The 57,671-nt window shown below is 55.1% G+C and carries 53 protein-coding genes, 1 tRNA gene and 1 pseudogene (1 of these 55 running past the window's edge); 26 read left to right on the top strand and 29 right to left on the bottom strand.

The annotated features are described in order from the left end of the window. Together H6G52_RS10425 and H6G52_RS10420 are read right to left on the bottom strand one after the other, a co-directional pair. Positions 1-635, bottom strand: the 5' portion of a protein-coding gene (locus H6G52_RS10425; RefSeq protein ID WP_190528128.1) for a hypothetical protein. Its footprint begins 463 nt before the window's first position; only the first 635 of its 1,098 coding nucleotides appear in the window; the start codon lies at positions 633-635; its stop codon lies off the left edge, out of view. Between the two features lie 569 nt (positions 636-1,204). Then, on the bottom strand, positions 1,205-1,645 hold the full coding sequence (locus tag H6G52_RS10420) for an Hsp20/alpha crystallin family protein (protein ID WP_190353693.1): 441 nt from the start codon (positions 1,643-1,645) through the stop codon (positions 1,205-1,207). Between the two features lie 520 nt (positions 1,646-2,165). On the opposite strand from H6G52_RS10420, the gene H6G52_RS10415 reads away from it, so the two are divergent. The 3 genes from H6G52_RS10415 (at position 2,166) to H6G52_RS10405 (ending at position 3,889) form a co-directional block, all read left to right on the top strand. Further along, entirely contained in the window at positions 2,166-2,402 is a 237-nt protein-coding gene (locus tag H6G52_RS10415; protein WP_190528127.1) for a hypothetical protein, read from the top strand. 154 nt (positions 2,403-2,556) lie between these two features. Continuing rightward, positions 2,557-3,207: a peptide-methionine (S)-S-oxide reductase MsrA gene (gene msrA / locus H6G52_RS10410; RefSeq protein WP_099534929.1), complete on the top strand. Its 651-nt coding sequence runs from the start codon at positions 2,557-2,559 to the stop codon at positions 3,205-3,207. A 31-nt stretch (positions 3,208-3,238) separates the two neighbouring features. Next, positions 3,239-3,889 (top strand): Uma2 family endonuclease, encoded by a 651-nt coding sequence (locus tag H6G52_RS10405; RefSeq protein WP_370567692.1) that lies wholly within the window; start codon positions 3,239-3,241, stop codon positions 3,887-3,889. Between the two features lie 18 nt (positions 3,890-3,907). Here H6G52_RS10405 and H6G52_RS10400 read toward each other — a convergent pair whose 3' ends face one another. From H6G52_RS10400 to H6G52_RS10385, 4 genes are all read right to left on the bottom strand, one after another. Beyond that, on the bottom strand, positions 3,908-6,958 hold the full coding sequence (locus tag H6G52_RS10400; protein WP_190528125.1) for a UPF0182 family protein: 3,051 nt from the start codon (positions 6,956-6,958) through the stop codon (positions 3,908-3,910). A gap of 91 nt (positions 6,959-7,049) precedes the next feature. Further along, positions 7,050-7,562 carry a hypothetical protein gene (locus tag H6G52_RS10395; RefSeq protein WP_190528123.1) on the bottom strand — a complete coding sequence of 171 codons (513 nt, stop codon included), beginning with the start codon at positions 7,560-7,562 and terminating at the stop codon, positions 7,050-7,052. 180 nt (positions 7,563-7,742) lie between these two features. Continuing rightward, positions 7,743-8,561 (bottom strand): hypothetical protein, encoded by an 819-nt coding sequence (locus tag H6G52_RS10390; RefSeq protein WP_190528121.1) that lies wholly within the window; start codon positions 8,559-8,561, stop codon positions 7,743-7,745. Positions 8,562-8,640: 79 nt separating this feature from the next. Continuing rightward, the gene (locus H6G52_RS10385; protein WP_190528119.1) at positions 8,641-9,045 is read right to left on the bottom strand and encodes a carboxypeptidase regulatory-like domain-containing protein; all 405 of its coding nucleotides are present in this window, start codon (positions 9,043-9,045) and stop codon (positions 8,641-8,643) included. Between the two features lie 248 nt (positions 9,046-9,293). On the opposite strand from H6G52_RS10385, the gene H6G52_RS10380 reads away from it, so the two are divergent. Further along, complete coding sequence (locus tag H6G52_RS10380) at positions 9,294-10,634, top strand: nucleoside recognition domain-containing protein (RefSeq protein WP_190528117.1); 1,341 nt, start codon at positions 9,294-9,296, stop codon at positions 10,632-10,634. A gap of 36 nt (positions 10,635-10,670) precedes the next feature. On the opposite strand, the gene H6G52_RS10375 is transcribed toward H6G52_RS10380, so the two are convergent. After that, positions 10,671-12,404 (bottom strand): sensor histidine kinase, encoded by a 1,734-nt coding sequence (locus H6G52_RS10375; protein ID WP_190528116.1) that lies wholly within the window; start codon positions 12,402-12,404, stop codon positions 10,671-10,673. Positions 12,405-12,977: 573 nt separating this feature from the next. Here H6G52_RS10375 and H6G52_RS10370 point away from each other — a divergent pair. The 5 genes from H6G52_RS10370 to H6G52_RS10350 all read left to right on the top strand — a co-directional run bounded on the left by H6G52_RS10370 (position 12,978) and on the right by H6G52_RS10350 (position 21,323). Next, positions 12,978-13,262, top strand: a complete 285-nt coding sequence (locus tag H6G52_RS10370) for a DUF427 domain-containing protein (RefSeq protein ID WP_190528114.1) — start codon at positions 12,978-12,980, stop codon at positions 13,260-13,262. 87 nt (positions 13,263-13,349) lie between these two features. Beyond that, a complete protein-coding gene (gene pyrR / locus H6G52_RS10365) occupies positions 13,350-13,904 on the top strand; it encodes a bifunctional pyr operon transcriptional regulator/uracil phosphoribosyltransferase PyrR (protein WP_190528112.1) in 555 nt (184 codons plus the stop codon). A gap of 60 nt (positions 13,905-13,964) precedes the next feature. After that, positions 13,965-14,381, top strand: coding sequence for a DNA cytosine methyltransferase (locus tag H6G52_RS10360; protein WP_190528110.1), 417 nt, complete (start codon positions 13,965-13,967; stop codon positions 14,379-14,381). 16 nt (positions 14,382-14,397) lie between these two features. Next, a complete protein-coding gene (locus H6G52_RS10355; protein ID WP_190528108.1) occupies positions 14,398-14,604 on the top strand; it encodes a hypothetical protein in 207 nt (68 codons plus the stop codon). A 572-nt stretch (positions 14,605-15,176) separates the two neighbouring features. Further along, positions 15,177-21,323, top strand: coding sequence for a PAS domain S-box protein (locus tag H6G52_RS10350; RefSeq protein ID WP_190528106.1), 6,147 nt, complete (start codon positions 15,177-15,179; stop codon positions 21,321-21,323). Positions 21,324-21,352: 29 nt separating this feature from the next. Here the strand turns inward: H6G52_RS10350 and H6G52_RS10345 are convergent, their stop codons facing one another. After that, complete coding sequence (locus H6G52_RS10345; protein ID WP_242026319.1) at positions 21,353-22,492, bottom strand: M23 family metallopeptidase; 1,140 nt, start codon at positions 22,490-22,492, stop codon at positions 21,353-21,355. A 403-nt stretch (positions 22,493-22,895) separates the two neighbouring features. After that, on the bottom strand, positions 22,896-23,705 hold the full coding sequence (locus H6G52_RS10340; RefSeq protein WP_099534924.1) for a hypothetical protein: 810 nt from the start codon (positions 23,703-23,705) through the stop codon (positions 22,896-22,898). A 386-nt stretch (positions 23,706-24,091) separates the two neighbouring features. On the opposite strand from H6G52_RS10340, the gene H6G52_RS10335 reads away from it, so the two are divergent. Continuing rightward, positions 24,092-24,436 (top strand): hypothetical protein, encoded by a 345-nt coding sequence (locus H6G52_RS10335; RefSeq protein ID WP_099534925.1) that lies wholly within the window; start codon positions 24,092-24,094, stop codon positions 24,434-24,436. On the opposite strand, the gene H6G52_RS10330 is transcribed toward H6G52_RS10335, so the two are convergent. Both H6G52_RS10330 and larC read right to left on the bottom strand, forming a co-directional pair. Next, positions 24,433-25,527: a M42 family metallopeptidase gene (locus H6G52_RS10330; RefSeq protein WP_190528102.1), complete on the bottom strand. Its 1,095-nt coding sequence runs from the start codon at positions 25,525-25,527 to the stop codon at positions 24,433-24,435. The genes H6G52_RS10335 and H6G52_RS10330 overlap by 4 nt on opposite strands. Before the next feature lie 181 nt (positions 25,528-25,708). Beyond that, positions 25,709-27,388: a nickel pincer cofactor biosynthesis protein LarC gene (gene larC / locus H6G52_RS10325; protein ID WP_190528100.1), complete on the bottom strand. Its 1,680-nt coding sequence runs from the start codon at positions 27,386-27,388 to the stop codon at positions 25,709-25,711. An 841-nt stretch (positions 27,389-28,229) separates the two neighbouring features. Between larC and H6G52_RS10320 the strand changes: the two genes are divergently transcribed. Continuing rightward, positions 28,230-29,624, top strand: a complete 1,395-nt coding sequence (locus H6G52_RS10320; protein ID WP_190356114.1) for a type IV pilus twitching motility protein PilT — start codon at positions 28,230-28,232, stop codon at positions 29,622-29,624. A 61-nt stretch (positions 29,625-29,685) separates the two neighbouring features. Here H6G52_RS10320 and H6G52_RS10315 read toward each other — a convergent pair whose 3' ends face one another. Together H6G52_RS10315 and H6G52_RS10310 are read right to left on the bottom strand one after the other, a co-directional pair. Beyond that, a complete protein-coding gene (locus tag H6G52_RS10315) occupies positions 29,686-30,600 on the bottom strand; it encodes an alpha/beta fold hydrolase (protein WP_099534261.1) in 915 nt (304 codons plus the stop codon). 739 nt (positions 30,601-31,339) lie between these two features. Then, complete coding sequence (locus H6G52_RS10310) at positions 31,340-31,567, bottom strand: hypothetical protein (protein ID WP_143473102.1); 228 nt, start codon at positions 31,565-31,567, stop codon at positions 31,340-31,342. Between the two features lie 313 nt (positions 31,568-31,880). Between H6G52_RS10310 and scpB the strand changes: the two genes are divergently transcribed. Continuing rightward, complete coding sequence (gene scpB / locus H6G52_RS10305) at positions 31,881-32,507, top strand: SMC-Scp complex subunit ScpB (RefSeq protein ID WP_199291656.1); 627 nt, start codon at positions 31,881-31,883, stop codon at positions 32,505-32,507. A 74-nt stretch (positions 32,508-32,581) separates the two neighbouring features. Continuing rightward, complete coding sequence (gene crcB / locus H6G52_RS10300) at positions 32,582-33,019, top strand: fluoride efflux transporter CrcB (RefSeq protein WP_347278358.1); 438 nt, start codon at positions 32,582-32,584, stop codon at positions 33,017-33,019. A 1,017-nt stretch (positions 33,020-34,036) separates the two neighbouring features. Here crcB and H6G52_RS10295 read toward each other — a convergent pair. Next, positions 34,037-34,312: a hypothetical protein gene (locus tag H6G52_RS10295; RefSeq protein ID WP_242026316.1), complete on the bottom strand. Its 276-nt coding sequence runs from the start codon at positions 34,310-34,312 to the stop codon at positions 34,037-34,039. Positions 34,313-34,481: 169 nt separating this feature from the next. Between H6G52_RS10295 and H6G52_RS10290 the strand changes: the two genes are divergently transcribed. Both H6G52_RS10290 and H6G52_RS10285 read left to right on the top strand, forming a co-directional pair. Beyond that, positions 34,482-35,669 carry a PLP-dependent transferase gene (locus H6G52_RS10290; protein ID WP_190528244.1) on the top strand — a complete coding sequence of 396 codons (1,188 nt, stop codon included), beginning with the start codon at positions 34,482-34,484 and terminating at the stop codon, positions 35,667-35,669. 36 nt (positions 35,670-35,705) lie between these two features. Further along, the gene (locus H6G52_RS10285; protein WP_199312321.1) at positions 35,706-36,548 is read left to right on the top strand and encodes a hypothetical protein; all 843 of its coding nucleotides are present in this window, start codon (positions 35,706-35,708) and stop codon (positions 36,546-36,548) included. A gap of 89 nt (positions 36,549-36,637) precedes the next feature. Here the strand turns inward: H6G52_RS10285 and H6G52_RS10280 are convergent, their stop codons facing one another. Next, a complete protein-coding gene (locus tag H6G52_RS10280; RefSeq protein ID WP_190528097.1) occupies positions 36,638-37,327 on the bottom strand; it encodes a hypothetical protein in 690 nt (229 codons plus the stop codon). Positions 37,328-37,565: 238 nt separating this feature from the next. Between H6G52_RS10280 and H6G52_RS10275 the strand changes: the two genes are divergently transcribed. Then, positions 37,566-38,144 (top strand): hypothetical protein, encoded by a 579-nt coding sequence (locus H6G52_RS10275; RefSeq protein ID WP_099534256.1) that lies wholly within the window; start codon positions 37,566-37,568, stop codon positions 38,142-38,144. A 175-nt stretch (positions 38,145-38,319) separates the two neighbouring features. Here H6G52_RS10275 and H6G52_RS10270 read toward each other — a convergent pair whose 3' ends face one another. Next, positions 38,320-38,568, bottom strand: a complete 249-nt coding sequence (locus tag H6G52_RS10270) for a Ycf34 family protein (RefSeq protein WP_099534255.1) — start codon at positions 38,566-38,568, stop codon at positions 38,320-38,322. A gap of 538 nt (positions 38,569-39,106) precedes the next feature. On the opposite strand from H6G52_RS10270, the gene H6G52_RS10265 reads away from it, so the two are divergent. From H6G52_RS10265 to H6G52_RS10255, 3 genes are all read left to right on the top strand, one after another. Further along, positions 39,107-40,987 (top strand): PAS domain-containing sensor histidine kinase, encoded by a 1,881-nt coding sequence (locus tag H6G52_RS10265; RefSeq protein WP_099534253.1) that lies wholly within the window; start codon positions 39,107-39,109, stop codon positions 40,985-40,987. A gap of 190 nt (positions 40,988-41,177) precedes the next feature. After that, entirely contained in the window at positions 41,178-42,323 is a 1,146-nt protein-coding gene (locus tag H6G52_RS10260; RefSeq protein WP_199312319.1) for a response regulator, read from the top strand. A gap of 207 nt (positions 42,324-42,530) precedes the next feature. Continuing rightward, positions 42,531-43,448 (top strand): hypothetical protein, encoded by a 918-nt coding sequence (locus H6G52_RS10255; RefSeq protein WP_190528095.1) that lies wholly within the window; start codon positions 42,531-42,533, stop codon positions 43,446-43,448. Here H6G52_RS10255 and H6G52_RS10250 read toward each other — a convergent pair. From H6G52_RS10250 to rplS, 10 genes are all read right to left on the bottom strand, one after another. After that, positions 43,445-43,873 carry a hypothetical protein gene (locus H6G52_RS10250; protein ID WP_190528093.1) on the bottom strand — a complete coding sequence of 143 codons (429 nt, stop codon included), beginning with the start codon at positions 43,871-43,873 and terminating at the stop codon, positions 43,445-43,447. The two genes, H6G52_RS10255 and H6G52_RS10250, sit on opposite strands and share 4 nt — an antisense overlap. A gap of 250 nt (positions 43,874-44,123) precedes the next feature. Then, a complete protein-coding gene (rplL, locus tag H6G52_RS10245; RefSeq protein ID WP_190528091.1) occupies positions 44,124-44,507 on the bottom strand; it encodes a 50S ribosomal protein L7/L12 in 384 nt (127 codons plus the stop codon). A gap of 135 nt (positions 44,508-44,642) precedes the next feature. Beyond that, complete coding sequence (rplJ, locus tag H6G52_RS10240; RefSeq protein ID WP_099534249.1) at positions 44,643-45,170, bottom strand: 50S ribosomal protein L10; 528 nt, start codon at positions 45,168-45,170, stop codon at positions 44,643-44,645. A gap of 360 nt (positions 45,171-45,530) precedes the next feature. After that, a complete protein-coding gene (gene rplA, locus H6G52_RS10235; protein WP_099534247.1) occupies positions 45,531-46,250 on the bottom strand; it encodes a 50S ribosomal protein L1 in 720 nt (239 codons plus the stop codon). 155 nt (positions 46,251-46,405) lie between these two features. Continuing rightward, positions 46,406-46,831: a 50S ribosomal protein L11 gene (rplK, locus tag H6G52_RS10230; protein WP_099534246.1), complete on the bottom strand. Its 426-nt coding sequence runs from the start codon at positions 46,829-46,831 to the stop codon at positions 46,406-46,408. Between the two features lie 24 nt (positions 46,832-46,855). Further along, positions 46,856-47,491 carry a transcription termination/antitermination protein NusG gene (gene nusG, locus H6G52_RS10225; RefSeq protein ID WP_099534245.1) on the bottom strand — a complete coding sequence of 212 codons (636 nt, stop codon included), beginning with the start codon at positions 47,489-47,491 and terminating at the stop codon, positions 46,856-46,858. After that, positions 47,488-47,709: a preprotein translocase subunit SecE gene (gene secE / locus H6G52_RS18545; RefSeq protein ID WP_099534244.1), complete on the bottom strand. Its 222-nt coding sequence runs from the start codon at positions 47,707-47,709 to the stop codon at positions 47,488-47,490. The genes nusG and secE overlap by 4 nt, the downstream gene beginning before the upstream one ends. Further along, a complete protein-coding gene (locus H6G52_RS18540) occupies positions 47,675-47,875 on the bottom strand; it encodes a hypothetical protein (protein WP_143473101.1) in 201 nt (66 codons plus the stop codon). Before H6G52_RS18540 ends, secE begins: the two co-directional genes overlap by 35 nt. A gap of 74 nt (positions 47,876-47,949) precedes the next feature. Further along, positions 47,950-48,022: transfer RNA gene (locus H6G52_RS10210), tRNA-Trp, on the bottom strand. Positions 48,023-48,120: 98 nt separating this feature from the next. Next, a complete protein-coding gene (gene rplS / locus H6G52_RS10205) occupies positions 48,121-48,483 on the bottom strand; it encodes a 50S ribosomal protein L19 (protein WP_099534243.1) in 363 nt (120 codons plus the stop codon). A 188-nt stretch (positions 48,484-48,671) separates the two neighbouring features. On the opposite strand from rplS, the gene H6G52_RS10200 reads away from it, so the two are divergent. The 5 genes from H6G52_RS10200 (at position 48,672) to H6G52_RS10180 (ending at position 53,955) form a co-directional block, all read left to right on the top strand. After that, positions 48,672-50,030 (top strand): hypothetical protein, encoded by a 1,359-nt coding sequence (locus H6G52_RS10200; RefSeq protein ID WP_190528089.1) that lies wholly within the window; start codon positions 48,672-48,674, stop codon positions 50,028-50,030. Positions 50,031-50,222: 192 nt separating this feature from the next. Further along, complete coding sequence (locus H6G52_RS10195; protein WP_190528087.1) at positions 50,223-51,167, top strand: bestrophin family protein; 945 nt, start codon at positions 50,223-50,225, stop codon at positions 51,165-51,167. A 116-nt stretch (positions 51,168-51,283) separates the two neighbouring features. Then, positions 51,284-51,874 carry a chromophore lyase CpcT/CpeT gene (locus H6G52_RS10190; RefSeq protein ID WP_190528086.1) on the top strand — a complete coding sequence of 197 codons (591 nt, stop codon included), beginning with the start codon at positions 51,284-51,286 and terminating at the stop codon, positions 51,872-51,874. Positions 51,875-52,029: 155 nt separating this feature from the next. Continuing rightward, positions 52,030-52,644, top strand: a complete 615-nt coding sequence (locus tag H6G52_RS10185; protein ID WP_199312317.1) for a chromophore lyase CpcT/CpeT — start codon at positions 52,030-52,032, stop codon at positions 52,642-52,644. Positions 52,645-52,830: 186 nt separating this feature from the next. Beyond that, positions 52,831-53,955, top strand: coding sequence for an AI-2E family transporter (locus H6G52_RS10180; RefSeq protein WP_190528084.1), 1,125 nt, complete (start codon positions 52,831-52,833; stop codon positions 53,953-53,955). 116 nt (positions 53,956-54,071) lie between these two features. Here H6G52_RS10180 and H6G52_RS10175 read toward each other — a convergent pair whose 3' ends face one another. The 3 genes from H6G52_RS10175 to H6G52_RS10165 are packed head-to-tail and all read right to left on the bottom strand — an operon-like array spanning position 54,072 to position 56,653. Continuing rightward, positions 54,072-55,286 (bottom strand): beta-ketoacyl-ACP synthase, encoded by a 1,215-nt coding sequence (locus H6G52_RS10175; protein WP_190528082.1) that lies wholly within the window; start codon positions 55,284-55,286, stop codon positions 54,072-54,074. Between the two features lie 18 nt (positions 55,287-55,304). Further along, entirely contained in the window at positions 55,305-56,084 is a 780-nt protein-coding gene (locus tag H6G52_RS10170; protein WP_242026314.1) for a peptidylprolyl isomerase, read from the bottom strand. Positions 56,085-56,086: 2 nt separating this feature from the next. Beyond that, positions 56,087-56,653: a photosystem I assembly protein Ycf4 gene (locus tag H6G52_RS10165; protein ID WP_099534768.1), complete on the bottom strand. Its 567-nt coding sequence runs from the start codon at positions 56,651-56,653 to the stop codon at positions 56,087-56,089. 716 nt (positions 56,654-57,369) lie between these two features. Between H6G52_RS10165 and H6G52_RS10160 the strand changes: the two genes are divergently transcribed. After that, positions 57,370-57,543: a hypothetical protein gene (locus H6G52_RS10160; protein ID WP_190528080.1), complete on the top strand. Its 174-nt coding sequence runs from the start codon at positions 57,370-57,372 to the stop codon at positions 57,541-57,543. 18 nt (positions 57,544-57,561) lie between these two features. After that, positions 57,562-57,671 (top strand): annotated as a pseudogene (locus H6G52_RS10155) (photosystem II D2 protein (photosystem q(a) protein)); the annotation flags it as partial.

Raw genomic sequence — 57,671 nt, 5'->3', positions numbered from 1 at the left:
ACTAACTCGTCCGTTTCCGAGTCGTTTTCTCCCGCCTCGGCCGGTTTGGGTTGATATTGCAACAGGCTGGCCAAGTTGCTTTGGCTTGTGTTTAGCTCCGCTTCCAATTCCGCCACGTAATCCCGTAAATGGGATAGTTCCCCTTGGAGAGCGGCTTGCTCATCCCAGGTTTGTTCCACATCGGTGCGAATGGCTTCCAGGTCGGCCCGCTCCTTTTGCAGCAGCCGATCGCGCTCTTGGAGTTGGGTTTTCAGCGCCTCAATCGTCCGTTGGTGTTTGGTGGCCTGCTCCTCCAGGGTTTCCAGTTGCAGTTGTAGCGATCGCTGGCTGGTTTCCAGGGTTTGGCGTTCGTGGCTTTCGTGATCCAAATCTCGCTGCAACCGCTCCAACCGTTGTTGATAGCGCCAGCGATCGAGCACCCGCATGGACACCACTCCGATCGTCAGTCCCCCCAAGGCTTGGGCCGCATTTTGCCACAGGGCCCCTTGGCCCCAGGCGGAGTCTGTCACCTCCACGCTGGCCAGCCCCAGGGTGGATCCGTGGCTAACCACACTGCCCACGCCCACCACTGTGCAAAAAGCCACCACGCTCAACCCCAAGAGCGCCAATAACCGCATTCGATCGCCTGTTTCCATACCCGAATTAAGACCGCCGACCTGTGTGAGAAGCTTCCTCGATTGTAGACGCGCCACTCTGGATTGTGTGGCCCCTACCCGTCATGATTTCCAAAGCGAGGGATTATCAATCCCTATTGTTTTGGGAGTTTAAACTAATGTTAAAAGTTGATTGTGAAAGCAACGGTTTAAAACGAAGATTTTAAGCCAAGGTTTAAAGCCAATTCTAAGGTTGCCCTCTGTTTGTGATTGAGGGACAGTTGAGCGGCCTTCATGCTTGATCAATCTTGATTTGGTCTTGACTGTGCTTCAATTCGCTTGAATTTGACCTTGGTTTGACCGTGCTTTAGCTTGGGCTTAGTTTGGATTGAGCTTTGATTGGAGTTGGACTAAGTTTGGAAGAAACCTGAGTTGAACTGGAATTAAAAAACCGGGAGAATCCGTTCAAGATTCCCCCGAATCTGTATTCATTCATCCTTCTAGGTCAGCAATTGCACTGAAACGGAAGTGCAACATCATCGCTCAAGATCAAAGTTCAAAGCCAAAGTGAAAAACCGCAGGGCAACGCTTTCAACCATGGGCCAGTTACCCTAGCCGATCGACAGCTTCACAACCTTGTTCTTTTCTTCTTCCACCTTGGGCAACCGCAGTTCCAAAATGCCATTTTGATAGTTAGCAGTAGCTTGGGCATTTTGCACGCGGGTAGGCAACGAAATCACTCGTTGAAACTTGCCGTAACGAAATTCGGTGCGAAAAGCGCTGTCTTCTTGGACGGTTTTCTCGGAGCGTCGCTCACCAGCGATCGAAACCGACTCCGCCGTCACTTCCACATCAACGGTTTTCGGATCAACGCCCGGTAGCTCCAGGCGCAACAATAGCGCATCAGCGGTTTCTTCCAATTCCGCAGCCGGTGCGTGGTGCAATTCCGGATCGATCGCCAAAGGAGTCATCAGTGCGCCATCCAAGAGTCGATCAAAACGACGACGGAGCGACTCAATTTCTCGATAGGGTTCCCAACGGATCAAGGTCATTTTAGCCACCTCACGAACTCCTGAAATCAACAATTTGAGAGAAGGGTTTGCTTGAGGATCAACCTCAAGAATCGAGTTCAATCTTGCTCGAATTGATTCAATTTTGCGTGGAGCGTTTTGCTCTGCACAATCTCAAGATAACTCGCTCAAACAGAAGCTAGATTCGGTTTGCACGACCCATTCAAGGGCAGTTCCCACACCTGAGTTTTCAGAAGCCATTGGCTGAGACATTGTGTTGAAAGCCAAACTGTTGACCCAACTGCTGACCAAACTGCCTAATCGCTTTTGTTGCTGGCTGCTGAGGCTTAATCGAAGAAATAAAAATGCTAAAAAGGCGCAGTGATCTTGCAATCAAATTAAGATAGTTGCAAGGATGAAAACCGTACTTAAGCGGGCTTGAAAACCGATAATTTGTCCGATGACAGCCGGAAATTCAGCGGGGCCTGAACCGGGTGCTTAACTGGGTATGGGAACTGTTGTGGGGATGGATGACAGGATGGACTTTGGGATGAATTGGGGGATGAATTACGGGTCTGGCTGTTCGATCGAGCCTGCTCTGTTGGCGCTCCCAACCACGGACAGCGATTGGCGGTGGCTGGCGGGTGGCATGGGGCTGTTGGTGTTGTATTTACTGGCTTCGGCGGCAACGGAAATGGGAACCCGTCGCCCGATCGGGTGGCGATCGCCCAAGCACCCATCAAGGGACGCGGCCCCATCAGCGGGCGATCAAGAATCGTCTGTGCCTCCCCAGCCCTAGGAAAACCTTTTAAGATCGAGCAGTTGCGGCCCAGGGATCCGACCCCAAATCGAAACCAATCGCATTGAAATTGCATTGAAATTGGATTGCGCCTTGCTTTGAGATTGATCGAACCCCGATCAAATTGCCCATGAATGTTCAGGAACTCCTCGCCATGTTTTTTGGTTTAAAGCAAAAGTCCACGATGCCCACCGCCAAGGAAGCGTTACCGGGGCGATCGACCAAAATGCCCATCAAGAATCAGCATTTTGTGAATGGCAACCCGATCGAGGGGCCCTTCCCGGCCGGTCTGGAAACGGCCCTGTTTGGGTTGGGTTGTTTTTGGGGAGCCGAGCGCAAGTTTTGGCAAACCCCCGGCGTATTTTCCACGGCCGTGGGCTATGCGGCCGGGCACACACCCAACCCCACTTACCACGAAGTTTGCACGGGCCTGACGGGCCACAACGAAGTGGTGCTGGTGGTCTATGACCCGCAACAGGTGAGCTACGAGCAACTGTTGAAGGTCTTTTGGGAAAGCCACAACCCCACCCAAGGGATGCGCCAGGGCAACGATGTGGGAACCCAATATCGATCGGGCATCTATACCTACAACGAAGCCCAAAAGGCGGCGGCGATCGGCTCCAAGGAACAGTACCAAGGGGCCCTGACCCAAGCGGGCCATGGGGACATCACCACGGAAATTCTGGATGCGCCGGAGTTTTACTACGCGGAAGACTATCACCAGCAATATTTGGCTAAAAATCCCGGCGGCTATTGTGGCCTGGGCGGCACGGGGGTGAGCTGTCCCGTGGGCTTGGCGGTTTAGGGTTCGTTGCTGTGTCTGTTTCGGCCGTTGGTTGTCTGGGGGTTGTCCTGGGGGCCCGGCGGCCGATCGTTCCTTTGTTGGCCCCGGTGGGCCCCTTGCCATGAGCGCGATCGCGATCGATCTTCAGCCGGACTTGGCCTTGGACGATGCCACCTTTGCCCGCATCTGTCGCCACAATCCCCACTGCAAATTTGAACGAACCGCCGCAGGAGAATTAGTGATCGTGGCCCTCACGGGAGGCAGAACGGGACAGCGCAACTCACGCCTCACGGCGCGGTTGGTGTTGTGGAATGAAGAGACGGGCTTGGGCGAGGTGTTTGACTCTTCCACGGGGTTTAAACTGCCGAACGGAGCCATTCGATCGCCCGATGTTGCTTGGGTCAGTCGCGATCGCTGGTTAGCCCTCAGCGCCAAGGAACAGGATAGCTATCCGCCCCTTTGTCCTGATTTTGTGGTGGAGCTAAAGTCGCCCAGTGATGACTTGGGCCAAGTGCAAGCGAAGATGCAGGAATATCTCAACAATGGGCTGCGTTTGGGGTGGTTGCTGGATCCGGCGGAGGCGATCGCCCAGATCTACCGACCCGATCGCCCGGTGGAAACCCTGAAATCCCCCACCACCTTGAGCGGTGATAGTTGCCTACCAGGTTTTTCACTCTCGTTGTCCGGCATTTTGGATTCCTGATTCCTAGATTTTGAATTCCTAGGAGGTTGATTGGGGAGCGGCCTGAGGGGCTGGTGATCGTTGGCCAAACATGGCCGTGATTGCCGCGTCGAGGGTGGGTTGCATCACAATTCGATCGCCATGGGCCACCACCAGCCGAATCAGGGTCGGCAGGCCGCCCGCATCGGCCGCGAGATACAGCGGCTCCACATAGAGAATGGAACGCCCGATCGGGATGGCGACCAAGTTCCCTTGAATCACCTTGGAACCCTGGCGATTCCAAAGGCTAATTTGGCGTGCAATGTCCGGATCCTGATTAATGCGGGCTTCCACCTGCTCAATCCCAAACACCAGCCGATCCTTGGGGAATTGATAGAGCAAGAGTCGGCCGTAGCGATCGCCATCGGAGCGGGCCGCCAACCAGCCAATCAGGTTGCTGCGCCTGGCGGGGCTGAAGGGCAACAACTGCACAAACTCCGGTTGGCTGGTGCCGGGCAGTTGCATCAGGGCAAAGTAGGGCTGAATCGGTTGGGGCTGGTTGCCGTAAATTTCGTTGGGAATTTGCCACAAATCCTCCCGGTTATAGAACTCCTGGGGATTGCTCATGTGATAGGTCAGCAGCTTTTCCGATTGCACGGCAAACAGATCGATCGGGTAGCGGAAGTGCGATCGAATGGCCGGCGGGCATTGGTCGATCGGGCGCAAGAGTTCCGGGAACACCGCTTGCCAACTGCGAATCAGCGGATCATCCCCATCGGCCACATAAAACCGCACCGTGCCGTTATAGGCATCAATCACCGCTTTTACGGAATTGCGAATGTAATTAAAACCGGCGCGGCTGGGTTCGGAATAGGGATAACGGCGGCTGGTGGTGTAGCCATCCACAATCCAAAACAGGTGGCTGCGGCGATCGAACCCATCGGCATCCGTCGCCGATTGCAGGTTCACGGCCACGGCGTAGGGATCGCGATCGAACTGCAAGAAGGGGGCGATCGTCCGCACCCGTTCCCGCACATTCCGCCGCCAGAGCAAGCGCGTGTCCGGCGTGAGGTTATTGGTCAGCAGTAACTGCCAATCGCGTAGATAGGCCGCCAACAGCCACCGCTTCCACCAGTGATCGCCCAGTAGCACCCCGCCTTGACCGTCGTAGTGGTTATAGGCGTTGTCATTGCCTCGGGGATAGTCCAACTCTTGGGCTGCGGTCGGAGCCAGGATGTAGGTATTGGTCAGCTCACCAAAGTAGACCCGGGGCCGATCGAGGGGAATGCCCTGGCTCACCTGTTCATTGGCGGCCCGCAGGATGCCGCCGCCCGTGTCATCAGTGCCGGAACCAATATCCCGAACCCAATAGAGCGGTAGGCCACCGGCTCCCACTTGGTTGGCGGGACTGAGGGTGAAGCCATAGCCGTGGGTGTAGACCAAATGGCGGTTCAGCCAAGTTTGGGCCGGGGTTGACAGGGCGGTGGTGTCCAACTCCCGCATGGAGAGGATGGTGGGATGGAGGGTCGATCGGTCTGTGGCGGCCGGGGCCGAGTTGGGCCGATCGGGCAATCGGTACCGATCGAGGTCTGCGTTGGCAAAGCGGTAATAGGAGCGAATTTGTTGTAACTGCCGATTGGTATCTAGCAGCGGGTTCGTGTCCCAAAGTCGCACACTGTCGAGGGTGGGTTCATAGGTTTGCAGATCCGCCGCGCTGAGGGTGGCTTGGGGGTCAAAGGATTCCGCTTGCACCCGATCGAGGCCAAACGCCGATCGGGTAAAGGCAATGTTGCGCTCAATGTAGGGCCGTTCCCGTTCCAGCTCGTTGGGTTCCACAATTGCCCCCTGCACCGCCTCGGGCAACAGAAAACCCAGACTGATGCCCCCGATCGCGTAGCACAACAGCCCGATCGCCACCAACCGGGGCGGCAAATCCGGCCGGCGATCGCCCGTGGGTTGTGCCACCCGGCCATCCAGCCAACGCCGAGGTTGCAACCCCGTCAAGGCATAGCCCAGCAGCCAAACCCCACTGCCCAAGGACACCAACCCCAAGCCAATGTTGGCTGGCAACTGCACGCGAATATCCGCAAAACCGGCTCCATAGGCAGCACCTCGGGTGGAATTGAGCAAATCAAAACAGGCAACCCCGGCACTGATGCCCGCTGCCAACAACACCAACCCCAACAGGCCGCAGCCATGCCGCCATTCCCCCACCGTGAAGCCGGGAAATCGCCCCCGGGCCAAGGATTTCTGACTGAGCAGGTAATATAGCCCCACCAACAGGGCCGACCAAAGCAACAGCCCGATCGCCCAAAACTCCAACAGTTCCACCAGGGGCAAGCCAAACACAAACCAGCCCACATCCAACCCAAACACCGGATCCACCTGCTGAAATCGGCTGGGGTGGGCGGCCAGCAAAATCGTTGCCCAATGTTGGGAGCCAATCCAGGCAAAGTTCAACGCGGCGATCGCCCCCAAGGCCCGCAAGCCCCACCTCGGCGCGATCGCCCCCAGGGCCCAAAGGCATCCCGGCAGCGCCAACCACCACCATTGGCCCGATCGCAACGGCTCCAGCAGTTCCCATAACAACAGCGGTTGCAAACGAGGAACCGCCGTGGGTAAGGCTTCCCGCCCCGCCGTCCAGCCAATTTGCCCGTAATGCACCACCAGCAGGGCCAACCCCAGGGCCAACAATCCCGACACCAGCAGCAACGGCAGCAAATCTAGCCGGCCGCCCACCAGCCGTTCCCCGCGCGGTTCGATCGCCCGAGGCATCACCCACCAGGGGCGATCGGGATCAGGGCCCAGGGCCACCGACTCCCGGCGATTGAGCTGTTCCGCCAGCCACAGATTGCCCCACAGCACCGCCAACGACCCGATCGCCCCCACCCCAAACAGAGCCGCCTGCACCGCCAGCCGCATCCACCAAAGGGAGCCATAGCCCAACTGGCCAAACCAAAGGCCATCCCCCAGCCAGCGCACCGCCAGCCCGATCGCCAGCACAAAACCCAACCCGCCCAGGGCCCACCGCCAGGGTTGCCGCCTGGCTCGATCGGGGGCCGCCATGGGGGGCGTTGAATTGACAGCCAAGGGCGATCGCGTCCGGGTCATCGAAAGTCTCCAGCCTCAATGAACGTTGTCTAGCGGAATGTTGGAAAAAAAACAACTGCTCCGCGCCGCCGCCCCTGGGCAACAGCCACCATCAGGCCGACGATTGAGGCGATTTAAAGGCCTGACGCACTTTGGGCCGAAACAGGTAGAACAAAATCAAAAGGGCGATCGTCAATTGAAACCCCAACTGCGACAGGGTTGAGGCCGGAACTGAAGCCGATCCTAGGGCGATCGAACTCACAAGCGACTGTCCCAAACTCAAAACCTGCAAAATCTGCCAAATTAATGTCAAAATCCAAGCCCATTGCTTCAACTTCCAGAGGCCATATCCCAGCAATCCCCCCACCAGCGAGAGCAACACCCCAATTCCCCCAAACACCAAAATCAACGTCGGAACCATCCCCAGCATCATCGCTTGGGCTTGCGGATCTGAATTGGAACCGGCGGTTTGGAGTTGCAGTTTGAGGCTCTCGATCGTGCTATCCACTAAAAATTGCCGCCATTGGGGAATCACCAACACCGACAAACTGAGCAAGAACCCAAAACCACTATAGAAAAACTGCAAGCCCGCCAGAATAGTCACACCTAAGGGGCGCTTGGTCATAATTTTTGGATTGATTGCCAGATTACGCCTCGGTTATAGCAACGAAATTCCGAAACGTTCTGGGGCAAATCGTGCTATTTCTGCAAGGGTTAAGCAACAGTGCTTGATTTAACGCAAGTATTAATCAGCTCTCAAATCAATTTGAGTCACAACAAATCATCTTCCTATTTATTTTATGAGTTACCTCTTGGGTTCTCTAAATCTGTACCCTCTTTCTTGTAAAGCTTCTTCAACTGATTTGTAGCACCACCTAGGTTTTATTGTTAGGTATTTGCCATGGGATGCGCTCCAAATAATGCCGTCATAGCCATCTTCTGTACCATGTAAGGTTACTTTTACAGGATAACCAAGTGGGCAAGTTGGTTCAGTATCTCGATTATCTGGAGGACAGCCACCTGTGAAACCTTCCTCTTTACGTATTGCTTCTAGTTTATTTTGCTGTTCTTCAACTTTTTGCTGTTTTCGAATACGGTCTTCTCTTATTCGTCTTTGTCTTTCTCTCTCTATTAATTTAGACTGAATTCTTAGAGCTTCACTTTTTTCTCTAAGATATTCACTTTTCGCTAATGCAAAATCTCGAGATATCTCTAATACTTCCAGCGTGGATAAAAAACCTGATGCTTCCTTGAGAATTTCAGGATGGCTTTCTAATATTCTTATTGCTTTTTGTATGGTTTTGATTCTCGCCGCAAGCTCTAGTTCAGAAAGGCTTTCAAGCTGTATTGCATTGAATCTTGAAATTATACTTAAAGTTTTAGAAACTTGACTATCGATCTGTACTGATTGATTTTCAGAAAGATATTGAGGACATAAAACAGAGAACATTCCTGCAGCAAGAGTTCCTAAGAAAATTGAGAGGAGCAGTAAGGGAATTTGCCACCAAATTAAATAACCTGAAGCACATAGTGCTCCTGTAACTAAAATCAGCTCGAACCAGGCTTTAGAACCTTTTTCTGTAGAGAAAATTCCTAAAGCAAAGAGCTTTACCAGCAATGACAATAATTCGTAAGGATATCTGAAGTCGGTGTGATTATTATGCAGTTGTCTCAATAGCATCGTCAAACTTAGCACGTCGCTGTTATTTCTGAGACCTTAGGCGATAAACCCGTGTTCGATTTGGATCATTCTCAAGGTTAATAGTGTATTGTGCTGTTTTGAATCCTTCTTTACTCAAAGTAATGTCAACAGTCGTTCTCTCTGGAATTTCTATTTGCACAAAACCATCAGTATTAGTTCTTCTAACTTCTGGTGCTCCTTTGAACAAAAATCGAATTTCTACGTTTTCGAGCGGAGTTGATGACTCAGACTCAATCACGATGTCAATATTCACTAGTTTTTTAGGTATGTTCTGCGACGAGTCATTCGTTGCCTCAGGTTGACTACTGAGCTTTGGAATCTCCACTAGTCCAGCAATAACAAAAGCTGTCAATAAAACTCCGAAACTTATTTTGACAAAGACTGGCCAATCTTTAAAGTTTTGCATCTTGTTACAGATACTGTAAATTTAGTTTGTCTTCTGATGATGAAACATTGCCACTGACAATATAACATGCAAATTCACAATAATTGGTAACAAAAAATAAAAATAATAATGCTTTGCTGACACTCTACTCTAAGTCCTTGTCGCACTCTGTGAAAAGGGATTGCAGCAATACTGATCTGTTTCCTGTTGACTAAATTTCAGCCAATTCATGTTATTTGTGCTGGGAATCCTTGCGATCGCCCCGGCCCATGAAAACGAAAGTTTCGCCCCTGAACCCGATTTGGCTGTTTCTGATTGCCTTTGCCACGGTGGTGGCGGCCTATGGCGGCAAGATGAAACCCCTGACGGAGGCTTCCTTCAAAGGGGCGGGCAGCGCGGTGGAACTGGCGATCGGGCTGGTAGGTTCCATGGCCCTGTGGTTGGGGATTATGCGGGTGGCGGAGGAAGCTGGGTTGATGCAGGCGATCGCCCGGGCGATTCGGCCCGTGATGGTGCGGCTGTTCCCGACCGTGCCGCCGGAGCATCCCGCCATGTCCGCCATGATCATGAACCTGGCGGCCAACGCGCTGGGCTTGGGCAACGCAGCCACGCCCTTGGGTCTGAAGGCCATGAAAGAACTCGATCGCCTGAATCCCAACCCCGGCACGGCCACCAACGCCATGTGCTTGTTTTTGGCAATTAACACGGCCTCGGTGACGCTGATTCCGTTGGAAGTGATCGCCGTGCGGGCCAGCGCGGGCACGACCCAACCGGCCTCGATTGTCCTCACCACCTTGATTGCCACGGCGATCGGGACAACGGCGGCGGTGCTGGCCGCTAAGTTTGCGGCCCGTCGATCGCCTGATCCAGCCCCGGTGATTGAGCCAACCGAGCCGATCGCATCCGCAACCGATGATGCAGAGGCGATCGAACCGGCCGTGGACACCGCCCCGCCGCCTGTGTTGCATCCCCCCAGCCGTGTCGGTCAACTGGTCTTTGGTGGGTTGGTGCTGGCTTTTCTCGGGGCGATCGTTCAAAAGGTGATCCGCCACGGTTTCGGCTTTGTCTTCAGCTTGGAAGGCTTCACCACCATTTCCAACTGGGTGCTGCCGATGTTTATCAGCGGCTTCCTCATCTATGGCTACTTTCGCGGCGTGCGCGTCTATGAAGCCCTGACCGAGGGGGCAAAGGAAGGCTTTGAAATTGCCGTGCGGGTGATTCCGTTTATGGTGGCGATTTTCGTGGCGATCGGGATGTTTCGAGCCAGCGGCGCTTTGGAACTGTTGACCAACCTGCTCACCCCCGTCACTGCCTTAATTGGAATGCCTGCCGAAGCGCTGCCCATGGCCCTGATTCGGCCGCTGTCCGGGAGCGGCGCGTTTGGGTTCATGTCGGAAATTGTGAAAGCCAATCCCAACAGCTTCCTGGCGGATTTGGTTTGCACCATGCAGGGCGCATCGGACACCACGTTCTATACGCTGGCAGTCTATTTCGGCAGTGTGGCGATTATTCGGACGCGCTATGCCTTACCGGTGGGGCTGTTTGCGGATGCGGTCAGCGCGATCGCCTCGGTGTTGGTTTGTCGGTTGCTGCTGCCGGGCGCGGCCTAGGCGATCGCGCTGATGCCTAGCCCAATGAGAGACCCCTCACCGAGTCTGGTGTGTTGGAAGTTCAATCGTAAAAGTTGTTCCTACACCAATTTCTGACTCACAAAATAGCCTGCCACGATGATTTTCAGTAATGATCTGATAGCTAATCGAAAGCCCGAGTCCTGTGCCCTTTCCAATTGGCTTGGTTGTAAAAAATGGATCAAAGATATTGGACATAATTTCCTGAGTCATTCCCGATCCATTGTCACTAACTGCGATTTTGATTTTTTGCTCAGAGATTTCTTCTGTCTGAATCTTAATCTGAGGATGAATTTCTGGTGTCTTGGATCGTTGATTCAAGCTATCAAGTGCATCAATAGCATTCATCAACACACTCATCAATACTTGGTTAATTTGTCCTGCATAACACTCAATCAATGGTAATTCACCGTAATATTTGCAAATTTGAATTTCGGAACGATGGTCAGTTGCTTGCAGTCGGTGTTGCAGAATCAGCAGAGTACTTTCAATTCCATCATGAATATTGACTACTTTAAGTTTTGCTTCATCTAATCGTGCAAAATTACGCAATGACAAGACAATTTCGCGGATCCGCTCAGTGCCAATCTGCATTGACTGAAGAGTCTTGATGATATCCTCTTGCACAAAAATAAGATCAATTTCGTCAATTTTATCTTGCAACGTAATCGGAAATTGTGGAATTTGTTCTTGACAAGCTTGAATCACCCCAATCAAGTCCTGAACGTAGCTAGTGATATGGACTAAGTTGCTATGAATGAACCCCAGTGGGTTATTAATTTCATGAGCAATACCAGCTACCATCTGCCCCAAAGATGACATCTTCTCAGACTGAATCATCTGAATTTGGGTGTGATGTAATTCAGATAATGCGCTATCCAGTTGAGTATTTTTGGCGCTGAGATCTTGAACGGCAACTTCTAAAGCTTGAGCTTGTTTGTGAAGAAATTCCTGATATTGTTTGATTTGATTGGTTGAACTCTTTAGGGACTGGGCTAGCAGTCGAATTTCATTATTTGGTAATCCTTCAGGCATCACAAATTGGTCAATGCTATTCAGGCTGACAATTGCATTTCTGAGTTGCTTGAGGGGGCGCAAGAGAATGCGATGGATCCACATAGCCATGAGGATCAGTGTCAGAGCAATACCAAAAATATAAATGAGAACTGTTATTGAGAGAGCTTGTACTGCCTGTTTACGAAGGGCATCGGCATCGAGAATAACGATTGCCAGCCCCCGACGGTTAGCCTGACCAAATAAGGTGTTGCTAAACGGTAGTACTGAAACCAAGACGCTATGACGATCAATTCTCGTACTGAAACTAGTTGGTAAACCGGTTTGAGCTGCTTGGTCTAGAACTTCTGTGAATGGAGAGGGTAAGGCTGAAAAGGACAAACGAGTCGGAAACGTATCACTCTGGGCTAAGACCTTGTTCTGGGGATTAATCACCGCGACTTCCATCACTAGCGGTAAGGTGGCATAGTTCTGGACGACCCGCTGAATAATACTGGTGTTACGCAGTTCGATTAATCCTTCGCCGGTGTTACCTAGTTCAATTAATCCTTCGATGGAAAAAACGACACCTTCAGTAATGGATCGGGCCTGTTGTTTTAACTGCTGATCTATTTGTTTATCAGTCAATAGAGCACCAAGAGCCATAATAATAAAACCAGCAATCAACAGTGAAAATAAAACACCCCATATCAGTTGTTGAAACAGATAAAATCGATGCTGTTGCTTTATGGGTTTCATTCTATTGCTTTATAGATTAAGGTTGGATCAATCAGTATCTTCTTTTGAATAATGTGATTGTTATGAGGATTGGCCTTCAGTAATTAGATAGTTTCTATCTTTGCTGATTGCAGCCGACCCTGAGCTGCAAAGATTTATTGGTTTAGATCTCGGTCACCCTCTTTTAGTCCAGCATAATTACTGGCAGGTAGTGCCTATGAAGTAATAATAGGCTAGTGAAAGTCTTTCAGCGTCAGCAATAAATTGCTAGAAACCATGACTGAATTACGGCACTACCTGATTCTTTAAATTTTTTGTGGCTCCTCATAATAAGTTTGCTTGAATAGAAGAGAAACAGGTAACTAGTAAGATAGTCTTTGTCATCACTTCCTGACTTTCTCTCATCATTCTACCTAAATACTACTAGCGGCCGTTTCCACCGAGACTGAACCATCGAGATGTCCTGCCCATCAAAAACCTCAGATGAGTCTGCGACGTTGCTGTGGCTAATCGCTGTGATCTGATTGTTCGTCTGTGCCGCTATCGTTAAAAACAGACCACACAATCACCCCGAAAGGACAAGTTAAGAAGCCCATGGCCAAAGCAATTTGGAACGGAACCGTGATTGCCGAGAGCGATCGCACCGAAGTTGTGGAAGGAAACCACTATTTCCCGCCCGACGCGATTAAGTCGGACTATTTTCAACCCAGCAGCACCCACACCACCTGCGGCTGGAAAGGTGTTGCCAGCTACTACACGATCGCCGTGGATGGCCAAACCAACCCTGATGCCGCCTGGTACTATCCTGAACCCAAGGATGCTGCCAAGAAAATCGCCGGTTATGTGGCCTTCTGGCGCGGCGTGAAGGTGGAAGCGTAATGATTGGGGGCGATCGCGCGATCGCCCCCACCGCGAAACGGTCGATCGCGTGCATAATCCACAAATAAATCAACGCCTGCGCCGGATATGTCCCCCGAAATTGCCGCCACGATCGAAATTTTGTCCGCCGACGAGTTGCGCCGCACCGTCAACCGGCTTGCGTCCGAAGTGGTTGAGCGATCGGGCGACCTCTCCAAAGTTGTCCTCGTGGGCATCTATACCCGGGGCGTACCCCTGGCCAAACTGCTGGCCCGCCAAATTGAAATGCTCGAAGGCGTAACCGTTCCTGTCGGCGCACTGGACATCACCTTCTATCGCGACGACCTCGACAAAATTGGCCCCCGCACCCCCGAACGCAGCGATATTCCCGTCGATCTCACGGGCAAAATCACTGTTTTGGTGGATGACGTAATCTTCACGGGCCGCACGATTCGCGGAGCCTTAAACGCCACCTTGGATTACGGTCGGCCCGAGTCGATTCGGTTGTTATCTTTGGTCGATCGGGGCCATCGCCAACTGCCCATTCACCCGGACTACACCGGCAAAGTGCTGCCCACCGCCAAGGACGAAAAGGTGAAGGTCTATCTCCAAGAACCTGACGGCCGCGATGCGGTCGAACTCAGCCGCGCTCCTGTTAGTTAGTTTCTAAATCAATTGCCAAATTTCTGGGAGCGATTGGCTCAAGCTTAAATCACGGCTTTGGTGCAAAAAGAGATTTTGCGAGAAGTCACGGTCGATCACTTTGACTTTGAAAACTCCAAAATTTCAACCGGCATTCAGGGGGTATCGCGAATTTTCTTGCCTACTGCTGAAGCGATCGGGACGCTAACGGCCAACGGAACCCGTGATTTTGTGGCGACAACGGCTCTCAATGGCTGTGAACCGAATACCTATAAGCAACAATTTTTGGCAGAAATTTATTATCCCGGCCAGTTTCGATCGCTCACGGCCCAGGACTATGCCAAACTCCAGGGATTCCCAGAAAACTTTATTCTGCATCCCAATAGCAGCATCGCTAAGAAACAATTCGGAAATGTGGTTTCTGTGCCGGTAATCGCTGCGATCGCGCAATCCATCTCGCAATGTCTTTGGTCTTATTTTGAGCTGACCGAATACTAAAAAGACGGGAATGGTTATGGAAAGTTCGCTACTCAAAGCTGCGATTCAACAGGAAATTCAACAAATGATGGATCGTGGTTTGGATAATGCGATCGCCAAAAACCCATTCATTGCGGCGATTAATGCTTATAGATTTGCGCGTGAGTCGATTTTGTTGAATTTTGTTGATCAGATTTCACCATTTTGCTTTTTAGGGTTAGTTTTTAACTGGGATGGATTCTAGGGACTGTTTGACAATGCAAGGTATCATTTTTGACTTTTTGAAAGAATTAAAAATAAAATAAAGATATGACTCTTGGTAAAGAAAGTCACGTGCTATGCTCGTTTTACGTCAATTTTAGAGGAAAAGCGATATCTACCATGGCTTAGTCATAGATCGCCGTCAGAGTATCTAAAAGCATTTCTAGCTTGATTAAGACGGTAAACTGTGGCGGCTGGTGTGGATCTTGCATAACTTTTCGGTGAGGTCAATTGATCAAAGGCCTATCGTGGTGGTCTGGGATCGCTTGGGTTTTTGGTCGGGGTACTTTAGCTGTTAGGAGATGCTGTTTTCGGCTGTGATCCCGATCGCTCCCCTGAGCTGAGAACAAGTTGATAGAACCCGTGGGGAGATGGTCTGATGCAGGATCGGCCAGACCTAAGCTAGTATTCGCGCCAAGCAATGGGCTTTTGCTGTGTTTTGGGGGAGTTTTAAAGCTAATTGGGGGCAAATTTAGCTGCTTTGACCTCCGTTAGCCGGATGCGCTCGATTTTTCTCGCTCAAAAACAAGTCCTGTCATGTCCATTCCGTTTCCTATGCTGACGGTTTCTGAACTGAGGGCGGCTATTATCCGCCAACCATTGGTGGTTGATGCGGCGGCAACGGTCTGGGATGTGGTTTCCCTGATGAGTGGGCTGCCGGCGGCCCAGGCGGATCCACAGAAGGCGGCGATCGGGTCTCGCCCCAGTTGTGTGCTGGTGAGGGTGGACGATCGGGTGGTGGGCATTTTGACGGAGCGAGATTTGGTGCGCTTGAGTGCGCAGCAGTGCCCGCTTGATCGCCCGGTGACCGCCGTGATGACGCGGGAACTGGTGATGCTGCGGGAGAGTGAGTTTACGGATTTGTTTTCCACCATTCATCTGTTGACGAAACATCGAATTCGACATTTGCCGGTGGTGGATGAGGCTGATCGCCTGTTGGGGCTAATTACCCAGGAAAGTTTGCGCCAGTTGGCCCGCCCGATCGACCTGTTGCGGTTGCGCCAAGTCCAGGAAGTGATGAGCCGATCGATTGTGGTGACCAGCTCTCACGCCTCTTTGTTGGAATTGGCGCAATTAATGAGTGAGAACCAAGTGAGTTGCGTGGTGTTGGTGGATCCGGCCCACGCAGAGATCGGGGCGATCGATGATCCAGCGGCGAAATCAGAGAGCGATCTTGAGGGTGATCTTGAGGGCGATCTTGCTGCTGCCTCATCTCTACAACCGATGGGTGGGCCGCCCGTGGGCCTGGTGACCGAGCGGGATATGGTGCAATTTCAGGCCCTGGGGTTGCCCTTGGATCAAACCAGTGCCCATCTCGTGATGAGCAGCCCGGTGTTTAGCGTCAGTCCCCACACCAGCCTGTGGGAGGCGCAACAGTTAATGGCCGATCGCTGGATTCGGCGATTGGTGATCACTAATGACCAGGGGCAATTGCTGGGCATCCTCAGCCAAACGCGCCTGCTACAGGCCTTGAATCCGCTGGAAATCTACAACTTGGCGACGGTGCTGGAAACCCAGGTGTCGCAGTTGGAGCAAGAACGATTGGCGCTGCTGGAAAGCCGAGCGCAGGAACTGGAGCGGCAGGTGGCCGAGCGCACCGCCCAACTGCGGCAACAGGCGGAACGGGAAGCGCTGTTGCGGGAAGTGGCCACGCAAATTCACAACGCTCTGGATTTGCACACCATTTTGGAAACGACGGTGCAGCAAGTGCAGCGGCTGCTGAACTGTGCGCGGGTGATTGTCTATCAATTTGAGGGCGATTGCAGCGGCGTAACGATCGCGGAGGCTTTGGCGGATCCGAGTGATCGCGGTCAGTCCCTGTTGGGGCGACGGGTTCAGGATGCCTGTTTGGGGTCGGCTTTTCTGGATCCCTTTCGGCGGGGCCAAGTGCGGGTGCTGGAGGATGTCACCACTGCGCCGTTGTCAGACTGCCACCGAGATTTGCTGCTCGGCCTCCAGATGCGGGCCCAACTGATTTTGCCCTTGCTGGTGGGCGATCGCCTGTGGGGGTTGATGGTGGCCAGTGAGCACGATCGCCCGCGACTTTGGCAGGCGGTGGAAATTGACTTGCTGCAAGCCTTGGGGGTGCAGGTGGGCATTGCCCTCAAGCAGGCCACATCCCATGCTGCCTTGGCCTCGGAGTTGGAAGAGCGTCGCCGGGCCGAGGCGGCCTTGCGGGAAGCGGAAGCACACCAACGGGCCCTAGTCAGTGCGCTGCCGGATTTGTTAGTGCGGCTGAATGCTGAAGGGATTTTTCTGGAATTTGTCGCCAACCCTGAGTTCGATCGGGTTGGCGATTTAAGTAGTTGGGTCGGTAAGCATGTGTCGGAATTGCTGCCGCCGGTGGCCGCCCAAAAGCGGATGAAAGCCATTCAGCGAGCCTTGGCCACCAAAACCGTGCAGTTCTATGAGCAAAATCTGTCCACCCATGAGGTGTTGCGAATTGAGGAAGTGCGGGTGGTTCCTTACCGCGATGACGAGGTGTTGGTTTTGGTGCGCAACATCAGCGATCGCAAACAAGTGGAATGGCAACTGCGGGACTTGAATCAGTCCTTGGAGCGGAAGGTGGCCAAGCGCACCACCACGCTGCAAATTCGGGAAGCCCAGATTCGGGCAATGGTGGCGGCCATTCCCGATCGCCTGCTGCGGGTGACCCCTCGGGGCCAATGTTTGGACTACAGCACCCTCACCCAGGCGAAACATCCCTGGGGCCGCTTCCGCGCTGAGGCGACTGGCGATTCGTTGGAGGCAGCGGACACCCCAACCCTCTCCCAGTTGACCGATTGGGTGGCGGCGGATCAGTTGGAGGCGGTGTTGGAGGCGGTGAACCAGACGATCGAAACCGGCCAACTGCAAGTCATTGAACAGCGGCGGATCCTGGGCGATCGGGTTCTGGATGAGGAATTGCGGATTGTGGGCAGTGATGCGGATGCGGCCCTGGTGATGGTGCGGGATGTGACCGAGCGCAAGGCCGCCGAAGCCCAACTACAGGAACGGGAGGCTCGCTATCGTGGCTTGATGGCGGGGGCAAGTGACGCGATCGTGGTGGCCAACCTCCAAGGGGAAATCCTGGAAGTGAATCGCAAGGCGGAGGAACTGTTTGGCTATGACCGCGCCCAACTGATCCAGATGCACCAATCCCAGATGCACCCGATCGATTGCCAGGAGGAGATGGTGCAGGCCTTCCAATCGGTGATTACGGATGGTTCCTGCCAGCTCACCAATGGTCAAATTCAGCGGGCCGATGGGCAAGCAATTCCGGTGGAAATTACCGGCTCGATCGTGCAGGTGGGCCAAACCCAACTGGTGCAAGGCATCTTTCGGGATATTCGCGATCGCAAAAATGCCGAACGCCAATTGGCCGACCTGTCCCAACGACTCACCCTTGCCCTGGAGTCTGGCGCGATCGGTTGTTGGCAATGGAATATTCAAACCAACACCCTGGTTTGGGATGAGCGGATGTATAGCCTGTATGGGGTTGCGCCCGTGGAACCCGGCCAGGAACAGCGCCTGCCCTACGACATTTGGGCCAGTTCCGTCCATCCGGATGATCGACCGGCCACCGAACAGTTACTCTATGCCGCCACACGCGGCGAAGCCCGTTACGACACCGAATTTCGAGTCATGCTTGCCGATGGCACAGTCCGCCACATCAAGGCCTATGGCGAGCTGCTTTGTGATGCCCAGGGTCAGCCCCAAAGCATGATTGGCGTGAACTATGACATCAGCGATCGCAAACAGGCCGAGGCGGCCCTGCGGCAAAGCGAAGAGAAATTCCGCCGTGTGTTTGACTCCAACGTGGTGGGCACTATTTTCACCAACTTTGAGGGGCTGATTGTTGATGCCAACGACTGCTTCTTGGAAATGCTGGGCTACGATCGCCTGGACTTGCAAGCCGGGCGCTTAAACTGGGCCGAACTCACACCGCCCGAATATCGAGCGCAAGACATCGCGGCCATTGAACACCTGCGGCAACACGAAGCGATCGCCCCTTGGGAAAAGGCCTACGTGCATCGAAATGGCCATTGGGTGTGGGTGCTGATTGGCGTGGCTATGATTGCCCCCGAAACCGGTAGCTGTGTTTGCGTGGTGGTGGACATCAGCGATCGCAAACGCTCCGAAGAAGCTCTGCGCGAGAGCGAAGAAAAATTCCGCCAATTGGCCGAAGCTGTGGATTCGGTATTTTGGATTTTGGATCTCAATCGCACCAATCGGATCTACGTCAGCCCCGCCTACGAGCGGATTTGGGGCAGACCCAGCGAAGAACTCTATATCACCCCCGACAGTTGGGCCACCAGCATTCACCCCCTGGATCACGATCGGGTCTTGACCGCCCTTCCCAAACAGTTATTGGGCGAATTTGACGAGGAATATCGGATCCTGCGGCCCGATGGCGAACAGCGTTGGATTCGCGATCGGGCATTCCCCATTTGCAACGCCCAAGGAGAGGTTTATCGCCTCGCGGGCATTGCCGAAGACATCACCCCCCTCAAGCAAGCAGAACTGGAGCGAGAACGGCTGCTTCAGGAATTGGCCGCCTTTAAGCTGGCGCTTGATGCCTCCGCGATCGTGGTGATTACCGATGCCCAAGGGGTCATGACCTATGTCAACGATCGATTTCTCGCGGTTTCCGGCTACAGCCGCGAGGAATTGATTGGCAAAACCCATCGACTCGTGAAGTCTGGCCACCATCCCGCCTCCTTCTTTAAGGACTTGTGGGACACCATTTTGGCGGGGCAAATTTGGCGCGGGGAAATTTGCAACCGCGCGAAAGATGGTCGGCTCTATTGGGTAGACAGCACGATCGTGCCGTTTCTTGATCGCGCAGGACAACCGATTCGATTTTTGGCCGTTCGTTTTGACATCACCCCGCGCAAACGAGCAGAAATTGACCTCAAAAATAGCAACTTCCTGCTTTCCACCATCAGCCAAGCCCAAACGGAATTTATTACGGCTGCCAATCGATTAACAATCTTTGAAGGCCTTCTGAATGGCTTATTAGAACTGACCGAAAGTGAATATGGCTTTATCGGAGAAGCGCTATTTCGAGGCGATGGCAGTGCCGCGATCGAAGAAGGCTTTCTCAAAATTAAAGGCGTTCCCTACCTGCAATCCCACAGCGTCACCAACATTGCTTGGGATGCAAATACGCAAAAGTTCTATGAAGATAACTATGAAACGGGAATGCAATTTACCAACATGAACACGCTCTTTGGCGCTGTGATCATGACCGGTAAACCCGTGATTGCCAACAGTCCCAGCACCGACCCGCGCAGTGGCGGCACACCACCCGGCCACCCTCCCTTACAGGCATTTTTGGGCATTCCATTCTATCAAGGCAATCAATTGGTGGGGATGATTGGAATTGCCAACCGGCCCGGCGGTTATGAGTCGAGCATGGTGGGCTACCTAGAGCCATTTTTGGTCACCTGTAGCACCCTAATTGAGGGCTATCGGGTCGATCGCCAGCGCCGCCAAGCCGAAGAACAACTACAGCGCACCAATGATGAATTAATTCGGGCGACTCGCCTGAAAGATGAGTTTTTGGCCAACATGAGCCATGAATTACGCACGCCCTTGAATGCCATTTTGGGCATGACCGAAGGGTTGCAGGAACAGGTTTTTGGCTCGATTAATGATAGTCAGCTCAAAGCCTTGGGGACGATCGAGCGTACCGGCTCCCATTTGCTCTCTCTGATTAATGACATTTTGGATGTGGCCAAAATTGAATCGGGGCAATTGGAATTGGATCAAGCGCCCACGGCGATCGTGCCTCTGTGCCAATCTAGTTTGACTTTCATTAAACAACAGGCCCTGAAGAAACATATTCAGGTAGATACTCAAATTCCCAGTCAGTTGCCCCACGCATTGTTAGATGAACGGCGAATGCGGCAAGTGCTGATTAATTTGCTGAATAATGCCGTGAAGTTCACGCCGGAAAATGGGCGTGTGACGCTGTTGGTTTCCCTGGAAAATTACGCCGTTCAAGAATCGCAGCCGTCTCAATCTTGGCTGCGGTTTTCTATTATCGATACGGGAATTGGGATTGCCCCGAATCAGTTAGATCGGCTGTTCCGTCCCTTTGTGCAAATTGATAGTGCGCTGAATCGCCAATACGAAGGAACGGGGCTGGGTTTGGCCCTGGTGAAGCGGATTGTGGAACTCCACGGCGGCCGGGTGGGGGTCACGAGCAAGGTGGGGAGTGGCAGTTGCTTCACGGTCGATTTGCCCTACCATCCTGGTCGCACGATCGCGGACGCTAGTGATGATCAATCATCGGCCAATTTGGATTCATCGCTGGTGATTGAATCAACGGATGGGGGCCGATCGCCCTGCATTTTGTTGGCGGAAGATCAAGAGGCCAACATCAACACGATCGTGAGTTATTTAACGGCCAAAGGATATCGGGTGATTCTGGCCAAAAATGGTGCAGAGGCGATTGCTCAAGTGCAACAATCGCAGCCCGATTTGGTGTTAATGGATGTGCAAATGCCGGGGATGGATGGCCTGGAGGCGATGCAATTACTGCGGCAAGATGTGCAATACGCTAACTTGCCGATCGTGGCCCTCACGGCGCTCGCTATGGAGGGCGATCGCGATCGCTGCTTGGCGGCCGGAGCCAATGAGTATTTAACGAAACCGGTGCGCCTGCGCCAGTTGGTGACCACGATTCAAAACCTGCTGCCCCAGTTTCCGAGCTAGGTGGCTTCGTCCCGGCCAAGGCTGGCTGCCTAGCGCACCACCGCCTGCTGGCGATCGAGCTGAATCAAGGTTTGGTTACCCCGCATCAACCGATAGGAAGCGGTCCAAGTGCCTGGCATTAGGGGCGATCGCCGAGTGCCCTTGCCCACGTAGGTAATCCACTGTTTTTGATCTTGGTCGATCGGCCGCTGATAGTCCGTGACGATCGAACCATCGGGGGCCAACAGCTTGAAATATTCCACATCCCCCTTTTGCACCCCAAAGGCATGAACCCAAAAGGTGAGCGCCTCCGCTTGGCCGGGAATTTGGTTGCTTTGGAACTCGCCGCGCCACAGCTCATCCTCCACCGGTTGCTTGGGGGCAAAGCCGCTGCGAATTAGCCCCGTGGCCACATAGTTGCGCGCCCCGTCATTCCAAACCGTGTTGGTGTTGTTGCCCGTCGCGCAGCCCGCAATCCGATCGCCCCCCAACAGCGGATCCACTTCCTTGCCATCCTTGCGCACCGTTACATGCACATGGGGAAAGGTGGTCATGCCCGATAGACCCACCAGACCCAGGGGATTGCCCGCCTGAACCCGATCGCCAATTTTGACCCGAACGCTGCCCTGTTTCATGTGGCAATACTGGGTTTGCCAGCCGTTGCCATGGTCTAGCATTACGCCGTTGCCGCACTCAATGCCCGCCACGGTCGATCGCGCTTCCGGGGAAGTGAGCCGTCGATCGGGCACACCATCCCGCATGGCCGACACCGTGCCCGCCGCCGTGGCCACCACCGGTACGGCCGTTTGCGGAGTCCAGAAGGGAATTGCAAAATCCGTGCCGTTGTGACCGTCATAGGTCAAGTGCCGACACATGGAATCCCGCTCGCCCGTGCTGGGGTCGTGGTCGGGATAGAGCATCACAAAACAATCTTTGCCCAGTTGGCAATCGATCGGGCGGCGCAACAGGGCGGTGGCCGTTCTCTGGGCCAAGTGACCATCGAGCGATCGCTCCGGAGCCGGAATGCTGATGACACCGCCGGCCGGCGCGATCGTGGACGAGTCGGCCGCTTGGGCCAACGCGGGGGAATCTGAAGGGGCCGATTGCCCGATCGGGCCCTTCAGACCCACCCAAGTCAACCCCGCGCCGATCAAGATCAAGGAGCCGATCCTTAGGGGCCATGCAAACATGTCACTCACCGTTATTGTTCAGAAAAACCAGAGTCGATCGCCAAAGAGCTGCCCTGCCCTAACCTTCCGAGGATGCTGTGGTCATCAGGAGACTGCTCCATAGACCCGACAGACCCGACAAAAATAGACCCGACCAAGACTGAGATGGCGATTCCTCAGGCTTAGACCCCCCATGGCCCATTTTGGTTGCAACTTTTCGGCCGGTTGCTTGTTCAGTTTGTCTTGCTTCCGCGTTGTGAATCCTAAGCCTTGTGCCAAACGGGCGATCGAGCAAGGTAACCGCCTAACCCCCCGTCCCAAACCGGTTCGTTCTCGGGTTTGAGACCTCAGGCGGTTCCGTGATCATCCCATCCTATTCAGGATTAGTCATAATTTGTGAGCTTCTAGCAAGTCCCGGAATGCGTCATTCGGGCTTGCAATAATCCCCCGTGGGCACGGCCCGCTCGATCGTGTAGGCCGCACCGGGCACAAGGATAAATTCGCTGGCTCCCACTTCGCTGTTGGGGTTGCCCCAATCGTAGGTGTAGCCCAAGCCGGTGAAAGGTTGCAGATTAGTGCGAATGCTGCGGTAATACAGCCCCTTGAAGAAGGTTTGATAGTTGGCAATGCCCGATCGGGGGGTGATGCCCGCCACCTTTGGCAAGTCCGCCGCTAGGGATTGGGGAAAATCCGCTTGGCACTGGCGATCGCTCACTTCCGGATCCGCACAGGGGCGAAACAAATCCCGCACATCCACCCACATTTCCACAAACACGTCATAGTTCCAGGCCGGATCCAAGCCCAAATATTGCTGGAGCCGCAGTTTCAAATCCGCTTCAGTGGCGTTGGGATTCTGTTGGCGATATTGCCGACAAAGCTGTTGCACCTGGGGAGCCGCCGTGACCCAAATCAGTTGGTTTTCGTTGCTGGAACTGTTGGTGGCGGGTTTGATGAAGCGATCGAACGAGCTTTGACTCTTCCAGGTCACCATCAACAATCGCTGGCGATCGGGATGCCAAACCAAATTCGGATTATCCGGCGTGAGGGGAATCAGCTCCGAAACCTGCTCGGTGGGTTCCGCCACCGCCGCATCCCGAATTGCCTCGTTGTAGCGTTCCTTGGGGGATGGGGTCGCCTGCACCGCATCGGGGCCGATCGACAACGTGCAAACCAAACCCAGCGCTGCCCCAAGGAGGCGTTGGGAAATTTGAGAGATTGAAACAGTCGAAAACATGGCTGTAAGGGGGTCTTCAACCTTGGTCAATCGCCATCCTAACCAGACTCCTTGGGGTTGAGGGCTAGGGGTAAAAGCATTGGATCAAGCGTTGAATGCAGAGCAATCGCCCGATCGCCCCAATTTCTGAGGATTTTGCGAATTCTATAGATTTGTTGGTTTGATTAGATTTGTTGCAATTTACCTTGACCCTCGTTCACCAGAATTGACAAAAACCTTAGAACATTCGTGGTAACAAAAGGTTTAAACCCCTTGTTCAGGATTGGGCAGTGAGTGGCTTAATCATTTGCTGAATCATTCGCGGCCATTAATTTTGGACACTGGGCATGGTTTGGCCCCGCTGTTCTGCGCTTGGAGCGACGTGGCTATTTTTAGGAAATTTGTGGATGACTACGCCTACCTGCCGCCTCAATTTAGAAACTGGCTCCGTTGCTTTTGGTTATGCACCCGCTGCGGCCCGGCAATTACAAACGGAATTGAAGGGGTTGATCGATCGAATCAAGGCCGCCACTCAGGTGACTCCCGGCGATCGCCCCACGCCCCAAGCCAATTTGGACTATCAACATGCGGGAGAGGTGTTTTTGGAGGTGTTTTGTAACCCCAATATTTGGCCATCGCCCTTTGCGGCGAAGGTGCTGTTGACCGTGCGGGACGATCGGATTCGGCTCAGCTTGGAAACGGCGCTCGATCGCCTGATGTCTGACCTGAATGATTACCTAGAGCAGGTTTAAGGCGCGTCCATCTGTTCAACTGGCTTTTCAATGGGCGGTGGAAAAGGCTGCTGCACAAATTCCATCAGAATGTCCGTGCAGCGGGCGATCGCCTTGAGGTGGGCAATCTCGTAACCGTGGGTGTTTTGGGTGGGGAAGCCCAAGCAGGCGGCCCGGGGCACATGGCCAAATTTCATGGCGATCGAACCATCGCTGCCAAATCCGCTGATCACGGCGTATTGAATGGGTAAGTGCAATCGCTCGGCCGCCGCCTGTAGTGCTTGGTTTAGGTCTTCGTCATACAGTCCATAGGCATCCTGGGACAGCAACACCGGCACGGGCCCCGGGGCGATCGGGTATTCCGGGGCGATCGGGGCAATTTCCAACGCAATCAGGGCCGCCAGCTTCTGTTGTTGCGCAAAGTACATGGCCCCTAAGGCTCCCACCTCTTCCTTGGCGGAAGCAACCAGATATAGATCCATGGCCGGCGGCTCCTCCTGGGCCAATAGCCGTTCTGCCAAATCCAGCAAAATTGCCACGGAAGCTTTGTTATCTAAGGTGTAGCTGGCGATTTGGTTCGGGCCCAGGCGCAACGGTTGTTTGCGGTGTTTGCTCACCACGGCGCGGCTGCCGGGCCGAATGCCCGCTGCGGCCAACTCAGCAGGGATCCGACCCGTTTCCACCCAAGCCCGCTCCCAGGTCAGGGGCTGGTTGTCCTGCAAATTCCGCTGGGGGGACTCGTGGGACACATGGCGCGATCCAAAACTGAGTACGCCGGTGATGGTTTGGCGATCGCCCAACAGATCGATCGCCCCTTCGCCATAGACCCAAGGGAAAGCCCCGCCCAGCTTGCGCAACTGCACCCGCCCATCGGACTCAACACCTTTGACAATCGCGCCGATCTCATCCTTGTGGGCCGTGATGGCGATCGGCTTGGCGGTGCGATCGCGCCCGGGAATCACAAAAATCAAATTACCGGCCTCGTCTTGATTCCAGGTCAACCCCAGAGCCTGGGCACGAGCGATTAACCAGCGATCGACCTCCTGTTCGGCCCCGCTGGGCGAATGACACATCACTAGGGCGCTGATGGTTGCAAAAAGTTCGTCATACATGGCGAGATCACGGGTCTGGGATGGTGGTGGAACTGGGTGGCAGGGCCTCGATCGCGATCAACAATCCAAGAATCCAAATCATTTCTTACAAGGTTTGATTGAATACAAGGTTTGATTGAACAAAACTTGACTTACATCACTTTCTTGACTTGCAGAACCTTAATGATTGACTTGCAGAATTTTAACGATCGCCCTCCGTAGCCCGGCGCGCCTGTTCCCAAGCAATCCAAGCCGCTCGGTGAATATCCAGCCAAGAAATGGCCCGATCGCGTGCCAAAGCGGCCACATCCTCAAATTCTGGATGAACATTTTGAACCGTTTTGCGGGTTTCGTCTTGCCAAGCCACCTTCACCCGCACGGGGCCATAGTCCGTGTCCACCACTTCCAAATGGCGCGGCAAAACACGGCGCTGTTGAAACGATCGCCGAATCCCGATCGTGGTGGTTTCTTGAAACAACACATCCTCACAGGCGGTGAACCGATCCAGGGGCGTAATTACCGTGATGGCCACGCCGGATCGCGATTTCTTCATGGTCACGGGCTGCACAAAGGCATCCAGGGCCCCCACCTGCAACAACCGCTCGATCGCGTAGGCGATCGCCTGGGGGCTGCAATCATCAATTTGGGTTTCCAACACCGCCACCGTTTCCAGGTCAGGATCATGAGGACTGGCTAGGCTCTCCGGCCCCGGCAAAGCTGGGCCGGATTGACCCGATCGAGACTGCCCTGATGGCAATGGTTGGGCCGCCTGGGCAGACCACTCGGGCCGATCGCCCGGAGCCGGAGACTGCGGGCCCCGATCGCTCCGAGGCGGGGGCACAATCGGCGGGGGCAAAGGGGCCGATCGCACCAACGGAGCCGACAAACCGGCGGGCGCTGCCAACTCTCCCAACCACAGCCGCATAATGTTGGGCAATGGGAGCGATCGCTGGCCCGCGCCCAACCCCACCCGCTGAAGGGTCATGGCCGGCGGCGACCCGAACCCCTGGGCCAATCCCACGGCGATCGCGGCTCCCGTGGGGGTCACCAATTCCCGATCGATTCCGTTGGCATAAACCGGCACTTGTCCCATTTCAAACAGCTTCAACACCGCCGGAGCCGGCACGGGCAATCGCCCATGGGCTGCCCAAACCGTGCCGCCGCCCGTGGGCAAAGCGGAACAGAAAATCCGCTCAACCCCCAGCCAATCCAGCCCCAAACAGGTTCCCACCACGTCCACGATCGCATCGATCGCCCCCACCTCGTGGAACTGCACCTGTTCTGGCGCAATGCCATGAACAGCCCCTTCCGCTTGGGCCAACTGCCAAAAGATCGATCGACTCCATTGCACCACCCGATCGGGTAGCGACGAACTCAGAAGCATGGCCTCAATGTCTGGCCAACGGCGGCTGTGGTGATGGGTGTGATGGTTGTGGGGATCGTGGTGATGATGGTGATCGGGGCTATGGTCGTGATCATCGTGCTTGTGATGTTCATGCCCATGATCATGATGCTCGTGCTCGTGATGCCCATGATCATGATGCTCATGCCCGTGCTCATGATGCTTGCGCCCGTAATGCTCGTGCCCGTGATCTCCCAGAGCTTCAGGTGAGCGGGCAGATGGTTCAGCCCCTTCCCCCGGCTCATCCATGGGATCTTCCACCTGAAAGGAACCGCCGCGCGATCGCCACTCCACGATCGCTTTCAAGGCTCGCTGGCCGTTGTGGTGCATGGTTTGGCTGCTGAGGCGATATTCCTCGGCAATTCCCAGGCGATCGAGCTGCGATCGCACATAATCCAAGGGCACACCCACATCCAGCAGCGCCCCCAAACACATATCCCCCGCCAGCCCCGTTGGGCAATCAAAATAGGCCACCTTCATTTGTTTTGCCCTCCGCCCAAGTCTGAAAAATCTATCCCGCCATCTTGTCGGCCAGCGCTTTGGCAATTCGTTCGGGAACCGGTCGATCGTTGGTCTTGATGATTGGTCTTGATGATCTGTTGATTGAGGTCTTGAGATCTTGGATGAAATCTTGAGAGATGAAATCTTGAGATCTGTTGGTTGGTTAATCGTTCAAGAACTGAGCATGCTCGTGAATTTTGTGTGCCCGCGAATGCACTGATTATGAATCAGCGTTGATCTGACCGTGTGGCCGCATCAGTGCCGCATCAGTTCGATCGATGGGCCCCTTGGTTGTGTTGGGGTCAGTCCATGGGGGTTCATCATAGGTTTCTTCCGGCTCCTGGTGATTGAGGGTTAATCAACAGTGAACTCAATGCATCTAGAAAATTGCCACATTACACCCCGTATAAACACTGAGTTAAAAATGCACCAGTGTTTTCAAAAAATGTCGAAATTGTCTGAATTTTGGTCGATTTTGAGAGTGAGATTGCTGATCCCGATTCAGTGATGATTGATGCACCGTCAGGGCCAACAATGAGCCACAATAAACAACAGGTCATGCTATGGCGTGACTAGACCCGATCGCCCCCCAATCCCGACTGATCAGCGGGCGATCGACCCGAAGACTTCTCGCAATCTCAATCCTGAAGTCTTCTCATGCCCTTTCCCAGCGTGACTTTCCCAGCGTGAAGGCCACCAGGGCGATTTCCCCAGGGCGGATCAATCACACCATCGCATTCTCTCAACGCCACCTCGGCCCAGTTGACCTCAACCACCCAACTGGCTCAACGCACTCAAGGACATCGACGAGGAAACGACCATGACGAACGCCTCCCGTCCCCCGGTTCCCCCGCCGCCGCCGCCACCACCGCCTCGGGTGGCCCCGCCGCCGCCGCCGCCGGTTGCTGGTCGTCCTCCGTCGCCTCCCCCGATCGGGAACAACGAGCAAACCCTCCCGATCAACATGGCCCCGCCGCGTGTGGCCCCACCGCCGGCCCCCACGGCTCCGCCGCCGCGTGTGGCCCCGCCGCCACCGGCCGCCAACACGGTCACCACCCCCGCGCCACCGTCCACCGTGGTGCAGTCAGGGCCCCCCAGCGCTCCGGTGGCGGCCCAAGTGGTCGCTCCTCCTGCGAAGCGCAAGCCCTCTCCCGGTCAGCCGACGATGATTGACATCGTGAAGCGGGCAGACGAAGAAGGCTGCTCCGATATTCACTTGGGAGTGAACGAAGTGCCCCGTTTCCGGAAGCGCGGTGACATCGTGCCTCTGGACTATCCCACCACCGACCTCGACACCTTCATGAGTTGGTTGGGGGAAATCATGAGCGAAGAAGATATCGCCTTCTTCCAAGAAAATTTGGACTATGACGGAGCTGCCGATCTGGGCTTTGTGCGGATTCGGATTAGCTGCTTTGATTCATTGGCGGGCCCGGCCATGGTGTTGCGGCTGATTGGGGCCACCATTCTGAGCATGGAGCAGCTTAATTTGCCGCCCGTGTTCCGGGATGTTTGCCACTACCACAAGGGCTTGATTTTGGTGACGGGGCCCACAGGTTCCGGGAAGTCCACCACCATGGCCGCCATGTTCGACTACATCAACAAGAGCATGGCGAAGCACATCATCACGATCGAGGATCCGGTGGAGTTTGTGCATGTCAGCCAAAAATCCCTGATCAAGCACCGGGAAGTGGGGCGGCACACGCGGCAATTTTTCAACGCCCTGAAGGGGGCCCTGCGCCAAGACCCGGACATCATGTTGGTGGGGGAAATTCGGGATGCGGAAACGATGAAAATCGCTCTGAAGGCAGCCTCAACGGGTCACTTGGTTTGTGGAACCCTGCACACCAACAGCGCCATCAAGACGATCGAGCGGGTGTTGGGGATGTTTCCCCCCAATGAGCACGCGGCCCTGCGGGTGAGCTTGGCCGAATCGTTGGTGGCGATCATTGCCCAAGGCTTGTGCAAAACCACCGACGGGAAACGAGCGGCCTACCATGACATCTTGATCGCCACGGATGCGATTAAGGAATACATCATCAAGGGCGAGATGGAGGAGATTAACCAGGTGATGCTGAAGTCAGAGTTTGACGGCATGATCACCATGAATAAGGCGCTGTTTAATCTCTACCAAGAGGGCCGCATCACGGAGGAAGTGGCGCTGGAAAACTCGCCCACACCGAACGAAATGGCCCAATTCCTGCGCGGTCGGGTGTAGGTTGTGCGTTTGAGGGGCAAGGGGCTTCAGCCCCTTGTCTCCGATGGCCTCCGATTCGGGCCTAGACGTTTTTCAGGGCTTCGGGTTGGGTTTGCAACCCGTGATCGACCCCGTGGCGTTGCAAGATGGTTTTAATTTCTTGGGCGATCGGGATGGGCTGTTCCACCATGCCCATATGTCCACAATCGGGAATTTCCCGCAGGTTTTCGCCCGACATGTCAAACAGTGGATGGAAGCTGGCCAAGTGGCGCACATAGCGCGGCTCCATCACAGAATCTTGGTTTCCGGCAATGAAGTAGGCCGGCTGGGTGAGCTGGGCCACCACCTGGGGCAAGCGATGAACTTCCGCTTCGGTGGTGGACTCCAACAGAGTCCAGAGGGCCGCCTCGGGATGGGCGGTCACAAAGTCGATCAGTCGCTGCCGACCCCATTGGCGGTCTACGGGGCGGGCCACGCTGTCGCGGCTGAAGACCCAATCGAGACCCGGAAAGGCCCGCAACCATTGGGGCCGAAATTGCACCAAGCGCTGGCCAACGGCCCGAAAGCGCTCAAATTCTTCTTTGAGATAAATGCCGCCACCGGAGTTGAGGCAAATGACCCCTTGAATCCGATCGGGAAATTTGTGGGCGCTCCACAGGGCGATCGCTCCGCCGAGGGAGTGACCCACAATCCAGGCGGTCTCAATTCCCAAATGCTCAAGCAGCCGATTTAAATCTTCGGCGTAGGCTGCCGGGGCGTAGTTTTGGTAACGCTCGCGCGGCGTTGAAAATTGCTGGGGTTGGGTGGGTTGGGATGCCCCAAAACCGCGCAGGTCATAGGACAAACAGGGGATATGGGGCTGGAATTGGTCAATGAGGGGCTGCCAATAGTGGCGGCTGAGCAGCCAACCATGGACAAAGACCAAAGCCCAGCGGGTGGGGCGATCGGGATCGAGCCGGTAACTGTGGGGAACGCCGCGAATGGTGATGGTTGCCATACTCCGATCCTATCAGGAACAGCCCGATCCCTGGATCGGTTTGGAAGCGCAAGGGAAGTGGTTTCCCAACAAAAGACTTGAGAAGCTGAAATGGTTTGGTAGTGGTGTTTTTCAGGGTTTTAGCCTTTGACGGTTCCGGATTTTGGCTGCCCTGCCCGAAAGAGAAAAAGTCTCGATCGATCCCCACGGCCCCCGGCCCAGCAAGACAGCGAATCGAGGCTAATCGCTCGATGCGCCCCTCGAAATTGGCTCCGAGCAGGGCGATCGATCACGATCCACCTCGATTCGCCTCGATCCACCGCGACCACGGCAATCAACGCAATAACAATCAACAAACCAGAATCAACAAACCAGAATCAGCAAACCAGAATCAACAAAACAGCGACGGGTCATCAGCAATGGCCACTGGCCACTGGCAACCGGCAATTAACAACTGCAAAAGCCAATCATCGCCATAACGCATTGGGGGAGTCATTCTCAGCAGTTCTGATCTGGTTTTGTTCTCTCAGAACTGTCGCCCCAAAACCACACTCCACCACACCCAATTCAGAATTACTGGATACCAGACTGAACTGGCTCAACGAACCGCAAACATGCTTTAGCTAATTCTGACCAATGCTGATTGGTGGAGGGTTGAAAATTCCGTTTTTGATGGAATCAAATTCTCGGAATTTGCATAACAAAATCCTAGAAAGAAAACGGAATCAACCCCCCAATTACAGGCTGCATCAAACGATCCTTAGCTCATAGGAGCGGCGAACACATACCGCACAAAATCACGGCGGCCGCTGCCCCGGTGCGAGTTCCGAGTGCGGCGCACCACAGTGGGTGCAGCCTCTACGGACAGTTCTTGATGATTGATCATTTGGGTTTCGGAAACCAAGGGAGTCATTGCGCCCGCCGGCAGCGATGGCGCAACCGCTAGGCACAAACCGAGCAGCATCGAAGCAGAAGGGAACAGGCGCATAGGAAGAAATCCATCTCGAACGTTGCTGCTCCTTCCTTCTGAAAAAAATCAACGGAATCAGGAAAACGAATCAACATTTTTAGTAAGAATTTTGATGTCTTTCTCCGGAACTAATTCCCTTTACGGTTTAGTGCCAATTCCTTAACTGTCCCTGAATTTTTGATGATAATTAGCTAATTAGAATCTCTTCGTTCGGGGGGCCGGAAAACCGGATTTTGGGGAGAAATTGGGGTCAAAATTGCGATCGCCACGGCATCAGTGCTGGTTGAATGGAGAATTGACGAACGCCAAGGAAGATTCACCGTTGTCTGGATTGGCCAATTCACAAACCGACCTACGGGCAAACTCGCTGGTCAGCACGATCGAGGCAATTTTGTACCTCAAGGGACAGCCCCTCAGTTTGGCGGAGATTGCCGACTGTGCCGGTTGTGCGCGAGATCTGGCCCACGAGGCCTTGCTGGACTTGATGAACGACTATGCCCAGCGGGACACGGCGTTGGAGGTGGTGGAACTGCGCAAGGGCTGCTACACGTTGCAATTGCGCGATCGATTCCAGTCCCTGGTGGAGCGGCTGATTCCGGCGGACTTGGGAGTGGCGGCGTTGCGAACGTTGGCGGTCATTGCCCTCAAGGGGCCGCTGCCGATGGCGGATTTGGTCGATTTACGCGGCTCCGGAGCCTATCAACATGTCCAGGAGCTGGTGGAGCGAGATTTTGTGAAAAAACGGCGCTATGGGCGATCGTCCATGGTGCAGGTGAGCGAAAAGTTCCACCGCTACTTTCAGTTGGATGTGGAAAATCAGAATTCTGCCCAGTTGGAGTTGGCGCTCAATCAGTTGCGATCGAGCCTGCCGCCGGATGAGGATGCGGCCGAAGACCCGGAAGATCTAGAGGATCCAGAAGACCTCGATCGGGATTCGGTTGATCCAGATCTGGACTGAGAATCTGGGCTAGGAATCTGGGCTGGGAATTTTAGGGTAATGATTTTGAGGAAATTCTTGAGCCGATCGGGAGTGTGCGTCTCTTGAAATATTTGTGGCATCAGTGGTTAGCTGCCGCCTCAGAGCGGCCAGACCTGCGGGCCCCGATCGCGGTGGTCTTGGGGGCCATTCCCGGCGCATTGGGGCGTTATTATCTGTCGCTGCTTTGTGCGCGGCTGTGGGGCACGGGTTGGCCGATCGGCACGTTTTTGGTGAATTTGTCTGGGGCGGTGTTGATGGGGCTGTTTGTGGGGTGGATGACGGATCGATCGCCCCTGTATCCCGAATTGCGGCTGTTGTTTGCCGTGGGATTCTTAGGCTCCTACACCACCTTTTCTAGCTACATCCTGGATGCGTCAAATCTGGCGCGATCGGGCGCTTGGGCCATGAGCTTGGCCTATGGTTTTGGCAGCTTTGCCCTCGGTTGGTTGGGTTTGGAATTGGGGCGTTGGCTGATTGACCGTTGGCGCTAGGTGACTTGCCCAATGACTTGCCCAATGTTGCCAACCGGTTTGATGTGGCTCGTTAGATGCATCGTAAAGAAAATTTTACAAACAATGAGCAAAAACTCTTCTGGTCTCCACCTTCTGAAATCGGTGATTGCGTGGGGAGCAATGGCAAGTGCAGCCGTGAATTGCCCATGACATTCCAGCCATAATTCAGGCTGCGAAACCCAAATTTCCCCTAGGCGAATCTGCTTTGCAATCCCCATCGTGCTGAATGGCCGCCCTCGTAGTGACCGTTGGGAAAAGCCTTGGGGATCGATCGAGATCAATCGGGATCGATCGGAATTGATTGGGATCGCCATCGTTTGGCGGGTGGTTACAAATGGCTGCTTTGTAATTGTTTCGTTGCAACTCCCGGTATTCCGCAAGAGCAAGACTCTCATGGATTGCTATGTTCGATCCCTGGATTTATGAACCTAGTTGAAATAACGTCAACTTCTGTTGACTTCCCTAGACGCTGACTCAGAACCGGTTTATCTTCAAATCAAGGTACGAAAGAAGCAAGAAACGCTTCTCTCCAAGGACAGTTCCCGGTGCGTACCTCCTGCCGGAGACTGGCACGACTTCCTCTTCTGTGTTGCATCCGAAGCTTGTTGTTCAAGTAGCGTTTGCGCCATGCGGCGATCGAACCGGTAGCTGTTGATAAAACTAGCTCATTCGGGAGGTCATGAATCGTGAGGTTCGCACCACAGGCGCTGCTAACAAAGCAGTCTGAATCGACTGAAGTGATGCCCGATCGACTGAAGTTGTGTATCGTTGTCCACCCGATTGATTAGCTGTTGAGAGTAAAACCTGTTGAGTGATTCCTGTCTTCAAATAGCCAGCGAAAGCAAAAAGGTCTAGTCCGCGTCTGGGCTAGACCTTTTGAATTTTGAAGCTTGAGCTTTTAGGCTTGAATTTTGAGGTTTGAGTGTTTAGCGTTAAGTGCTTAGCGTTAAGTGTTTAAAGTGTTGAGCATTGAGCTGCTAAGTTTGGATTCCTGATTCAAGATTGGGAGCGATCGAGCCGTTTTGCAATCCAGCGGCCAATCCCATTTAAAATTGCACCCGCCATCAGAATGCCCAAGGCCGGCTGCCATAGGGGTTGCCACAGGGAGTACCACAGATCAAACCCGAAGGGCTTGTGGAGACTGCGACCAACCACGGCGATCGCCAGCCAAGCAAAGCTCAAAAACACCAAAAACAGATTGGCCATCAGCGCGCGATCGGCCCACAGCCAAAATTTAGTTTGCCAATTGGGGGAAGAAGAGGGAGCGGTCATCGGTCTTAGGTTCGCTGGTGCGGTTTTTGTGGTGATCCTGTGGCGTTAATTGCGTTAATTAGGAGTTGTATCATGCTCCGTTTCCCAATCGCCCTTTCCCTTGCAAAACCCAACATTTAACCCCGCTGAGCAACCGACTGGTCAACCGGCCGAGGCAACCGATCGCCCGATCGAGCCAGCCGCGCCCCACCTGGAAACCCTGGCCATTCATGCGGGCCGCGCACCCGACCCCGCCACGGGAGCGATCGCCCCGCCGCTATATCTCACCAGCACCTTCGAGCGATCGGCCGATGGTTCCTATCCCCAAGGCTATCTCTACAGCCGGTTAGATCATCCCAACCGTCGATCGCTCGAAACCTGTTTGGCCGCCCTCGAAGGCGGCGCAGTGGCGGCGGCCTTCAGCTCCGGCGCAGCGGCCATGATGGCAGCGCTGCAAGCCCTCGGGCCCGGGCAGTTGGTGGCCCCGCGCGACCTCTATCGCGGCACGGCCCAATTGATGGAACAGGTGTTGCAGCCCTGGGGCTTAGCGGTGGTTTGGGTCGACGCCACGGATTTGGCACAGGTGGCCGCCGCCCTCACGCCCGAAACTCGCGCCGTTTGGGTGGAAACGCCTTCCAATCCGTTGCTGAAGCTGTCGGATATTCGGGCGATCGCCCAGTTAGCCCAAGCCGCCGGGGCCCTTTGCATTTGCGACAACACTTGGGCCACTCCCCTGTTGCAACGGCCCCTGGAATTGGGAGCCGATTGGGTTGTCCATTCCACCACCAAATATCTCGGGGGCCATAGCGACGTAACCGGCGGGGTGGTCATTGCTCGCGAACTGACCCCCGCCTTTGAGCGGGTGCAACAGGTGCAGCGGCTGGGCGGATCCGGATTAGCTCCCTTTGACTGCTGGCTGACCCTGCGCAGCGTGGCCACGTTGCCGGTGCGGATGGCGGCCCACTGTGCCAATGGGCGGCAGGTGGCGGCCTGGTTGCGATCGCACCCGGCGATCGAGGCGGTTCACTATCCTGGCTTGCCAGATCATCCCCAAGCGGCCTTGGCCCGATCGCAAATGAAGGACTTTGGGGGCATGGTGTCGGTGCAAGTGCGGGGCGATCGCCCGGAAGCCCTGGCCGTTGCCGCCGCCCTCCAGATTTTCACCCGGGGTACAAGTCTCGGCGGCGTGGAAAGTTTAATTGAGCACCGCGCCTCGATCGAGGGGCCCGGAACCACCACCCCAGAAAACCTGCTGCGTCTCTCGATCGGCCTTGAGCACCCAGACGATTTATTAGCCGATTTGGCGCAGGCCTTGGCAAAAGTGTACGGACTCGGAGCGCAATCGCACGTATCCCCCATTGTTGATCCCCGAGTATGATAAAACCGTCCTGAAAGCAGCCATGGCGATGCCCTCGTGATTCCCTCCCAAGACCAGGATTGGACATCTGATAACGGGTTTGATGATGTATATCGTCAGGCCTGTGGTGGCAGCATTGCCGCGATCGTCCAGATCCTGAATCAAAAGTTGGCTTCCGACCAAATTCGCACCCGCGCCATCATTGCGGGTGGTAGCTTGCAGTTGCTGTGTGAAGCCCCCACAGCGGAAAACCTCGATCGCGACCACACGGTCGAGCGGGTACGCGCCATCTTGGAACAAGTGGCCCCCCGAGGAATTCGCAAAGTCACCCTCTATGCCCGTCTTGTGCAAGAGCAGCAGCTTTTGTGGCTAGAGGCGATTCAGCGAGAGCCGGAGGATCTGTTGTGGTCAGAGCCGATGATTTTGAAGCGATCGCACTGGTTCCGGTGGGCTTTTCGCAATCTCACCTCCCGCCAACGAGACCTCAACCTACCCACCCTTGGATCCACCTTGCCCGCCAAGGCCGCCCGCACCCAATTTTGGGTCGGAGCCGCCGGGGGAGCGATCTTGAGTGTCTTTTTGCTGGGGCTAGTGGCCTGGAATTTGAAATGGATCACCATTGGCAACCCGCCGGCCACCCCCATCGCCAGCACCACCAATGATCCCTTCGTGAAGGCTGTTCGCTTGGCGGAAACGGCTGCTCTTGGGGGGCAAACGGCCAAAACGCGCCAACAGTGGCTAGAACTGGCGACCCAGTGGCAAGCCGCCGCCGACTTGATGGAGCAGGTGACCCCAGACGATCGCCGGGCCGCCACCGCGCGCGATCGGGCCCAACGCTACCGCCAAAACAGCCAACAGGCCCGCCAACAGGCCGAGTTAGCCCCCCCTGCCTTGCCCTAACTTTTGCCTTGGCTCTTCTGTTGCAAAATCCTGAAACTAAGGGTCAATTAATGTTGACCTGATGTTTGGGAGTGGCAGTCATCATCCGGCTAGGCGACGATGGCAATGTAGTGCAAAATTCCTAGAATTGTGGGGATTTGGTCGAGGTAGTAGGACTCCCGATCGATGGCAATCAAGTAATGGTCGTTAGGTGTCCGCATGAGTTGTAGGAAACGCCAAATTTCCCCGGTGGTTACGCAGCCGAAAAGGGGCAAGGGTAATCTTGATTCCTGATCTGGGCGATCGATATCTGGGTGATTGATATTTGGGGGATTAATTATTGACGACAACCAGTGGGAATTAAATTTCTGATTGAATTGGTATGCTCCCCAAACTTGTGCTGAACATTGGGCCAGAGCTGATTCTAATTCTCCCCGCTTCGCTTCCACAATCGTGCAAATGGGGGCTTGTAGCTCAACATCTAGGGGCGATCGGGCGACAATAAAATCACATTCTCCATTTAGCCCTTGATCAGGTTGAATGGTTAATTCAAAACCAGAAAAAATAGAAACTTGTCGGTGGGTTTGTTCCCGCAGCTCCAATAAAATTGGAGAAATTAACCGCTCCGATCGCTCCTTTTCGGTGAGGAGAGTTGTACTTTGGGCAATTTCCAAGGTTCTGAGCAACCAAGAAGACGGCTCGATCGCGGTGGTCTTGGCTCCCAAGGATAAGGACTGCAATGCCTGACCAAGACCAAATTGGCTTTGTAGTTGACGAAAGCTAAATGATCGATCGGACATGTGTTCCTAACTCCTGACTGATTCGTGGGAGAGCGCGATCGCTAGGTATAGAATGGTGGCGACTGTCAAGCTTGCCATTGTTGACTACAAATTGTTGACCGTGAAAAGTTGACTACGAAAAGTTGACTACGAAAAGTTGACTACGAAAAGTTGACCACAAAACTCAAAACCTGATCGCCCCGGCCAAATTGCTCCTATGCCTATTCGGCACTTTTCCGCGCGATTGAGTGCAATTTCAATGTTTATTGATCGCGCCTTCAAAGTTGACGATGCCAACATCAACAGCGTAAACCGTGCCTACACCCCTGAAGAATGGCAGCGCTTCGGAGCCGCCGAACATGATCGCGCCACAGGTTTACTGTTAGATTACGAAGGCATTGTCCTACGAGCCGCCTTAAGTGAATTAAATTCCGTGGTGGAGTATGAGTTGAAGTGGGTTGTGAGGTCAATTTATCAAAAAAAATATGGCTCCCATCGCGACTATCGCCGCAAACTTTCCCACAAAACGATCGCGGAAATCTATCGAATTATTGAACGTGAATTTCAGGTCGAAATAGAAACATTGCCAGGGTTTCAGGATGTGGAAGCCATGCGCAAAGTGGTGAATGCTTATAAGCATGATGATGGCTATAGCGGTCAATATCAACCGTTCTTAACCATTTCCATTGAAAAGAAATACGAATTAGATATCCAAATGGTTCGGGACTATCTGCAAGCCGTTGAAGTATTTTTGCAAGCCCTGCCCGGTGAACGATTGCAATTGGGGCAAGATGTGCGGATTAAACCCATTCGGAATCCGGCGGGCTTTGGGGAATAGTTGGTTTGGTTTGCGGCTGGCGTGGTGAATTGGTGACCCTAGCCAGCCATGAAAACCAGTCATGAAAACCAGTCACTAAAACCAGAAGTGACGACAAATCATCAATCGGAGAGCACGATCGATCACCGTCCACTCCCCGCGATCCCACAGATGAGGTCTCCCTCAACGTCCCCAATCAGGTGGGAACCAGTTCGCCGGGTCGCAGCCGGGCCCAACGGCCTTGGTCAGCCGTGAAGCTTTGGCAACCCACCACATCCCACTCCATTTCAATCTCGTTGTCGCGCGGTCGGATGTTGACATTAATGCTGGGTTCGATCGGCTCAAAATCTGGGGAATCCGTCAAATGTGCCTGTTGGTGTTGGGCTTCAACCGCGTGGTAAGTCGTGCAGCGATCAATATGGAGGCAGTTGACACAAATGCACATGGCTTGGGCACTCCTTGGCTATTCAAACAAGGCCCGGCGAGCGATCGCACCAAAGACCACCACGGTTCGATCGCAGCCCCAGTTTTAATCTAGCTTGCGCCCATCGCAATAGACATCTCGCCTCCTTCCCAAGCTATGCCATTCTAGAGAAGACAACTCATCAGGCGATTGCCATCAGGCGATTGTCACGCTGGGGGCGGTTTTTGCCCGCTGGCGATGTCCCGGTTCTCGGCTCGACAGTGTTGTTTCGTTTTGTTTAGGGATTGTTTAGGGCATTGATCAGAAGGCTCATGGGCGATGATCAAGCGATGACCAAAACCGATCGCCAAAACGGTCATTGGCAAATTTGCACGAAACACGGCCAGGTCGGTCGTGTCAGCCTGGGCCGCGGATGAAGCCAACTTCGCCGCGATGGTGCAGGAATTTCCCTGATTGCTAGCATTTTGCGGTAAGGGTTTAGGGAAATCGTGACGGTGGTGTCGAGCCGTTCGTAGGGTCGTTAATGTACGAGCCATTCATAGGGTCGTTAATGTAGTTGATGCAAACCTTGTTGCGGGCGCGCGTAACGCGGTTGATCCAACAGTGGCTTCAGCGAATTCCGGTTGTCAGGACAGCGATCGAATACTTAGCTGCGGTCAATGTGGCGGCGGACGATGGGAGCAATCTCGATCGTATGTCCTATGAAGGCTGGCAAAATCGCTTCCTGCTAGCTCGGGTTCGGTTAGCCTTTGGGTTAGGGCTTCTGATTTCCTGGAGCTTTGCGGTCTTAGACCTGGCGCGATCGGTCTTGCGCCAGGAAACCCTCAGTTGGGATAACGTGGCCGCACGGTTGGCCACCCTGATTAGCCTGTTGGGGTTTTGGTATTTATCCGACACCCGCTGGGGAGCGCGCCATCTGCGGGTTCTGTTTCTGGGGTTTTTATTTTCCTTCCAGATCGTCCCCGAAACTTGCCAGGTTCTGTTGTCGCCCGTGACCCTGAATCGTTTGCCCCCGCGTCTTTTTGGATGGGCCTTTGGTTTTTTTGCCCAAGCGACCCTCATTCCGGCGCGCTGGCCCCTGCATGTGTTGTCCCAAGCCTTGGCGTTGATCCATTCCTTTGGGTTGCGGGAATTGCTGGGGGCGGCCATTCGCTCCTCACCGATCCAATCGCGCTTTGGCCTGTTGCTAGAGCTGTTTTGGATTTGTGTGGTTTGCGATTTGTCGGTTTATCTCTATGAACGGCTCCAGCGCGCGGAATTTAGCGCTCGCAGCAAGCTCGCCGATGCCTATGAGCAAGTGGAGGCGGCCGAGGCCAAATATCGCAGCATTTTTGAAAACGCCGTGGAGGGAATTTTTCAGTCCACGGTGGATGGATCTTTTATCAGCATGAATCCTGCCCTGGCGCGTATTCTGGGCTATGACTCGCCGGAAGCTGCGATCGCGGGGATTACGGAAATTCCGAGTTTGTATTCAGATCCCAAGCGGCGGGATGAGTTTTGCCACATTCTGGCCACAGAGGGCCAGGCGATCGCCTTTGAATCTCAAATTTATCGATCGGACGGTTCCACCACCTGGATTGTGGAAAATGCCCGAGCGGTCTATGACGTGCGGGGGCAAATCATTGGTTACGAGGGTACGGTGGCCGATGTCAGCACCCGCAAGGCGGCCGAGGTGGAAATTCGCCGCGCCCTGGAAGCCGAAAAAGATCTGAACCGCATGAAATCCCAGTTCGTGTCCATGACTTCCCACGAATTCCGCACCCCCTTAACCACCATCTTGGCCTCGGCGGAAGCCCTGGAGCACTATGGCGATCGGTGGGGGCCCGATAAAAGTCGCAACTATCTCCGCCGCATCCAAACCATGGTGCATCACCTGACGGAATTGTTGGAGTCGGTGTTGGTGTTGGGGCAGGCGGACTCGGGGCGGTTGCAGTTTCGGCCGGGGCCCGTTGACCTGGAAGGGTTCTGCAACGGGTTGGTGGAGGAAATGTCTTTGAACCTGAAGGCACACCAGGCGATCGAGTTTCGAGTGGTGAACCGAGGGGCGGCGGCTCCGGTGTTGGCTATGGACGAAAAGCTGCTGCGGCACATCCTGTCTAATCTGCTGTCTAATGCTTTGAAATATTCCCCCAACGCCAGCACCACTCAGTTTCGATTGATCTGTGCTCCGGAGTCTGTGCGGTTCGTGATTCAAGATCAGGGCATTGGCATTCCAGCGGCCGATCGGGAGCGTCTGTTTGAGTCCTTCCACCGGGCTGGCAATGTGGGAACCATTCCCGGGACTGGGTTGGGCCTGGCGATCGTCAAGCGATCGGTTGACTTACACGGGGGACAAATCCAAGTGGACAGCACTGAAGGTATGGGAACCACCTTCTCGGTCACCCTACCGGTCACCCCTTGGCAACCGCTCAGCAGTGAAGAAGATCACCTCAATGCTTGAGCCTTGATGCTTGAGTCTTGAACCAGTCTTGAGCGTTGGGGGCGGTTTGCAGACCACGGCGGCCGCGGTCTACCGGGTGCTGTTCTGATCCAGGCCGGCCAGGTTCAATCCTGGATCTGATCCAGGCCGGCCAGGTTCAATCCTGGAAAGGAAATCCATAAAATGGGTGGCCATTGAGTTAATCGATTCTTTGTGGACAACGCATCGGGTTAAGGGAGCGATCGCCGTGACCAAAATTTTGACCATCGAAGACGAACCGGATGTTCGGGAAATTATTCTCGATATTTTGGAAGCTGAGGGGTATGAAGTGGCGGGAGCCGCTGATGGCAATGCGGGCGTTCGTTTGGCCGAAGCCTTCCAACCCGATTTAATTCTGTGCGATGTGATGATGCCGGAGTTGGATGGTTACGGGGTGCTGGCGGCCCTGCGCCAATCGCCCATTACCGCCACAACTCCCTTTGTGTTCCTGACGGCCCGCACCACCAAGGGCGATGTGCGCCAAGGAATGCATTTGGGAGCCGATGATTATTTAACGAAGCCGTTTACGCGGGATGAGCTGCTGGGGGCGGTGGCTGCTCGGTTGCAACGGCAATCGGCCACCCAAAAGCAATCCCAAGAACAGCTCGATGCGTTGCGCTATAGCATTGCATTCTCGCTGCCCCATGAGTTGCGAACGCCGCTGAATGGGATTGTGGCCACGTCGCAGTTCATGCTTGAAGAGTTGGAGGATTTGGATCCCGAAGAAACCCGCGAGATGCTGACGGATATTCACAATTCGGGTCAGCGCTTGTTTCGGTTAATTCAAAACTTTTTGCTCTACGCGGATTTGGAGTTGGCGGCTCGGGATCCCCAGCGGTTGCACGAGCTGCGACAACTGCAAGTGGAGAGTCCGGCGGCGGTGGTTGAAACAACGGCACGCCGACAGGCGCAGGACTGGGCGGGGCGATCGGCTGATTTGTCGGTGCAGGCGGTGGATGCGATCGTGGGCATTTCAGAATCGGCGCTGCAAAAGATGGTGATTGAGCTGGTGGATAATGCCTGCAAGTTTTCGCAGCCGGGCCAGCCGATCGCGGTGTTTGCGGAAATTCAGGGCGATCGCTACCAGTTGGTGGTGAAAGATAGCGGCCGGGGCATGACTTCGGATCAGATCAAATCGGTGGGGGCCTATCAACAGTTCGATCGCAAGTTGCATGAACAACAGGGGTCGGGTTTGGGGTTAACCCTGGCCCAGCGCCTTTGCACCCTCTATGGGGGAACCCTGACCATCACCAGCGAACCGGAAGGGGGCACGACGGTGCTGGTTGAGTTGGGTGTGCAGGAGCGATCGACATCCTAAGGATGGAACCGAAAAGCGGGATTGGGTTGCCTCCATTGCTCAACGTTACAACCCGGCCGTGATTGTTACGACCCGTGACCCAGGCTGTTACGATGCGATTTAGCGGCGCTGGCATATGGAGTTCAGGTCAATTTGTGGGCATTCCCAGGGACTGGATTCATCCGCCCTGAGCCATTGAGGGTCGCTGGCTGTTGCGCTGTTTTGGAAATGGCTATGTCGTCGGACTCACCCAAGTCGGTTGGAACCGAACCCACGAAGGGATCGTGGCGGCAGGCGATCGCTCGCCTGCTGCGGGGCCTGATTCGCTTGTTGGACTGGGCGGCGACGGAACTGGAAACGGAGTCGGCCTTGCCTCCGGCCACCTCGGTGCGATCGCCCCGGTTGACCCCAGCCCAAGCGGGCCATCAAGTTTTAGGCTGGGCCCGCCCTTGGTTGCCCGAATCTCTACGGAAGCTGTCCGATCGCAACCTGACCATTGCCCTGTCGATAATGGGGAGTGTGGTGCTGGTTGCCGCGATCGCCATTTTCCCGCCCAAGTTTCAACCCGCCACGGTGGCTCAACAGCCGCCGGAGTCTCAGCCTGCTCCTCTCAAGCCGTTGATTCCCACCCTGCTGGAACTGCCGTCTGATGCGGAGGAAGCGGAACCGATCGCCCCTTCTGGTAACGGAACGGCGGGATCGGAGTCCACGCCTCGAACAACGGAAATTCCTGATCAGACCGCCGCAGAATCCGGGGACGTGGGAGTTTCTGAGACGGCCCCGGTTTCTAGCCCGCCGCCCAAACTGGAGCGATCGCCGGAACAACAATTAATTGCGGCGATTCAGGACGAAACCAGCGAAATTGCCACTCGCTACGGCGATCAGGCGTTGGTGGACTCCATCCAAGCGGACTTCCGTGCCAGTCGGCTGATTGTGACGGTTCCGGCTGATTTGTGGTACGGGTTGGGCGATCGCAATCAGGATCGGTTTGCGGCGGATTTATTGAAGCGATCGCGCCGTTTAGATTTCAACAAGCTGGAGCTACAGGATCGAGAGGGGCAACTGTTGGCCCGCAGTCCCGTGGTGGGCGATCGGGTCGTGATCTTTCAGCGATCGGCCGAGGGCGAGAGCACCAGTGGCGCTTAGGATAGCCCCGCCACCCATTGCCCCAACAGTAACAACAACCAGTTGGCGTAGGGCAAGCTGCTGAAAATGGCCCCCTGACGCGATCGCCCCCGCAGCCATAGCACCCAGCCCCCCGTTAGCCCCAAAATGGCCACCGGAGGAAACAGGGCGATCGCGACCCACGCCAGCCCGGCTCCTATGGGGGCCGCTGAATCGGCCTGGGCGAAAAGAGACGGCGAAGCCACCGCAGCCAACAACCCCGGAGGCAGCAAGGCCCCAAAAAATAGGCTGTTGGCAATCAACACAAATTGAGCAAACCCGCGCATGGCTTTTGTCTTGCGGCCGCGCAACGGAGTACGCAGTCTTGTTCTCGGATTTTGCCTCCAAAGCGGTTCAGCCAGCAAGGGGCGATCGCTCCGGCTCAGGCCTTGGGAAACAGGTTGCAAGCTGAAGAGACCAGCCTCGATCGAGTTGCAAGCGCGTTCAACCGGGTTCCCAAGGCCCCAATAGCAACAACTCCCCCAGTTCGTGAACCAGGAGAGTTGCTGTTGATTGGATCTTGGCTTGGTTGATTTGATGGTTGATGGTCGTCCAGGGGCGATCGCGCTGGATCTGCACCCCGGCTGACCAAAACCACTGACCAATCCAATTGACCAAATAACTGGATCAGACTGATCGAAAAAGGGCGATCGAATCTTACTTGACCGAAGCTTCTGCGCCAGCGTCTTCCAGTTTCTTCTTGGCGGCTTCGGCATCGTCCTTGGACGCGCCTTCCTTGACCACCTTGGGAGCAGCTTCCACCAAATCCTTGGCTTCCTTCAGACCCAAACCGGTCAGTTCGCGCACCACCTTCAGCACGGCGATCTTCTTGTCGGCGGGCACTTTGTCCAGCACCACATCGAAAGCGGTCTTTTCTTCCACTTCCTCAACCGCAGCGGGAGCTGCCGCCACGATCACCCCACCAGCGGGAGCCGCAGCGCTCACGCCGAACACTTCTTCGATTTCTTTAACCAGCTCAGCCGCTTCCAGCAGGGTCAGCGACTTCAAGCTTTCAATGATCGATGCGACCTTCTCAGACATGGATTTGCTCCTTGCAATGGTTGAACAGCAATAACAGCAACAGGGGAAACCAACACAGTCGATCGGGGTCGTCGGCTTGTGGGCCAAAACCTTAGGCCGCCGGGCGATCGCACTGCTCGATTCTGAAGCGATCGCCTAGGCGGCTTGCTTCTCGGAAATTGCCTTGATCCCACGAGCCAGCATCGAAGGCACTTCCTTGACACCGAACGCGATCTTGGTGGCCAGGCCATTGATCCCACCAGCGATTTGAGCAATGAGTTGCTCCTTCGAGGGCAGGTCGGCAATTGCCTTAACCTCGGCCTGCGTCAGGGCGCGACCTTCCATCACACCGCCGCGCAGCTCGGTTTTCTTCGAGGCCTTCTGGAAGTCTTGGTATGCCTTCAGGGCAGCACCCAGGTCTCCCTTCAGCAACAAAAATGCCGAAGTACCCTTCAGAAACTCCGTCATGGGCTGCCAGTTGGCATCACCCTCAACGGCGATCCGCATCAGCGTGTTTTTCGTCACTTTGCAAACCGCGCCGCTCGCAGCGATGCGATTGCGTAGATCCGACAATTCAGCAACCGACAGACCCGCGTAGTCGATCACTGCCACCATTTCGGTTTCAGTGAGCAGCGACTTCAGATCCGCGACAATTGCTTGCTTGTCCTCCAGCGTGCGACCCATTCGTCATCACCTCCTTTCGGTTTGTCGCGCAGTCTGGAAACGAGAACCCCCTCGACGGTCAGCCAAAGACGGGTCGAGGGGGTTCGATTTGACAGCCAAACAGCACCCTGAGCGGGTAGCGAGTTGGCTCAAAACAGGACAGACCTCGGTGGGAATTGATTAAGCGATCGCGCAATTGCGAACACACCCACTGTCTTTGGTTGTTGGGTTTTGAAGCTAGGGTTTTGAGAAGCGACTGCTGGGCCGCTAGTTCAACATCGAGGAGGTCTTGGCTGTTGATTAGCACTGCGATCGAGCTAGATCAACAGCCGAAGCTTGGATTCGCGAAGGGATAAATCTCTACCCCCCAGCACCGCCCGTTTAGGCAGCGTTCTCGCCAATCTTCAAGTCGCGCAGGGCAGCTACATCTACTTCTACCGACGGCCCCATGGTGGAGGTCACGTAGATGCTGCGCCAGTAGCGACCCTTGGCACCCGAAGGACGGTTACGATCGATCGTCTCTTGCAACGCCTTCAGGTTCACCAGCAAATCTTCTGCCGTAAAGGCAGACTTACCGATGCCCACGTGGACAATACCCGTGCGATCGGCCCGGAATTCCAGCTTACCAGCCTTGAACTCCGAAATCGCCTGAGGCAAGTCGAACGTCACCGTACCACCTTTCGGCGACGGCATCAAGCCCCGGGGACCCAACAGCCGACCCAACTTTGCCACCTGGGGCATCATGTCGGGCGTGGCAATCAGGATGTCAAAATCCATCATGCCCTTTTGGATTTCTTCAATCAGGTCTTCGGAACCGGCAATATCAGCGCCAGCACCCGTTGCTTCCGCGACCTTTTCCCCCCGAGCAATCACCGCCACCCGCACGGTTTGACCCGTGCCCTTGGGCAGGGCCACCGTGGTTCGCAATTGTTGGTCAGTGTATTTCGGGTCAATGCCCAACTTGATGTGGGCTTCCACCGTTTCCACAAACTTGGCCGTGGCCAGTTCCTTCACCAGCTCCAGCGCCTCCACGGGTGCATAGGGACGCGGTTCCACCTTGGCCATTAGCTCGCGCATCCGGCGCGAAATCTTACGAGTCATGAATTAAAACACTCCTTCGGGGTCATTAGCGAAGAGGTGATCTTCTCCCCCAGATGGTTTTCAGCAAATCTGTTTGTGATCGGTCTGCGATCGGTCAATGACTCGGTGAATTAGGAGTCGATCGAGCCGACTGCCCCCAACCGAACCAATGGCTCCTACTCGACGATCGTCACGCCCATGTTGTTGGCCGTCCCTTCGATGATCCGCATGGCGGCTTCCACATCGTTGGTGTTCAGGTCAGGCAGCTTGGTTTGGGCAATTTCCTGAAGCTGGGCGCGGGTAATTTTGCCCACCTTTTTGGACTTCGGATCACTCGAACCGCGATCGATGCCAGCGGCCTTGCAAATCAAAACGGAAGCGGGCGGTGTTTTCAGAACGAAGGTAAAACTCCGATCTTCAAACACCGAGATTTCCACAGGAACCACCAGCCCAGCCTTGTCGGCCGTGCGGGCGTTATATTCCTTGCAGAACATCATGATGTTGACCCCATGCTGACCCAGGGCAGGCCCGATCGGGGGAGCAGGGGTCGCTTTGCCGGCGGTAATCGCCAGCTTAATGATTGCGACGACTTTCTTAGCCATTCGTTTATTGCGCTATGGGACGAGCTAGCTTTGCTTTTGAACTTGGTTGAACTCCAGTTCAACCGGGGTATCCCGACCAAAAATCGACAGCAAAGCCTTCAGCTTGCTGCGTTCGGGACTCACTTCAATCACCTCGCCTTCAAAATCCTTAAACGGCCCAGACAAAACCACAATCTTGTCACCGGCCGCCATATCAATTTTGATGACGGGTTCTTGCTCCTGGGCCTGGCGGAAAATGCGCTCGACTTCAGCGGGACTCAGGGGTACGGGCTTGACATGGCCGCGCCCGCGACCTTGGCCGCGCCGTTGTTCTGCCCCCACAAAGTTAATCACGTTGGGGGTATTCTTCACAACCATCCAGGTTTCGTCGTCCAGATGCATCCGCACCAGGACATAGCCGGGGAAAACCTTCTCGTCGCCATGCTGACGGCTACCGTCTTTGCGCATTTTGACGGTGGGGGTTTGGGGAATTTCCACCTGCAAAATTCGTTCGGCCACGTCAAGGGTTTGCACCCGTTGTTGCAGGTTCATCTTGACGCGGTTTTCACAGCCGGAAGCCACTTGCACGGCATACCAGCGAGCACGACGGGCTAAAACCTTGGGCGCTTGCTCTTCGGTTTGTTCGTCGCTGTCGTAAAACTGTTCGTCGCTCAGGCTCATTGGAACACCTGCTTTGCGATCCAAGTGAAGAGGTTGTCAACCAGATAGATAGTTGTGGCGGAGAGAACAACCATCAGCACCACCGCCACGGACTCACTGATGAGTTGTTGGCGACTGGGCCAAACGACTTTGCTGAGTTCTTCGCGAGTGCCGCGCAGAAACTCGGTGGGGTCGAATTTTTCGTTATCTGGGGCTGGCGATTCCGCTGGTTTGCTCACGGGTGGGTTCCTCTGTTGACCAATGCTCCTTAGGATGGGGACTCGATCGCACGGAAGACCAAAGGCTGATGGGCCATAGGGCCACAGACTGGCTCCGGTGAAGAGGCGTTCGATCGGTCGTGATACCCGGTTGGTCGATCGGGGCTGATCGGAAAACACGCCTCATGAGAATCTACCCAAAGACCTCTTGCCGGTGATGGCGGTCAGCCTTTGGGTAGATTCATCGGCGATGAATGCCAGCGCGCCCTGGAGGACTCGAACCCCCGACATCAGGTTTTGGAGACCTGCGTTCTACCGACTGAACTAAGAGCGCACGTTTGGACGTTTTCTCAGTTTAGCACTAATCGAGGCCGGTCGCTCAAAAACCATTTGAAATGGATGAACCGATCGAACGAAGATCCGGGGAGGATCTTACTTCTTGCGATCGAACCGTTCCTTGATGCGGGTTGCCTTACCAATGCGCTGACGCAGGTAGTACAGCTTGGCACGACGGACTTTACCACGGCGCACGACTTTGATATTCGCGACGCGGGGCGAGTGCAGCAAGAACACGCGCTCTACGCCAACACCTTGGAACACCCGACGCACGGTGACGGTTTCGTTAATTCCGCCGTTGCGCATCGCGATGATGGTGCCTTCGTAGGGCTGGACGCGCTCTTTGCCGCCTTCTTGGATCACAACACCAACTCGAACCGTGTCCCCGACATAAAGGACGGGCAGGTCTGATTTGAGTTGCTCAGCTTCGATTGAGCGGATGACTTCTTGCGCGTTCATGACTGGTTCAAAAAACCACAAGCACACATCTTAGCCGTTGAACAGTCATTTCGTCTAGCTTGGTTTGGCTTTTTTCCAATCGAGCCTGGATCGTCCCCCTCGCTCGATCGGCCCTCTACACTGAGGGAAACGTATAAGATGCGGGACAATTCTCCTCGGTGGCACTGGGGAGGAGGGCTAAACAAACCATGGAGCAAATCCTGAAAAGATCACAGCAACTGCTGCAAGGACTGCGATCGCCCTTGGGGTCGGCCATGGTCTTGTCCTTTGTGGTGCATTTGGCGGCCTTGCCTCTGCTGGCGGACTGGAATCCGGCCTCACCCCCCGAGGACGAGCGCAAAGTGGCCCTGCTGGAGCTGACCCCCGAGGAGTTGCAAGAGCTGCCGGCCTTTGCCCGGGAAGCGGCCGCCCAACCCCAAAATCCAACCGGCCTGACCAATCCCCCCAATGCCAACCCCAATTCTGGGAGCGCCAACGATCTGTTCAATCGCTTAGGCTTGGGCAGTTCGTCGCCGTCCGTTGGTCGCGGAGCCGCCGCTGATCCCTTCAATACCTTTGGTGGCGCAGCGGGTAACCAGGGTCGTTCCAACAGTCGCATGGGCGATCGGGCTACGAACCGGTTTGAGAATAATCCCAACAGCAACCCCTATAACAACTCCTACATCAATCCCTATAACGATTACGCTGGCTGGGATCAGTTCCAAAATCTGCCCCCTCGCCCCAACGGTGGCGATCGCGGTCGTCGGGGTCGCCAGCCCAATGGCCAGTCCCGATCGCCCGCTGCCGCCACCCCCGCCACCGCTGCCGATCGCCTGGCCCAGTCCACCGCCAACGTTGCGATCGCCCAATTTCGAGATCAATGGCGAATGGCGGCCGGTTTCCAGGCCTTGGCCAGCGGTCTGAACCCGGAACCGACCGATCGCCCCGGTAACTACACCTTCAATCCGAATCTGGTGAGCAGCAACGCCACCCAAGGCCGCCTGAGCCAACTGGCCGATTGGGTGAAACGGGTCAACGATCTCCCCATGCGCAACGCAGATGGATCCCTGTTGCCGGGCACGGGCAAAGAATTAAACGGTGTTTTCCGCGACATGCTCACCGTCGGAGACTCCATTCAAAAGAAAGACACCCCCATTCAATGGCGCAAATTTGCTGACCTGCGGGCTTGCACCACCCTGAGCGCCAACCCGCCCCAACCGATCCGCTTGGTTGTCTTGGTGGGCGATCGGGGACTGGTGGCCCCCGGTTTGAACCCCGTGCGGTTGGTGCAAAGCTCCGGCTACTCAGCCTTGGATGACGAGGCGATCGCCTTTTTGACCCAACAGCTCACCGGCAAAAAACTCTCCGATCGCCCGGGCTATCTCATCCACATCTACACCCTGACCTATCCCCCTTGTCGCACCGCCAAACCCGACCCGACCCCTAGCCCCACATCTAGCCCCACGCCCGACCCCACACCTGGCCCCACATCCAGCCCCGCACCCACCACCGAAAGCCCCGCATCACCCTCCGGCGAAACCCCGGACTCCCCTCGCCCCTCGCCCTAGGCTTGCCTATCCGCCACGGCCAACCTTGCGCCATTCCTGTGGTCTTCGGCGTGCTGGAAACTGTTCTAGCGAGATTGCTCAACAAAACACAAAACCCATTGCCCCAAGCGATCGCCCTGCGGCAGAGTCAGCCAACTGAGTACAATCAACCCACTTCCCTACTCAAGGTTTTGCGAGAACTCTGAAATCGTAATGGCAACCAGCATTTTTCAATTCAGACAAAAAGATCGCCGTCCCTGGCTGCGGGTCATTCTGCAACTGCGCGGCTCCGTTGTGCCCACCATTGCACCCCGCGTGCTGCTTTGTGGAACCTTTGCCGCCATCATCAGTTGGCTACATGCCCTGAAAGTTCCCGTGGCCCAACCGGGCTGGGCAAATTTAATTCCCAGTGTGGTGCTGGGTTTGCTATTGGTTTTCCGCACTAATACCGCCTACGAACGGTTCTGGGAAGGGCGCAAGCTCTGGGGCGGAATTGTTAACACCTCCCGTAACCTGGGGCGACAAATTTGGGTGGCAATTGACGAACCAACGCCGGAAGTGCGGGAACAAAAAATCTCAGCTTTGAATCTCATTGCTGCCTTTGGCATTGCCACCAAGCAGCATTTACGGGGGGCATCCGTCACCGAAGCGGTTGCGGATTTGGTTGAGCCAAATGTGCTGGACAACCTGCGAACCACTGATCATGCGCCTCTGGATTTATCAGTACGAATCGCCGCTTTTCTAGAGGAGCAGCGCGATCGCGGCAACCTCAACCCCTATCAACTGGCTTCCATGCACCGTCTGCTTGATGTGCTGGTGGACTCTTTGGGAGGCTGCGAGCGAATTTTGCGAACGCCCATGCCCTTTGCCTACGCCATTCACTTGCGGCAATTGCTATTAATTTACTGCTTAATTTTGCCTTTTGAATTGGTGTCCAAGGTGGGTTGGTGGACAGGATTACTCGTTGCCATCATTTCTTTCACCCTATTTGGAATTGAAGAAATTGGCGAAGAAATCGAAAATCCCTTTGGCACGGATCCAAATGATTTGCCCCTAGATGCCATTTGCAACACCGTTCGCCAAAACATGCAGAATCTGACCACCCTGAATCCCCGGGAAGCCAATGCCCGAGCATTGGTAGATAACAGTTTTCAGTAATGGTTTCTGCTAGGGCGTAACCCAAGCTGGGTGGCAAGGCTGGGGGCCAAAATTTAAGGTTGATCAACAGAACAATTGCAATAGTCCCAATCGTTCCAGATGGATTCTGGTTTCCCATGACCCATCACGTTTCTGCTTGGCTCGATCGCCTGGCCCTTTGGCTGCCGGGAACTTTTGAAAATCGGGAACAGGCCCTGGCGGATCCTACTTGGTATGTGGGTGTGCGGCTGTGGCATCGATCGGTCGGGGTCTTTGGGCCCGGTCACTTGGGGATTTATGCGGAACAGGCCAGCGCCCCCACCTTTGCCAAAATTTATCGCCCCAGGGTGTTCCAGATTTCTCCCACCTCTGATCCTGATTTTCCGCTGGCGGTGGCCTACTTTGCCCTGCGACAGCCGGAGCGGTGGCGCGGCGGGGGTTTGGATCCCGCTATTTTGGAACCCTTGACCTTGGCGGACTTGGAGCCACTGCCCGGTTGCCTGTTGCCCATGGCGGTTTTGGCAGAGGATGCAGGTTTCCGGGCCCAGCTTCCGCCCGATCGGCGTTGTTGTTTCCAGGCCGATGGGCAATTGCGCCAGGTGAGCTTGGGGTTTGAGGTGCGATCGGGCGAATTTCTCAGCTACGACAAGGGCATCGATCCCGACACGGGCAAACCGATTTGGGGGGCAATCATGGGCCCATTTCGCTATCGGCGCGTTGGCGATTAAGATGCGATTGCGGGGAGCCACTGCAACGAACTGCAACGGTCATCCGCTGTGGTCAGTGGTCAGCCTTGCCCTCGCCATTGTTGGGATCGATTTTGATTCGCTCCGATAACCATTCATTCCTTTCAATCCTTACGAAATCCCCGATTAATCACACCATGACCCAAGTGTCTGAAGCGATCGCCCCCGCTGCTGATTTGGTGACCCTTGGCCGTTGGATGGCCGCCGACTTCAGCAACCAAGCCCAAGCGTTTGAAAATCCGCCCTTTTTCGCCCATATTCGGGTCTGTATGCGGCCCCTGCCGGTCGCCCTGCTAGGCGGCATTAGTTTCTATGTGGAACAGGCCTATGATTACGCCCTCAACCAGCCCTATCGCGTGCGGGTGTTGAAGTTGATTGAGGTGGATGGGCAAATCCAAATTGAAAACTATGCCGTTGCCCATGAGCAGGAATTTTTTGGTGCTTCTCGACAGCCCGATCGCCTGCAAGCGCTGACGGCCGATCGCCTGGAGCGGCTCTGTCACTGCAATTTTTTGGTGAGCCGGACAGGGCAAACCTTCACGGGCCAGGTGGAACCCGGCAAGGCCTGCATGGTCACGCGCAAGGGCAAGGAAACCTACTTGGATAGTCAGTTTGAAATCACAGCCGATCGATTTGTGAGCTGGGATCGGGGCCGCGACCCGGAAACCGATGAGCATGTGTGGGGGGCGGTGGCCGGGCCCTTTGACTTTGTGAAGGTGGCCAGCTTTGCCGATGAGGTGGTGGCTCCCTAGGGCGATGTGGCAGCGGGGAAGGGTGATCGATCGCCACGGTCGGCTTTCCCTGCGCCAAAATGATTGCCATCAGTTCCGCTGCGCTGGGCGACGGTGGAAGCCTGAGTGAGCTGCCTTGACCATTTTCAGTGCGCGGCTCCTCCGTTTTTGGGGTGGCCGCTCGACTTCGATCAATCTCGATAATTAATGTCCATCCGATCACTCCTGCGCTGGTTTTTATTGGGGTTGCTGTTGCCGCTGGCGTTTTTGAACGGCTGGATGTTGCTTCAGGTCTTCAATTACTTTCAGTCCCTGCTGTCTGCCTTCGTGGTGGCCACGCTGGTGTCCTTTCTGTTGGACTATCCCGTGCGGTGGCTGGAAGCGCAGGGAAAACGCTGGCATGTGCGGCGGGAATTTGCGGTGTTGGCGATCGTCCTGTTGACCTTGGGGATTGTGGGTCTGTTGGGGCTAACGCTGGCTCCGGTGCTCTATGACCAATTTGCCGCCTTTGCCAATGGGTTGCCCGGTTGGGTGGCTTCGAGTCGGCAACAGCTTGAAAACCTGTCTAATTGGGCCATTGCCAAGCGGCTCCCGATCGACCTTCAACAGTTGGGAACCCAGGCGATCGCCCAATTCTCAGCCCAAATTCAAAACCTAACCACCCAACTGGTGAGCCTGTTGGTGCAAATGGCTGGGCGGGCCTTTGATGCTCTGATTGCGATGGTGTTGGCGGTTTATTTGCTGTTGCGGGGCGAGCAATTTTGGGATGGTTTTTTTAGTTGGTTGCCGCCCGAACGACGGGAGCAGGTGCGCCAATGTTTTCGTCAAAATTTCCAAAATTACTACGCCGGTCAAGCGGCTTTGGCCACCACGATCGGGGTGGCCATGGTGTTGCTCTTTTTGGTGCTGCAAGTGCCGTTTGGGTTACTGTTTGGCCTAGGCATTGGGGTCATGACGCTAGTGCCCTTTGGCGCGGGGATCAGCATTGTGGTGGTGAGCTTGCTGTTAGCGGTCAAGAGTTTTTGGCTGGGGCTACAGGTGCTTTTGTTGGCCTTTTTGGTGGATCAAATTATTGAAAATACGGTTGCTCCGCGCCTGTTGGGGCAATTTACGGGGCTGAACCCAGTTTGGGTGCTGTTGTCCCTGTTGGCGGGGGCTAAGGTGGGTGGCTTGTTGGGGGTGGTTTTGGCGGTTCCGTTGGCGGGAACGATCAAAAGCGCGATCGAACTGTGGCGATCGCCCAATCATGGCTGGACTTTGGCAACCGATTCCGCCTTACCCGTCAAAACCGCTCGACCCGATCGCCCAGTGCAATCCACGCCCGATCGCTGAGAGTCGGGCCGCAGGATTTTGGAAAGCTAAGGTGCTGAGTCTCTCCAGGCTTCTAGGTTGCTGCAAATCGGGTTGCTGCGAATTAACGGCCTAGCCTGTTCCTCAATCCTCAACTCTCAATCTTCAAATCGCTGAACAGCGAGCACCGCATTTTGGCCGCCAAACCCAAACGCAAAACAAAGGGTTCGATCGACATGTCGGGCGATCGAGGTTTGCAGCCAAAACCCGGCAAATTCTGGATCCTGCAATCCCACCGTGGGCGGCAACTGGCCGGACTCGATCGCCAAAAGACAAAACGCAACGCCCAAGGCACTGGAAGCCCCCAGCGTATGGCCGGTGGCTCCTTTGGTGGAACTCACGGGCGGTTGTTGGGGAAAAAGATCTTGAATTAAATTGGCTTCCTGGGCATCATTCAGCTTGGTGGCCGTGCCGTGAGCGTGGATATAGTCCACCTGTTCCGGTCGCCAGCCGCTACGTTTCAGGGCCCAATGCACCGCAACCCGAGCCGATCGCCCCGTTGGATCCGGCGCGCTGAGGTGATAAGCATCGGTGCTGAAGCCGGCCCCCAAAATTTCTCCATAGATTTTGGCTCCGCGCGATCGGGCCAGGTCGGCCGCTTCCAACACCAGCAGAGCCGCCCCTTCTCCCAACACCAGCCCCTCGCGCGATCGGTCAAAGGGATAGGAACCCGTGGCCGCCAGGGCCCCCATTTGGGCAAACCCCGCCAAAGTCAGGGGCGTGATCGGGGCTTCCACGGCTCCCGCCAAGACCCGATCGCACCAGCCTTCCCGAATTAAGTCCGCTCCCCGGGCGATCGCGCTGATTCCGGTTGTGCAGGCAGTCATCGGGGCCAGCAGCGGGCCCCCTGCCCCCAATTGCTGGGCGATCCGCACCGCTGGGCTGTGGGGCAAATGCCTTAACCATTGATCATCCAAGGGGCGTTGCCCGGCGGCGTATTGCTCCAAAACTCCCTGATAGCTGCGGCTGGATCCCACACAAACCCCCAGCCGTTGGGCTGGTTGATTCAGTGCTGACCCAGATCCCGACTGCAACTCCGAGCCAGTTGCATCTGCCCAGGCCGCTGCACTGGTGCGATCGATCAAATGCGTTAAGTCAAAGGGTTGGGACTGTGCCTGGGAGTTGACTGCTTGGGAATTGACTACTTGGGAATTCACTCGCGAGCCAAGCAGGGCGATCGGGCGAGGTGGAATCGCTGTAAAGGGTTGATGCCACTGAATGGCCGATTGACCGGCCAGGAGCGATCGCCAGGTTGATGAGCGATCGCCCAAGGCCGACATCAGTCCAATACCCGTTACCACCACCCGCCGCACAGTGAACTCAGAAATGGTTTAAGGCGTGGTTTTCAGATTTTCCAGACCTGCCGTGACGCTGGCTTTTTCAATGCGATCGCCCTGTTGCACCTGGTCGATCGTCTCCATGCCCTTGGTCACATAGCCAAACACCGCATAGCTACCATCCAACGGGGTTAACTCCGCCAGCGCAAAGTAAAACTGCGACGAGGCAGAATCCGGCGACATCGATCGTGCCATGGCCACCGCGCCCCGCTTGTGGGTTAAAACCGGCGTTTCCGCAATGCCCAAATCGGGGAACGTCGCACTATAAACCGGCTGGGCTTGACCCTTGGGCTTAATTTCGAGGGGAATGGTGCGCTCGCGGCCCGTTTTGGGATCCGTGAAACCGCTCATCCCCAACTCCGTGATCGGAACCTTGGGATCCTTGCTGCGCGGGTCGCCCCCTTGCACCACAAAGGGCACCGGCTCCCGCACCACCCGATGGAACATCAAGCCGTCATACACCCCACGGTTCACCAAATCCACAAAATTTCCGGCTGTGATGGGTGCGTTGGTTCCGTCCACCTCAATTTCCACCGGCTGACCCTTGATGGTCATGGTCACGGTTGCTTTTCCGGTTAACTGGGGCAAACCGGCGGGCAACTGGGCCGGCGTGGCGGCAACCGACGGCGCGGGGCTGCTCACTTGGCGACTATCGGCCGGCTGGCCAGCACAGCCTGCGATCGAAAAAACCAGCAACGCGGCAATCGGAGCCAGCCATAGCCCCCGGAATGCTTTGGCGCAGGTTTTCATACAGTAGGTTGCTAAATAGTTCATCGTTACAGACCCTCCAGCGGCACACTCAGAAACTTGGCCAAAGCGGCTCCTTCCGTTTCCAGTGCCGTCAAGGACAGGGGTTGGCCCACACGGGTTAGGGGAACATCGCGCATATTTTTCACTCGCAGGTACAAGGCCCGCCGGGGGTTAATCCCTTCCTTGAGGTCTACGCGCACGGATTGAATCGCGCTCAGGTCGCAAGTGAGCTTCACTTCACGATTTTTGCCGGGATAGCCCCAGCGAAAAATGGTGGCTTTACCCGTGGTGCGATCGAACTCGTTATAACCACCGCCCACATTCCAGCGAATGGTTAACCACAGATAGGTGGCCAGCAGTGATCCGGCAGTGCCATACAGCCCCATCACCAGTCCTTGGGGGACAAACACGAGCTTGGTGGGGTCTGAGAACAACAGCAGATTCACGCCCAGGTAGCTCGACAAACCGGCAAGCAAAAAGCCCGTAGCGCCGATGGTGACGATCGTGGCGATCGCATAGCTACTGAGACGGCGCGCGCCGACAATCTCCGTCCGCAACAGGCGATCGGATTGGGGATCGGTGGAGACAGTCATAGGTGTATGGCTTAAAAATTGCTTGTGTATCGAAAACAGGTGTGGGAACGCAGGGGGGATGAAACGCTTGTTTGCCCCAAACTGTTGGCTCAGACCGGCCATGATTTGATTGGGCCCGGTTGCTCCATCAGGAACCGTCCCTTCAACAGTCTAAGCAAACTTGGCAGATTCCTAAAAATCTTGGCGAAAGACAACGATCCGAGAATGGCTAACAAACATTAAGCATAATTACTTATTTTTTCTTAACGAAGGTCTTAGATTGGGGGAAATGAAAAAAATCGCAACAGCGCGATCGCCCGGAGCCGCGAACTCGGCGATCGTGACTTGGCGCTGAATCGCGATCGGGCTGCGAGATTGACCACCCATGGGCTGTGGATTGGCATGGGAATTGGCAGTGGTCTGTTACGGAGCCGTGCGTTGATCCCCGCAATTCTTAAATTAGTCTGAAGTTGATCGGAAGGGTTTCCGCCGCCCGTGATCCCGCCAGCGGGCCCGATTGACGCGATTCGCCTGGGTTTGATCAACTCCGTTACGAGATTCCCCACCCCCCCGATCGCCCCTTCAATTATCATGAGATTTGTAATCGATGTGATCGTTCGACTAAACCCTGGAAACCATTCCAAATTTTCTGATTTGGTTGCCAGACTTGCGATCGCCCTACCCTCACCCGAAATGAGTGTGGTAGGTTAAGAAAAATTAACCGATCTCAGCAATCGATGGCATCGGCAACGGCGCTCTTCTGGGTGGAAGTGCAACTCATGCCCCAACCCCCTGCGGATTCTCATCGTTGCCCAGGCCCCGATCGCGAGACGGGTCAAAATTCTACGGAACCGGAAGTGCTTCAAACCCGCCTCACGACCGTAGATATCGCAATTTTGAACCTCTGTTAACAGATAGAGAGGAACTCCATGACCATCGCAGTTGGACGCGTGGGCACGGAACGCGGGTGGTTCGACGTAGTGGACGACTGGCTGAAGCGGGATCGCTTCGTCTTCGTCGGCTGGTCGGGTCTGCTGCT

Origin of the sequence: Limnothrix sp. FACHB-881 (assembly GCF_014698135.1) — a bacterium.
Taxonomy (GTDB): domain Bacteria; phylum Cyanobacteriota; class Cyanobacteriia; order CACIAM-69d; family CACIAM-69d; genus CACIAM-69d.
Note: the sequence above shows the minus strand (reverse complement) of the source record. Positions and strands in the feature narration are given on the sequence as shown.

Bases quoted from the DNA above. Each gene is read 5' to 3' on its own strand.
- H6G52_RS10420 (WP_190353693.1), bottom strand. From the start codon at position 1,645: ATGACCTTGATCCGTTGGGAACCCTATCGAGAAATTGAGTCGCTCCGT.
- H6G52_RS10415 (WP_190528127.1), top strand. From the start codon at position 2,166: ATGAATTACGGGTCTGGCTGTTCGATCGAGCCTGCTCTGTTGGCGCTC.
- msrA (WP_099534929.1), top strand. From the start codon at position 2,557: ATGTTTTTTGGTTTAAAGCAAAAGTCCACGATGCCCACCGCCAAGGAA.
- H6G52_RS10400 (WP_190528125.1), bottom strand. From the start codon at position 6,958: ATGACCCGGACGCGATCGCCCTTGGCTGTCAATTCAACGCCCCCCATG.
- H6G52_RS10395 (WP_190528123.1), bottom strand. From the start codon at position 7,562: ATGACCAAGCGCCCCTTAGGTGTGACTATTCTGGCGGGCTTGCAGTTT.
- H6G52_RS10385 (WP_190528119.1), bottom strand. From the start codon at position 9,045: ATGCAAAACTTTAAAGATTGGCCAGTCTTTGTCAAAATAAGTTTCGGA.
- H6G52_RS10380 (WP_190528117.1), top strand. From the start codon at position 9,294: ATGAAAACGAAAGTTTCGCCCCTGAACCCGATTTGGCTGTTTCTGATT.
- H6G52_RS10375 (WP_190528116.1), bottom strand. From the start codon at position 12,404: ATGAAACCCATAAAGCAACAGCATCGATTTTATCTGTTTCAACAACTG.
- H6G52_RS10370 (WP_190528114.1), top strand. From the start codon at position 12,978: ATGGCCAAAGCAATTTGGAACGGAACCGTGATTGCCGAGAGCGATCGC.
- pyrR (WP_190528112.1), top strand. From the start codon at position 13,350: ATGTCCCCCGAAATTGCCGCCACGATCGAAATTTTGTCCGCCGACGAG.
- H6G52_RS10355 (WP_190528108.1), top strand. From the start codon at position 14,398: ATGGAAAGTTCGCTACTCAAAGCTGCGATTCAACAGGAAATTCAACAA.
- H6G52_RS10350 (WP_190528106.1), top strand. From the start codon at position 15,177: ATGCTGACGGTTTCTGAACTGAGGGCGGCTATTATCCGCCAACCATTG.
- H6G52_RS10345 (WP_242026319.1), bottom strand. From the start codon at position 22,492: ATGTTTGCATGGCCCCTAAGGATCGGCTCCTTGATCTTGATCGGCGCG.
- H6G52_RS10340 (WP_099534924.1), bottom strand. From the start codon at position 23,705: ATGTTTTCGACTGTTTCAATCTCTCAAATTTCCCAACGCCTCCTTGGG.
- H6G52_RS10335 (WP_099534925.1), top strand. From the start codon at position 24,092: ATGACTACGCCTACCTGCCGCCTCAATTTAGAAACTGGCTCCGTTGCT.
- H6G52_RS10330 (WP_190528102.1), bottom strand. From the start codon at position 25,527: ATGTATGACGAACTTTTTGCAACCATCAGCGCCCTAGTGATGTGTCAT.
- larC (WP_190528100.1), bottom strand. From the start codon at position 27,388: ATGAAGGTGGCCTATTTTGATTGCCCAACGGGGCTGGCGGGGGATATG.
- H6G52_RS10320 (WP_190356114.1), top strand. From the start codon at position 28,230: ATGACGAACGCCTCCCGTCCCCCGGTTCCCCCGCCGCCGCCGCCACCA.
- H6G52_RS10315 (WP_099534261.1), bottom strand. From the start codon at position 30,600: ATGGCAACCATCACCATTCGCGGCGTTCCCCACAGTTACCGGCTCGAT.
- H6G52_RS10310 (WP_143473102.1), bottom strand. From the start codon at position 31,567: ATGCGCCTGTTCCCTTCTGCTTCGATGCTGCTCGGTTTGTGCCTAGCG.
- H6G52_RS10295 (WP_242026316.1), bottom strand. From the start codon at position 34,312: ATGACCGCTCCCTCTTCTTCCCCCAATTGGCAAACTAAATTTTGGCTG.
- H6G52_RS10280 (WP_190528097.1), bottom strand. From the start codon at position 37,327: ATGTCCGATCGATCATTTAGCTTTCGTCAACTACAAAGCCAATTTGGT.
- H6G52_RS10275 (WP_099534256.1), top strand. From the start codon at position 37,566: ATGTTTATTGATCGCGCCTTCAAAGTTGACGATGCCAACATCAACAGC.
- H6G52_RS10270 (WP_099534255.1), bottom strand. From the start codon at position 38,568: ATGTGCATTTGTGTCAACTGCCTCCATATTGATCGCTGCACGACTTAC.
- H6G52_RS10265 (WP_099534253.1), top strand. From the start codon at position 39,107: ATGCAAACCTTGTTGCGGGCGCGCGTAACGCGGTTGATCCAACAGTGG.
- H6G52_RS10255 (WP_190528095.1), top strand. From the start codon at position 42,531: ATGGCTATGTCGTCGGACTCACCCAAGTCGGTTGGAACCGAACCCACG.
- rplL (WP_190528091.1), bottom strand. From the start codon at position 44,507: ATGTCTGAGAAGGTCGCATCGATCATTGAAAGCTTGAAGTCGCTGACC.
- rplJ (WP_099534249.1), bottom strand. From the start codon at position 45,170: ATGGGTCGCACGCTGGAGGACAAGCAAGCAATTGTCGCGGATCTGAAG.
- rplA (WP_099534247.1), bottom strand. From the start codon at position 46,250: ATGACTCGTAAGATTTCGCGCCGGATGCGCGAGCTAATGGCCAAGGTG.
- rplK (WP_099534246.1), bottom strand. From the start codon at position 46,831: ATGGCTAAGAAAGTCGTCGCAATCATTAAGCTGGCGATTACCGCCGGC.
- nusG (WP_099534245.1), bottom strand. From the start codon at position 47,491: ATGAGCCTGAGCGACGAACAGTTTTACGACAGCGACGAACAAACCGAA.
- H6G52_RS18540 (WP_143473101.1), bottom strand. From the start codon at position 47,875: ATGAGGCGTGTTTTCCGATCAGCCCCGATCGACCAACCGGGTATCACG.
- rplS (WP_099534243.1), bottom strand. From the start codon at position 48,483: ATGAACGCGCAAGAAGTCATCCGCTCAATCGAAGCTGAGCAACTCAAA.
- H6G52_RS10200 (WP_190528089.1), top strand. From the start codon at position 48,672: ATGGAGCAAATCCTGAAAAGATCACAGCAACTGCTGCAAGGACTGCGA.
- H6G52_RS10195 (WP_190528087.1), top strand. From the start codon at position 50,223: ATGGCAACCAGCATTTTTCAATTCAGACAAAAAGATCGCCGTCCCTGG.
- H6G52_RS10190 (WP_190528086.1), top strand. From the start codon at position 51,284: ATGACCCATCACGTTTCTGCTTGGCTCGATCGCCTGGCCCTTTGGCTG.
- H6G52_RS10185 (WP_199312317.1), top strand. From the start codon at position 52,030: ATGACCCAAGTGTCTGAAGCGATCGCCCCCGCTGCTGATTTGGTGACC.
- H6G52_RS10180 (WP_190528084.1), top strand. From the start codon at position 52,831: ATGTCCATCCGATCACTCCTGCGCTGGTTTTTATTGGGGTTGCTGTTG.
- H6G52_RS10170 (WP_242026314.1), bottom strand. From the start codon at position 56,084: ATGAACTATTTAGCAACCTACTGTATGAAAACCTGCGCCAAAGCATTC.
- H6G52_RS10165 (WP_099534768.1), bottom strand. From the start codon at position 56,653: ATGACTGTCTCCACCGATCCCCAATCCGATCGCCTGTTGCGGACGGAG.
- H6G52_RS10160 (WP_190528080.1), top strand. From the start codon at position 57,370: ATGGCATCGGCAACGGCGCTCTTCTGGGTGGAAGTGCAACTCATGCCC.